Below are 57,543 nucleotides of genomic sequence, written 5' to 3' on the forward strand. Positions count from 1 at the left end.
ACCTGCTGCCGCGCGATCTGGACGCCGGTGTCCCAGTCACCTTCTGCGACAGCCTTCTTGAACTTGGGGGAGCCGGTGATGTTGGTGCGCTCACCGACGTTGATGAAGTTGGTCTGCGGGGTCACCGTGAACGGTTCGAGCCCGGACAGACGCAGATATGCCGTCAGCCGGGGTGGGCGTCTGGGCGCCACTCCCCGGACGGCCGCGGCGATGGCCTCGATGTGCGCGGGGGTGGTCCCGCAGCAGCCGCCGACGATGTTGACCATGCCCTCGCGGGCGTAGTCACCCAGGACCTGGGCCATCTGCTCGGGGGTCTCGTCGTAGCCGCCGAAGGCGTTGGGCAGACCCGCGTTGGGGTGGACCGACACCAGGCGCTCGGTGGCACCGGAGACCTCGCGCAGGTGCGGGCGGAGCGCGGCGGGGCCGAGGGCGCAGTTGAGCCCCACCGAGAGCAGCTCGGCGTGGGCGGTGGAGATGACGAAGGCCTCCGGGGTCTGGCCGGAGAGGGTGCGGCCGGAGGCGTCGGTGATCGTGCCCGAGAGCATCACGGGGACCGGCCGGCCCAGCTCCTGGCTGACCGTGTCGGCCGCGCGGAGGGCGGCCTTGGCGTTGAGGGTGTCGAAGACGGTCTCGATGAGCAGCAGGTCGGCGCCGCCCTCGAGCAGGGCCCGCGCCTGCTCGGCATACGCCTCGTGCAGCTCCGTGTAGGTGACGGCGCGGAACTCTGGTCGCTCGACGTCGGGGGACAGGGAGGCCGTCCGGTTGGTCGGACCCATCGCCCCGGCGACCCAGCGCGGCCGGCCGTCGCGCGCGGCGTACTCGTCGGCGACCTCGCGGGCCAGGCGGGCGGCGGCCCGGTTGAGCTCCGGCACCAACGACTGGGTGCCGTAGTCCGCCTGCGCGATCGAGGTCGAGGTGAACGTGTTGGTCGTGGTGATGTCGGCGCCGGCCTCGAGGTACTGCTGGTGCACGTCCCGGATGACGTCGGGCCGGGTGAGCTGCAGGAGGTCGAAGTTGCCGCGGTAGCTGCGCCCCGGGTCGGCACCCTCGAAGCGGAAGTCGTCCTCGGTGAGCCCGGCCTGCTGGAGCAGCGAGCCCCACGCCCCGTCCAGGACCAGGATGCGTTCGTGCGCCAGCGTGCGCAGACCTGAGGCGGTCGTCTCTGGGGTGGTCATAGTCACCTCTCGTGCCACGGCTGTGGACTTCCAGCCGGAGCGGCTGGGCCTGGGGACGGCACCGTCGAGGATAGTCGACGACGGGCCGCCGCCTCACCTGGCGGGGTAGACCCGGGCCGGCCCCACCACCGCCAGTCCGACCCGCTCACCGGCCGACGGTGGCTGTGCTCCCGCGACGCGGGCCCGGACCCCGTGGGGCGGCTCTCCCACAGCCACCTCAGCCTCCAGGTCGAGCTCCACCACCGCGTCGTGACCGAAGTAGGCAACGCTGCGGACGACCGCATCCAGCTGGCCGGCGCCCGGTGCGGTGAGAACGATCTGCTCCGGCCGCAGCATCACCTCGACATCACCGTGTGTCACGAAGCCGCGCACCGGCAGGTCACCCAGCACGCAGTGCACCGCGCCGGCTGACGCTGTGCCGGGCAGCAGCACGGCGTCCCCCAGGAAGGCGGCGACGAGCGCGTCGACCGGCTCGCCGTAGATCACCCGCGGCGCGGCCACCTGACGGAACGTGCCACCACGCAGGATCGCGACCTCGTCGGCGAAGGACAGTGCCTCCCCCTGGTCATGGGTCACCAGGATCGAGGTCGCCCCCGTCGCACGGAGCGCGCGGCTCGTGGCCTCGCGGGTGCTGGACCGCAACGCCGTGTCCAGCGAGGAGAACGGCTCGTCCAGGAGCACCAGGTCCGGGCCCGGGGCCAGCGCGCGGGCCAGCGCCACCCGCTGCTGCTGACCACCCGAGAGCTGGTCGGGCCGTCGGTCGGCGAGGTGGGCGGGCAGCTCGACCAGGTCGAGCAGCTCCAGCACCCGGTTGCGGTGCCTGCGTCGCGGCCAGGGCAGACCGAAGGCGATGTTGCCGGCCACGCTGAGGTGGGGGAACAGGCCACCCTCCTGCCGGACATAGCCGACACCCCGCCGCTCGGGAGGCACCCAGGTGCCGTTCCCCGCGACGGTGCGCCCCGCGATCTCGACCTGCCCCGACGTCGGCCGGAGGAATCCGGCGATCACCCGCAGCAGGGTGGTCTTGCCGCTGCCGGAACCGCCCAGCACCGCCGTGGTCGACCCGGCCCGGACGCTCAGGTCGACGCGGTCGAGGACCGTCGTCGCGCCGTAGCCGACCGAGACGTCACTGATCCGGATGTCGCTCATCGTTCCTCCAGTATCTGACGCCGGAGCAGGAGGGTGAGCGGCACCGACAGAGCCACCATGACGGCCGCGTAGGGCGCGGCCGCTGCGTAGTCCAGCTCGCTGCTGGCGCTCCAGAAGGCGAGCGCGAGGGTCTCCGCGCCCGTCGGGGCCAGCAGCAGGGTCGCGGTGAGCTCCGTGCCGATCGCCAGGGCCACCAGCACGAAGCCGGTGAGCACCGACGGGGCAGCCTGGGGCAGCACGACCCGCACGAAGGCCTCGGGGCCACGAGCACCCAGGGAGCGGGCTGCCTCCGTGAGCTCCGGCGGTGCCGCGGCCAGCCCGGACCGCAGCGACACCATCGCCCGGGGCAGGAAGAGGATGGCGTAGGCGAGCACGAGCAGACCGACGGTCTGGTAGAGGGGCCGCGCCCAGCGGACGGTCAGCGTCACCAGGGCGAGGGCGACCACGACGCCGGGCAGCGCGCTCGCCACGAAGGTGACCCGCTCCAGCACCAGCGAGAGGGCAGAGCGCCCGCGGTTGAGCAGCCAGGCGCCGGGCAGCGCGAGGAGCGTGGTGAGCAGCCCGCCGAGCAGGGCCAGGCCGACCGTGGTCAGGGCCACTCGCAGCAGGTCCTCACCGGCGACCGCCTCCGTGCCGACCAGGAGCCAGCGCGCGATCATGACCAGCGGCACCACGAGAGCCAGCGCCACCAGGACAGCGAGCGACAGCAGGGCCGGGACCTTCCAGGGCCCGAGCGGCACCGACTCGGCGCCACGGTGGGCCCCCGCCCCGACGCGGGCGACCCGTCGGTGCCCCCGTGCCACCACCTCCACGGTCAGCACGAGCAGACAGAGCAGAGCCAGCACCGATGCCAGGAGGCTGCCGGCCGTGTCACTGAACCCGACGGCATACTGCTGCATGATCGCGGTCGTGAAGGTCTGGAACCGCATCATCTCCAGGACGCCGAACTCGGCCAGCAGGTGGAGGGCCACCAGGAGCGCCCCGCCGCTGATCGCCGGGCGCAGCCGGGGCAGGACGGTGCGCCGGGTGGCCGCCAACGGACCCAGACCCAGTGACCGGGCCGCTTCCTCCTCGGTGCCGTCCAGCACCCGCAGCAGGGCGGCCACCGGGAGGAACACGAAGGGGAAGTAGGCCAGGGTCGTGACGAGCGCCGCGCCCAGGAACCCGGTCATCGCCGGCGCCAGGCTGATCCAGGCATAGGCACTGACAAACGCCGGGACCGCCAGCGGTGCCAGCAGCAGGGTGCGCCACCACCCGGCGCCGGGCAGGTCGGTGCGCTCGACCAGCCAGGCGGCCAGGGTCCCGACCGCGATGGTGGCCGGCACGGTGACGGCGATCAGCTGACCGGTGTGCACGAGCAGCTCACCGACCCGGGGCCGGAACAGGAAGTCGATCGCGGTGCCGGGGCCACCGGCTGACGCCTGCACCCCCACCACGACGAGGGGCAGGACGGCGAGCGCCGCGACCAGCGCGGCCGCAGTGGTGACGCCCCGGCTCCTAGAGGACGCCGGCATCGGTCATCAGGGCGATGACCTGCTCGGAGTTGAGCGTGAAGGGGTCGACCGGCGGGGCGTTCAGGGAGTCCAGGGGAGGGAGTGCCGGGTCGGACGCCACCCCGGTGCCCACGGCATACTCCATCGATCCGCTGTCCGCCAGGACCTGCTGTCCCTCCGGGCTGGTGACATAGGCCAGGAACTGCTGTGCCTCCTCGGCCCGGTCGGAGCCGGCCAGGACACCGCCTGCGGACAGGCTGACGAAGGCGCCGGGGTCCTCGTTGCCGAAGTAGTGGAGCTGGGTGTTGCCGCTGCCGGACCTGTCGCCGGCCTGGTCGCGATACCAGTAGTAGTGGTACATCACGCCCACCGGGACCTCACCGGCGTTGACTGCCTTCATGGTGGCGATGTTGTTCTGGTAGATCTCGGCGTTGTCCTGCAGGGCCTCCAGCCACTGGCCGGTCGCCTCCTCGCCCTGGTCGGCGAGCATGCCTGCGACGATCGCCTGGAAGTCCGCACCGCCGGGCGCGCCGCCCCAGCGTCCCTTCCAGGCCGGGTCGGCGAGGTCCATCAGCGAGTCGGGGAGCTCGGCCTCGGCGATCTCCTCGGGGTTGTAGACGAGCACCGTCGAGCGCGCAGCGATCGCGACCCAGTCACCCGAGGAGGGAACCAGGTGGTCGGCGACCTGGGCCGCCGTCTCCGGAGCGATCTCGGCCAGCAGGCCCGCCCGCTCGACGACGGTCATCGCCGGTGAGTTCTCGGTGAGGAAGACGTCGGCGGGCGAGGCCTCCCCCTCCTGGACGATCTGGTGGCCCATCGAGGAGTCCTGGCCCGACCGCACCTGCGTCTTGATGCCCGTCTCCTCGGTGAACGCCTCGGCCCACGCCTCGGTGACGTTCTTGTGCTGGGAGGAGTAGATCTGGAGCGCCTCAGGGTCGGGCACGTACTCCTCACCGCCGCCGCAGGCGGTGAGGGCGAGTGGCAGGGTCAGCAGGGCGGCGAGCAGGGAACGGCGGCGACGGGGCACGGATATCACTCTCGACAGATGGGGGCGGGGGACCGGTCAGCAGACAGTGGCACCAGGTCCTGCAACCTGCGCACCGGGCGGGCGAGGAGCCACCACAGCAGGCAGCCGGCGGCCAGGGCGGCAGCCGTGGCGCCCACGGGGGTGGGCACCCAGCCCAGGACCTGGAACTGGATCAGGTAGATGTAGAGGGAGGCGGCGGCCAGGACGCCGATCGGTCCGGCCAACCGGGCCGGGACCCGCACCTCCGGGACGAGCGTGAGGGTCGCGATGCCCGCCAGGATGGTCAGGTTGCGGACCGGGTCGTCGGGGAAGAAGGTGAGGCCACCCAGGACGGCCAGCCCCAGCGTCGTCAGCCTGCGCCGCCTGGTGTCGGCGTGAGCGACCGCGGCGCCGATGGCAAAGAGCCAGAAGGTGGTGGGCATGATGCCGCGCAGCACACCCTCACCCAGGCCGAGGATGAGGAAGCGCGGGATGAGCGCGAGCGCAGAGATCAGGACGGCGACCCGCCAGGGGTGGTCCCGCCAGGCGCGCCCCACCGGCGGCACCGTCAGCACGAGGGTCATGAGCACCAGGCTGGCCACCAGGGTGTCGATGAACCACAGCTCGTTGTGCTTGCCGTAGGTGACGTCGCCGGCGATCCAGTTCGCCATCAGCACGTTGCCCCAGCCGTAACGGTCGTGGGTGAGCATCCCGAACAGGGCGATGCCGGCTGTCGGCACGGCGACACCGATCAGCAGGCGCAGCGCGCCACGCCAGCGCTCGGAACCGGTCGGTGCGGACAGCCCGAACCGGGCGGCGTTGAAGCCGGCGACGGCCAGCAGCGTGTGGGCACCCCCGAGGATGCGGAACAGGTCGGCGTGTGACCCGCAGATGATGATCGCGGCCACGGCGCGGAGCAGGACCGAGATCTCCATGGTGCGGTGGCTCGGAGTCGGGTGACCAGCGCCCTGCTGCTCCTGCCCCTGCGCGACCAGGGTGTGCAACGGGCGGTGGTGCCAGCCGGTGGGGAGGGGGCCCAGGAGCACCTCCAGCCGGAGCGAGGCCTGCACGTGGCTCAGGGAGTCGCCGCCGAGCTGTACGAAGCTGCGGTCCAGGTCGATCGCGTCGCGGGCGAGCACCTGCTGGAGCACGGCGGCGACACGCACCGCGAGGGGTGGTTCGTCGGCCACGCCCTCCGGCAGGGCCTCCGCGGTGCCGCCGCGCCCTCCGGCGGCGCGTGCGCGCACCAGCGCGTCGCACGCCGTCCGGTCGACCTTGCCGTTGCCCAGGCGGGCCAGCGGAACGGCGACGGCCTCGACCGCGGCCACGCCGACCCCTGAGGTCTCCGCCGCGACCAACCGGGCCCGCGCGGCGAGCGCAGCGGTGTCCTCGCCCGTGGGCTCGACCGCCACCCGCAGGCCGGCGTCGTCCCCCGTGACACACACCTGGAGCCCCTCGGCCTCCAGGGCCGACTCGACCACTGCCAGGTCGATGCGCAGCCCCATCACCTTGAGGAAACCGGACCGTCGCCCCACGATCCGTAGCAGGCCGTCGGCGTCCATCCTGCCGAGGTCCCCCGTGCGCAGCTCGGTGAGCATCTCGCCCAGCGCCAGGTCGTCGGGGTGCTCGGCGTAGCCCATCATCACGCCGGGGCCGCTGACCACGACCTCACCCACGCCGTCGGCGGCGCCGGGGACGGACGGGTCCAGGCGTAGGACGGTGCCGGGAACGGGACGGCCGACGGCGTCCGGATGGTCCGCGGTGAGCCCGGGCTCGAGCACGCAGATCCGCGCGGTCGCCTCGGTCTGGCCGTACATCAGCGCGAGCCCGAAGCCGCGCTCCTGCCCGAGGGCGGCCAGCTCGCGGGCGCGCCCCTCCGGCATCCGTCCGCCCGCCTGGGCGATGAGGCGCAGCGACGGGTGCGGCCGGTCCAGCTCGTGACTTCTCACCAGCAGCTCCACCATGTGCGGCACCACTGCCAGGTGGGTGACCCCCTGCGCGTCGATGGCGGACCGCAGGGCCGGGTCCAGGACGGAGCCGTCACTGATGACGACGGAGCCGCCCGAGACCAGGTGCGAGTGCAGGACGGACAGCCCGAAGCAGTAGTGCAGCGGCAGGCTGGTGATGCCACGGTCGGCAGGACCGAGGGAGAGTGCCCCCGCGATCGCCACGGCATTGCTCCGCACGTTGCTGTGGGACAGCCGCACCAGCTTGGGCGAGCCCGTGCTCCCTGAGGTGCTGAGCAGCAGCGCCAGCTCGGGGTGCAGCAGGTGCGCCGGGCCACCGGGCAGGACCTCGAACGGGTCGGACGGGTCAGGGGTGGCGACGACATCCGGGCGGAACGTCGCCACGATCTGGTTGGTGCGCTCCGGGGCGTCGGAGGTGACGAGGGCGCAGTGGCCCGCCTCGAGCACGGCCAGATAGGCCGTCACGCTGCTCACGTCGTTGCGCAGCGGCAGGTGCACCAACCGGCGACCGTCGGCCGGGTCGGGCAGGTGGGCCGCCAGCGCCGACACGCGCTCGCGGAGCTCGCGGTGGCTGAGGACGTCCCCGTCCGGCGTGAGCAGAGCAGGGCTGTCCGGGGGCGCCGCCGCGGCGAGCACACCACGACTGAGCTCCACTGGCCGGGGTGTGGGGACGGACACGGTCACGAAAGCGAAGGCTAACCTAACCGATATTCATCACACAACTGAGAGGTAATTAGGGCCGATGGCGACGGAGGTGCAGCTCTGGTGGGGGTCGCTGTTCGATGCCGACCGGCGCCTCCTGCCGCTGCTCAGTGCCGTCGAGCAGGAGCGCGTCGCCTCGCTGGACCGTCCGGCTGACCGCGGCCGGTCCCTGGTCGGAGCGGCGTTGCTGCGCACGGTGGTCTCACATGAGCTGCGGTGCGCTCCGGACCAGGTGCGGATCGACCGGACGTGCGCCGAGTGCGGTGAGCCCCACGGTCGCCCGCGGGTGGTCGGCCCGTTGCAGGCAGACGAGCAGCGGCCCCCCGAGGTCTCCGTGTCGCACTCTGGTCATCTGATCGGCGTCGCCCTGTGCCGCACTCATCAGGTCGGTCTGGATGTCCAGCGCGCCGTCGACCTACCGCCGGGCACCGACGGCTGGGACTGGGTGAGTGGTGAGGCCCGTCTCAAGCTCGGTGCGCACGCCGAGCCCGTCAGCATCGTCTCCGTGCAGCCACCGCTGCCGGGCTACCGGGCGGCCCTGAGCGTCCTGTCACCCTCCCGCCCCACGGTTGTCGAGCAGCAGTGGAGGAGCGCCCCCTGGCGGGCGACCTGACCCCTCAGCGCGGCGTCCTCGGTGGTCGGAGCCTCCCAGAGACGGGACGGTCGGGGATAGTGGGTAGCGGTGGGTGCAACATTTCCCCGGGTTCCCCGCGTCATTGCGGTTGTGAGAAACAGGAGACCAGGATGAGGCTCTTCGGCCGCTCGGCCGAGCAGGGCGAGATCGAGGCCTATGTCGAGGGCGCGATGCCCCGTCTGGTGGGGCTCGCCTACGCCATGACCGGCGCGAAGGCCGACGCGGAGGACCTCGTCCAGGACACCCTGGCGACCGTGATCACCAAGTGGTCCCGGATCTCCGAGGCCGAGAACGTCGACGCCTACGTGCGGCGCACCATGGTCAACACCCTGATCTCCAAGAAGCGCCGCAGGTGGACCACGGAGGTCGTCTCCCACGAGGCGGTCACCGCGGACCGGGCACAGCCCGTCGGGGCGGGTGTCGCGCAACAGGTCACCGAGCGGGATGCCGTGCTCGCCCTGTTGCGCGAGCTGCCGGACCGGCAGCGGGCCGTCATGGCGCTGCGCTACTACGAGGACCTCCCGGACGCGCAGATCGCCCGGGCTCTCGACTGCTCCGAACAGGCCGTGCGCAGCGCGGCCCATAACGCGATGAAGACACTCCGCCGGCTGTTGCCGGCCCGGGAATGGCAGGGGATCGGCTGATGGCCTCTCAGCAGGGGAACCGACGGGACGACGACCTCTCCAGGGCGTTGCGGGGTGCGGTGGGCAGCGCAGAGTTCGACTATGCGGCCCTCGTGACCGGTGCGCACCAGCGCGCCGGACGGATCCGGCGCCGGCGCGCGATCGCGACGGGGGCCGCTGTGGCCGTCCTCGGCCCGGCGCTCGTCGGGGGAGCGGCCCTGGTGCTGCCCGAGATCCTGCCCGACGGAGGCTCGGGCAGCGCCCTGACACCCGCAGGGTCGAGCGACGCCTCCGGGCAGACCTCCGCCGCACCGACCGACACGGCCGCCGCTACCCAGGCGCCGCCCACGGATGAGGCGGCGTCCACGGTCGACCCGGTGCCCACCGACGACGCCGCGGTCCCCACGGACGAGGCCGCACCGACCGACGACGCCGCCGTGACCACCGCCCCGACGGCGGGCGAGGCGCCCTGGCAGGAGTCCGCACCCCCCATGCCGGAGGGGGGAGCCCAGCCCGACAACGAGGACTTCCCGAACGCGTGGCAGATCCCGGACGCGCGGCCGACCGGCGTCGACGCGCTGGACGGGCTCGGTGCCCCACAGCTGGTCATGAACTATCCGCGGGTGGCCCCGGTGATGGGCCTGATGACGTGCGACCCGGGTCGCGCCGGTGGCGTCGAGCCCCTCGCCGGCCAGCACTTCAGCCACTATGCAGACGACCAGGCCGGTCTGATCATCGACATCACCGTCACCGGCTGGGAGGACAGCCCGGCCGCCCGGGACGGCCTGGTCCAGGACGCCTACACGCTCTGTACCTGGGACTCCGGCGTGGCCGAGGCCCAGCCGTTCCCGGGGCACGAGAGCGACGAGGACTACCTGGTGTTCGCACCGGAGGGCTCCGAGCTGACCGCCGCGGTCGTCCGGCAGGGTGACTACCTGATCGCGGTCACCGTGCGGGACGCCTCGGAGGGAGCCGCGACGCAGATCGCCGCCGAGATCGCAGGGAAGTCGGCCGACAACCTCGAGGCCCTCGACCCGGTCCACGGCCGCGACTGAGCGGGGACGACGATGAGCCCTGGCATCCTCGGTCGTTCTCCCGAGGGCGACGAGGCGCGGTTCAGCCGGCAGCTGTGCCGAACCGTCGGGGACGTGGAGTTCGACTATGCCGCCCTGGTGCACGGCGTGCACCGGCGGGTCGGGCAGATTCGGCGGCGCCGGGCGATCGCGACCGGAGCGACGGTCGCCGTGCTCGGTCCCGCGCTGGTCGGTGGCTCGGCCCTGGTGCTCCCGGGCCTGCTCCCGAGCGGGATCGGCCCCGGGACGCCCGAGACCACTCTGGCGGCCGCGCCCACCGAGGAGGCGGCTGACCGGCGGCCTGAGCCCACGGCGTCGACGACCGACCCGGCCGCGGGATCGACGGTCGATCCCACCACGACGTCGGCGGTCGATCCGACCGCATCGACCCCGGAGACCGAGACCGAGACCGAGGGGCGGAGCGGTGAGGAGCTGTCCGGAGGGGAGCCCACCGACCCGCCATGGCAGGAGGCGGCCCCGCCCCTGCCCGAGGGCGGTCTGCAGCCCGGCGACTCCGGCAACGCCTGGGAGATACCGGATGCCCGCCCGACCGGTGTGGCCGCTCTGGACGAGTTCGGCGCCCCCCAGCTGGGCAGCAACTACCGTCGCACCGTGCCCGTGTCGGGGCCCATGGTGTGCAACGGCGCCGGGCCGGGGTCGGGACCCGGTGTCGAGCCGCTGGCGGGCCAGGAGTGGATGTACTACCACGAGGGCGGGAGCTGGGCTCCGGGAACCGTGACCATCCAGGTCACCGGCTGGGAGGACAGCGTGTGGGCGCGTGACGCCCTGCGGGACGCCACCATGACCTACTGCGTCCGGGACGCGGACGGCGACTGGGAGCGGCTCACCTGGGCCGGCCGAGACGGAGACGACGACTACCTGCTCTACCGGGCCACGTCCGCGGGGGTCGACTACCGCTTCGCGGTGGTCCGCCGCGGCGACTACCTGGTCGGCGTCACCGTCACCGGCACCACCGGCGCCGACGTCGCCGCCGAGGTCGCCAGCAGGACGGCCGACAACCTCGAGGCGCTGGATCCCGTCCACGGCCGCGGCTGACACCGCCGGCTGACAGACTCGGGGACGTGAGGCCACTCGACGTCACCGCGACCTACCGGCTGCAGCTGCACGCCGGGTTCACCTTCGACGACGCCCGCCGGGTGGTCCCCTACCTGGCGGGTCTGGGCGTCTCCCACGTCTACCTCTCCCCGGTGCTCACGGCCGTGCCCGGGTCGGCGCACGGCTACGACGTCCTGAACCACGCCACCGTCAACGAGGAGCTCGGTGGCCGCGCCGGGTTGGAGCGGCTCGCGGCCACGTGCCACGACGCCGGCCTCGGCGTGGTCGTCGACATCGTCCCGAACCACATGGCCCTCACGGCGCCGGAGTGGGCCAACGCGCAGGTCTGGCAGGTGCTGCGGGAGGGCCGCCGGGCGGCCTCGGCGCACTGGTTCGACGTGGACTGGGCGGCCCTCGACGACCGTCTCGGGCTGCCGTTCCTCGGCGCCCCGCTCGCCGACGTGCTGGCGGCGGGTGAGCTGGTCCTGGACACCGGCCGCGCCGACGAGGGCCCGGCGGCCGGACAGCTCGTCCTGCGTTACCACGAGCACGTGTTCCCCGTGGCCGAGGGCACGGCGACGGAGTATGCCGAGGCGCCGGCCAGCGCGGACGTCGCCGCGATCCTCGATCGGCAGCACTACCTCCTGGCCGACTGGCGCGAGGCGGAGACGACACTGAACTACCGCCGCTTCTTCGAGGTCGACTCCCTGATCGGCGTGCGCGTCGAGGAGAGCGACGTCTTCGAGCAGACGCACCGGCTGCTGCTCGACCTGCACCACGGCGGGGTCATCGACGGGTTCCGCATCGACCACCCGGACGGGCTGGCCGATCCGGAGGACTACCTGCGCCGGCTGACCCGCCAGTGCCTGGCCGGGACGCCGATCTGGGTGGAGAAGATCCTGGAGGGTCCCGAGCGGCTGCCGGACGCCTGGGAGTGCGCCGGGACCACGGGCTACGACGCCCAGGCGGCACTGCAGACGGCGCTCGTGCCGGCAGCGACGGCAGAGACGGTCGACCGGGCGTGGGCCGAGGTCGGTGGGGAGCCGTCCCTCGAGCCGGTCGTCGAGGCCGCCAAGCGCGCGGCGGTCGACACCCTGCTCACGCCCGAGACGCGCCGGCTGCTGCGCAGGGCGCGCACGGTGCTGCCGGACCGTGGGCCCGAGGCCCTGCAGGAGGCGCTGCGCGAGCTGCTGGTCGCCGTCGACGTCTACCGGGCCTATGTCCGACCCGGCCACGACACCGACCCCACGTCGGCCACGCGGCTGCACGAGGCGGTCGAACGGGCCGCCGGGAGGAGCCGGCACCCGGACACCGTGCGCGCCCTCGGTGAGGTGCTGCTCGCACCGGAGGCCTCCCACGACCCGGCCGCCGCCCGGGACCTGGCGGTCCGGTTCCAGCAGGTCACCGGACCCGTCATGGCCAAGGGGATCGAGGACACCGCGTTCTACCGCTGGCACCGGCTGGTCGCGCTCAACGAGGTCGGGGCAGACCCCGCGGCCGCTCCCGGGGTGGAGCAGCTGCTCGCGTGGGCGGAGCACCAGGCGGCCCGCTGGCCCGGAAGCATGACCACGCTGTCCACCCACGACACCAAGCGCAGCGAGGACGTCCGCGCCCGGCTGCTGGCCGTGGCGGCCGACCCCGCTGCGTGGCTGGCCTGCACCGAGGCGTTCGCCGCGGCCGCGGCCGGGCACGGTGTCGACGGGCCGACCGCGCACCTGGTCTGGCAGACGGTCCTGGGCGCCGCAGGGCCCACCGGGACGCCGCTCGAGCTCACCGCCGACCGTCTCGAGGCCTACCTGGTCAAGGCGCTCCGCGAGGGCAAGGAGCACACCAGCTGGGTCGCGGTCGAGCAGGACTACGAGGACCGCGTGCTCGGCCTGGCGCGGGCGGCGCTCGCGCCGGGTGAGCTGCGGTCCGTGATCGACGAGGCAGTGGCCGCCAACCGGGCCAGGGTGCGTGCCGTCACCCTCGCCCAGACGCTCGTGCAGCTCACCCTGCCCGGAGTCCCGGACACCTACCAGGGGGTCGAGCTGGTGGACCTGTCGCTCGTCGACCCGGACAACCGGCGCCCGGTCGACTTCGCCGACCGGGCCCAGCGGTTGGCCCGGCTCGACGCGGGCGCCGCGCCGCGGGACCTCTCGGACGAGAAGCTCCTGGTCACGGCGGCGACGCTGCGCCTGCGGCGGGAGCGGCGCGGGTCCTTCGCGGGTGGGTTCACCCCGCTGCCTGCGGGCGAGGACGTCCTCTGCTACCTGCGCGGTGACGACGTCGTGGTGCTCGCCCCCCGGGCTCCCGACGCCGACGGGCAGGTGCCCCCGACCGCGCTCGCCCTGCCGCCCGGCGCCTGGACCGACCGGCTGACGGGGGCCCGGCACGAGGGCACGGTCTCCACGGACACCCTCCTGGCGGATCTGCCCGTAGCGCTCCTCGCCCGGGAGTAGGACGATGGAGTCCGGCACCGAGGAGGCTTCGATGGGCGGCACGGACGACTTCGCGACCTACCTGGAGCAGGTGCGCGCCCACCGCGCGGAGCTGCGTGACGCGGTGCGCCGTGTCGAGGACGCGCTGGCCTCGCCGATCGCTCGCGGCTCGGGCTGGCGCACCCGGGTCGCCGTGGCGCTGGCGCAGCTGTCCCGGGACTTCGAGGACCACATCAGTCTCACCGAGCGCCCCGGCGGTCTCTACGACAGTGCCGGGTCGGCGGCCCCCCGTCTCGCCGCGGCGGCCAGGCGGCTGGTGGCTGAGCACGTCGGGCTGCGCGACGCCATCGAGGGCTGTCTGGTGGCCTACACGGACGGACCCGACGACGCCGACCTGCAGGCCCTGCGGGAGTCCGCGACGCAGCTGATCGGCCAGCTCGTGCGGCACCGGCAGCGCGGGGGAGACCTGGTCTACGAGGCCTACACCGTCGACCTCGGCGGGCAGGGTTGACACCACTCGGCTGACACCCCGCACGTCTGGTCGCGCGCCGGCCGCGAGATGGCAGGATCGGTGGGGTGACGCAGGAGAGTCAGCCGCCCCGGCAGTATGCCGTGTGGGCACCCGGGGCACGCACGGTCGAGGTGGTCGTCGGTCACTCCGACCGGGCGCACGGTGACCCGGCCGTTGACCGCCACCGGGCGCGTCCGATGGTGCCTGGGGGCCGGCCCGGCTGGTGGGTGGCCCCGATCGAACCGGGCGACGACGGCCGCTACGCCTTCCGTCTCGACGGTGGTGACCCCCGTCCCGACCCGCGCTCGCTGTCCCAGCCCGACGGGGTCCACGGCCCGTCCGCCCTCGTCGACCGCACGGCATACGACTGGGGTGATGCGGGCTGGGCCGGCGCCGGACTGGAGGGCGCCGTCCTCTACGAGCTCCACATCGGGACCTTCACGCCTCAGGGCACGCTCGCGGCCGCCACCGCCCGCCTGGACCACCTCGTGGCCCTCGGCGTGACGATGATCTCCCTCATGCCGGTCGCCGCCTTCCCGGGACGGCACGGCTGGGGTTATGACGGGGTCGCCCTGTTCGCCGTGCACGAGCCCTACGGCGGCGCCCGCGGCCTGCAGGAGTTCGTCGATGCCTGCCACCGGCGCGGGCTGGCGGTGTGCCTCGACGTCGTCTACAACCACCTGGGCCCCAGTGGCAACTACCTCGGGCAGTTCGGGCCCTATTTCACGGATCGGCACCACACACCGTGGGGTGACGCGGTCAACCTGGACGGCCCGGGCAGTGACGAGGTGCGCCGGTTCCTGCTCGACAACGTGCGGATGTGGCTGGAGGACTTCCACCTCGACGGGCTGCGCCTGGACGCCGTCCACGCGCTCCACGACCAGCGGGCCGAGCACCTCCTGGAGTCGGTGGCCGTGGTCGCCGACGAGGTCGCCGAGCGCACCGGCCGGCCACGGAGCCTGATCGCCGAGTCCGACCGCAACGACCCGGCCACGGTGAGCCCGCGCGGGCCCGGCGGTGCCGGAGGCCTCGGGCTGACCGGTCAGTGGGCCGACGACATCCACCACGCCCTCCACGTGGCGCTGACGGGCGAGACCCAGGGCTACTACGGCGACTTCGCCGACCCCGGCGCGCTGGGCAAGGTGCTGACGCGCACGCCCTTCTTCCACGACGGCACCTACTCGAGCTTCCGCGGCCGGAGCCACGGACGGCCCGTCGACCTGGCCACCACTCCGCCGTGGCGGTTCGTCGCCTCCCTGCAGACGCACGACCAGGTCGGCAACCGCGCGACCGGTGACCGCCTGTGCCACGGCCTCACGCCCGGTCAGTCGGCGATCGGTGCGGCGCTGCTGCTCACCGCGCCCTACACGCCGATGCTGTTCATGGGTGAGGAGTGGGGCGCCGGCACGCCCTGGCAGTTCTTCACCGACCACTCCGAGCCGGAGCTCGTGGAGGGGATCCGCACCGGTCGGGCACGCGAGTTCGCCGAGCACGGCTGGTCCGCGACCGTCCCGGACCCCCAGGACGAGAGGACCGTCGCCGCCTCGCGCCTGGACTGGGCGGAGCCGGCGGTCGAGCCGCACGCGTCGCTGCTCGAGTGGCACCGCACGCTCCTGCGTCTCCGCCGGGAGCTCCCCGACCTGCTGGCGACACCGCTGACCGACGGGCACCTGGCCCGGTCCGGCGACGTGCTGGTCCTCACCCGTGGGGCGGTGCACGTGGTGGCCAACCTCGCCGACACCGACGCCAGGGTGGCGGCACCGGCAGAGCCGCGCACACGGCATACGGCAGCGGAGTTTGGTGGTGTGCGGGTCGAGGGGGACGTGGTGCACCTGCCCGGTCACTCGGTCGTGGTGCTGGCCGACGGGTGGGCCCCGTCGCGCGCCGCACGTACGGTGGAGGCATGAGGTTCCACAAGCCTGTGCCGGTGCCGCCGGAGTCGATCGACGCCACCACGGCGGGACCCGACCAGCTCGAGGTCGCCGAGATGGCGCACCGGACCGCCGCCGTCCTGGTGGACCGGGGCCGCGCCAGCGAGGACCCCGAGATCCGCGCGCGCCTGGTCGACCTGCCCCGGACCGTCGGGCTCGCCACCCTCGCGGAGGTGTGGTCCGCCCGGCCCGCGAGGACCCTGCCGGGCGCGCTGTGGCGCCTCTACGCCCTGCACGAGTGGGTGCACCGCTCCCCCGACCTCGTGGCACGGGCCTTCAGCGCCGGGGCGGGGCACGCAGAGGTCTACCGGGTGATCTCCGGCGTGGTCGAGCCGCCGCGGCCGGAGGACCTGCGGGACCTCACCCACCAGATCCTCACCGGCGTCTTCGACGGTGACCTGGACGTCGCCCTGGAGCGGGCGGCGGCCTTCTGCCACGTGACGGCGACCGGCCTCGCCGTGCTGCACGGGGACCAGGCCGCGGAGGAGTCCCACCACATGCCGGGCGTGCCCGACCAGGAGCAGGCGGGGGAGCACCGGCCGGAGGAGCTGCGGCGCGCCGCCAGGCTCCAGGAGACCGCTGCCGACCTGCAGGCCTGCGCACGACTCTGGCTCCGCGGCGACCTGCACTGAGCCACGACCCGATGAGTTCGCCGGGCCCCACGGGTCGGTATCCCCATGACCGCTCCTGACCAGCCCGGCCGCGAAGAGCACAGCGCCCACCAGCAGGACCCCGGCGGGAACGAACCCGACGGGACCTCGCTGCGCGATCTCGGACCCGCCGCGGCAGCGGTGTCCGACGTCGTCCGCGGGGTCCGGGACGACCAGCTGGCCGCCCCCACCCCGTGTCCGCGCTACGCCGTCGGCGACGTCCTGCAGCATCTCGACGGCCTGGCCGAGGCGTTCGCGATGGCGGCGCGCAAGGAGACCTCACCCGACGGGCCCGGCCCCTCGGGCGACGCCGCCCTGCTGCCGGCGGACTGGCGGGAGCGGATCCCGCAGCGTCTGACCGCCCTCGCCGAGGCCTGGCGGGACCCGTCGGCCTGGACGGGCCCCACCGCCGCGGGTGGGGTGGAGCTCGACGGGGCGACAGCAGGTCTGGTCGCGCTCGACGAGCTGGTCGTCCACGGCTGGGACCTCGCCCGGGGCACCGGGCAGGACTACGCCCCCGATGAGGCCAGCATCGCGGGTGCCCGCGCCTTCGTGGCACTCTTCTCGGGCCCGGGCACCGAGGACATGCGCGGCGACGCCTTCGGCCCCGAGCTCGCGGCACCCGAGGGCGCCACGCCGCTGGAGGAGCTGCTCGCCATGACCGGCCGCGACCCCCGCGCGCCGCTGCCCGGGGCCGCACCACGCTGACCTGCTGTTCTGCCGCCCCGTCCACACCGCGGGAACAGGATCCGGACCCGAGCGGTTAGCCTTGAGCGTGTGCCGGGCCGCGGCAGCCCCGGGCTCCAACATTCGCCGCTACGAGCGGCCACGCGCCGAGAGGCGCTCCCGGCCCGGCACATCACCTCACGTGAACGCACGCGGCTGCGGCCACATGACGCGGACGTGTCCCTGCGGCGAACCGAAGGTTTCGGATCCCTCTCGTGGCTTGCGTACCATGTGCGAAGCGGCGACGCCCCGTCGCGCTGTCGAGAAACCGGGAGCAGACGCGTGCGCCTTCGTGTGACCCCTAGAACCGCGCCCTTCACGGCCGCGTTCGCCGGGCTTGCCGCCGAGGTCCACCAGGGGACCCTCGTGCTGCGCGACACCCTCGGGGTCACCACGGTCGCCCGGGGACCGGAGCTGGACCGGGTGCGCGCCCTGCTGCGCGAGGCCGAGCAGGCCCGCGGTCAGATCGTCGCCATGGCTCGCGAGTCGTTCATCACCCCGTTCGACCGGGGGGACATCCACCAGCTCGCCGTGGCCCTCTCCGACGTCCTGGTCCACCTGGAGCGTGCCGTCGACGCCGGCATCAGATACCGCCTCGACGACGCCCCCGACAGCGCCGCGACCCTGATCGACACGCTGGTGCGGATGGCGGAGCTGACGGCCGAGACGATGCCCGAGCTGCACGACCTCGGGGCGGTCGTGGGCTACCCCGCCGAGATGCGGCGCCTCGGGATGCGCGCGGACCAGACCCGGCGGGACATGCTGTCGGACACCCTCTCCGGTCGCAGCGAGCCGCTGCGCGCCGTGCGGGTGACCCTCGTCATCGAGGAGGTGGCCCTCGCGGTCCGTGGCCTCGAGCGGGCCGCCACCGTCGTCGAGGGCATCGTCATCAAGGAGTCCTGAGGGTGGACTGGCTGCCGGCCGCCCTGGTCATCGGGCTGGCTCTCACGTTTGCCTTCACCAACGGCTTCCACGACGCGGCCAACTCCGTGGCGACGGCGATCTCGACCCGGGCGCTCAGCCCCCGCATCGCCATCGCGATGGCGGCCGGCCTCAACCTCGTGGGCGCCTTCCTGGGCGAGGGGATCGCCCGCACCATCGGCGAGGACATCATCGTGCCGCCCAGCGGCGCCGAGGGGCTGGTGCTGATCGCCTCCGCCCTGCTCGGCGCCATCGCCTGGAACGTGCTCACCTGGTGGTGGGGGATGCCGTCCTCCTCCACGCACGCCCTCATCGGCGGCCTGGCCGGCGCGTCGCTGGCCGCCGGGTCGACCGTCCTGTGGGACGGCATCTGGAGTGACGTGGTCCTCCCCATGCTGGTGTCACCGCTCGCCGGGCTGGTCGTCGCCTACCTCGCGATGCGCGTGCTGATCCGGGTGATCGGTCGCACCCGGCGGCAGCACGTCGGCCGCGACGTGCGCCGCGCCCAGGTCGCCTCCGCCGGTGCCATGGCGCTGGGGCACGGGCTGCAGGACGCCGCCAAGACGATGGGGGTGGTGATCCTGGTCCTGGCGGTCAGCGGTCACGGGGGCGAGGACAGCCTGCCCTGGCAGGCGATGGCCGCCTCGGCCCTGGCGCTCGCCGCCGGGACGTATGCGGGGGGCTGGCGGATCGTCCGGACCCTCGGTCGTCGGATCATCACGCCGGCACCGGAGCCGGCCCAGGGCATGGTTGCGGAGGCCTCGGCTGCCGGGATCCTCTACCTGGCCGCGGTCCTGCACGCACCGGTCTCCACGACGCACACGATCACCGCGTCCATCCTGGGGACGGGGCTCACCGGGCGGCGCTCGGCGCTGCGGTGGGACGTGGTCGGTCGGATCGTGACGACCTGGGTGCTCACCTTTCCGGCTGCGGCCGGTCTCAGCGCGCTCCTCTGTGTCGTCCTCGGCGCCCTGTGACCTGCCTCATCGTGAGCGATCCCACACCCGATGTGTTGCGGATTCAAATGTCGTTCACGTCCTGTTCACCCAGCACGCCCGCCCGGGTCACGTCCTCTCCCTAACCTTCGGCGAGGTTGGCAACGCCGCCAGCACGCCAGACTGCGCAGGAGCTGCAGGTCCGCGTGCCACCTGACACCCTCAGAGCAAGAGAGGCAACACCGTGAAGCTGAACCGCTTTGGTTCCACCGTCGCGATTGCGATGGCCGCATCCCTGGTCCTGACCGCCTGTGGCGGCAACGAGGAGGGCGACGACACCACCTCCGAGGAGACCTCGGCGGAGGAGACCACCGACGAGGGCGCCGACGGCGGCGAGGCCACCGACGCACCCGCTGAGGGCGGCGGCGAGACCGAGGAGCCGGCCGCTGGCGGCGCCTACACCCCGGCCGAGGGCCTGTCCGGTGACCTCATCGGTGCCGGTGCCTCCTCGCAGGAGTCCGCGGTGACCGCCTGGATCGCGGGCTACCTCGAGGTCCAGCCCGACGTGAGCGTCGGCTACACCGCCGTGGGCTCCGGTGCGGGCCGCGAGCAGTTCCTGGCCGGCGCCACCGACTACGCGGGTTCGGACGCCTACCTCGACGAGGAGGAGCAGGCCACCGCCGCGGAGGTCTGTGGACCCGAGGGCGCGATCAACCTGCCGCTGTACATCTCCCCGGTCGCCGTTCCCTACAACCTGCCCGGTGTCGACGGTCTCCAGCTGTCCCCGACCACCCTGGCCGGCATCTTCAACCAGGACATCACCACCTGGAACGACGAGGCCATCGCCGCGGACAACCCGGACGCCGACCTCCCGGACACCCCGATCACCGTGGTCAACCGTTCGGACGAGTCCGGCACCACCGAGAACTTCATGGAGTACCTGAGCGCGGCCGCTCCCGACGCGTGGACCCACGAGGCGGGCGACGCGTGGCCGGTCCCCGGCGGTGAGGCTGCCGCGCAGACCTCCGGTGTCATGCAGGTCGTCAACTCCACCGAGGGCTCCATCGGCTACGCCGACGCCTCCGCCGTGACCGGCCAGTCGGCCGCCATCGGTGTGGGTGACGAGTTCGTCGCCTTCTCCCCGGAGGCCGCGGCCAAGGTCGTGGACGCGTCCGAGCCAGCCGACACCGGTGTGGAGGGTGACCTCGCCCTCGACCTGGCGCGTGACACCACCGAGTCCGGCGCCTACCCGATCGTCCTGGTCTCCTACCACATCGCCTGCAAGCACTACGACGACGCCAACCGGGCGGACCTGGTCAAGGACTACCTGGGCTACGTCGCCTCGCCCGAGGGCCAGCAGGTCGCCGCGGACGCCGCGGGCTCGGCTCCCATCTCGGACGAGATGCGCGCGCAGGTCATGGAGTCCATCAGCATGATCCAGGGCGGCTGAGCCACACCCTGATAGCAGTACTGTGTCGACGGTCGTCCGGTGTTGTCTGGACGGCCGTCGGCATACTGCGTCTGAGAGCAGAACATCCCACACACGTCCCCTGAAGGAAGACCCATGACACCTCCAGCTGACCCGGGGCAGGCCCCGGAGGAGGGCTCGGTCGTGACCCGGGCCACCTCGTCGGCGCACAAGCCCGTCCGCAGACCGGGGGACGTCGTCTTCAGCAGCCTCTCCCTCGGTTCGGGCATCCTGATCCTGCTGATCCTGGCGCTCGTCGCCGTCTTCCTCATCTGGCAGGGCATGCCGGCGCTGACCGCCGAGCGGGAGGAGATCAGCGGGGGTGAGGGCTTCTTCAGCTACGTCTGGCCCCTGGTGTTCGGCACGGTCGTGGCCTCTCTCATCGCGATGGTGCTCGCCACGCCCGTCGCGGTCGGCATCGCGCTGTTCGTCTCGCACTACGCCCCGCGGCGGGTCGGGAACGCCATCGGCTTCGTCATCGACCTGCTGGCTGCCGTTCCCTCGGTGGTCTTCGGTATGTGGGGCATGGCGGTCTTCGCCAAGCAGCTGGTGCCCCTCTACGACTGGCTGTCCCAGAACCTCGCCTTCATCCCGATCTTCGACGGCCGCTCCGCCACGGGACGCACGCTGCTGACCGCCGCCGTCGTGCTGGCCGTGATGATCCTGCCGATCATCACCTCCGTGTCCCGCGAGGTCTTCCTGCAGACGCCCCGTCTCCATGAGGAGGCCGCGCTGGCTCTCGGAGCCACCAAGTGGGAGATGATCCGGACCGCGGTCCTGCCGTTCGGGGCGCCCGGTGTCATCGGTGGCGTCATGCTCGGCCTCGGCCGCGCTCTCGGCGAGACGATGGCCGTGGCCATCATCCTCTCGCCCGGAGTGTTCACCTGGGTGCTCACCGCCAGCGGCAACAACACGATCCCGGCCGAGATCGCCCTCAACTTCCCGGAGGCCGCGGGCCTGCGCCTGTCCGAGCTGATCGCCGCGGGTCTCGTGCTGTTCGTCCTCACCCTCGCTGTCAACCTCTTCGCACGGTGGATCGTGGAGAAGCGGTCCGAGTTCTCGGGAGCCAACTGATGAGCACGCCCACCCGGTCGCCGGAGAGCGACATCCACCACTCCCGGATGGACGACCTGTCGGGGATCGTTCCCTCACCGGTGCGTCCGACGTCCGACCGGCCGCTGCTGCTGATCGGCCTCGGGGCCGTCGCCGTGTGGCTCGTGCTCTGGCAGGTCGTCGGGTTGCACATGGTGGTCGGCCTGGTCGTCGGCTACCTGGCCTTCCTGCTGGTCTCCTACCTCTACTACCGCGCGGCCGGTGGGCAGCGCGTCGGTCTGGACATCGTCGTCCGTTGGCTGGTCTACGCCGCCTTCGTCTGTGCGGTCGTGCCGCTGATCTCCATGCTGTGGACGGTCATCGGGCAGGGTCTGCCGCTGGCGTTCGAGTGGTTCTTCATCAGCACCGACATGAAGGGCATCACCGGGACCCACGACCAGGCCTACGCTGCCGGTGAGGGCCCCCTCGTCGGCGGAGCGGGCCACGCCATCATCGGCACGCTCATCGTGACCGGCCTGGCGACCGTCATCTCGGTGCCGATCGGCATGTTCACCGCGATCTACCTCGTGGAGTACGGCGGCAAGAACGCGCTCGCCCGTGGCATCCGCTTCCTGGTCGACGTGATGACCGGTATCCCCTCCATCGTGGCTGGTCTGTTCGCCTTCGCCCTGTTCACCCAGATCTTCGGTATCCGTGACGCCAAGATGGGGCTGGCCGGTGCCGTCGCGCTGTCGGTCCTCATGATCCCCACCGTGGTGCGCAACAGTGAGGAGATGCTGCGGATCGTCCCCAACGAGCTGCGCGAGGCGAGCCTGGCTCTCGGCGTGCCCAAGTGGCGCACGATCGCCAAGGTGGTCCTGCCGACGGCGGCGTCAGGGCTGGCCTCCGGCATCACGCTGGCGATCGCCCGCGTCATTGGTGAGACCGCCCCACTGCTCGTCGCGATCGGCTTCGCCCGGGAGTTCAACTGGAACTTCCTCGAGGGGCCGATGAACACCCTGGCGGTCTACACCTACTGGATGTTCACCAAGCCGCTCAGCCCGGCGGTCATCGAGCCCAGCCAGGAGCGGGCCTGGGCAGCGGCGCTGCTCCTCGTCATCCTCGTGGTGGCGCTCAACCTGCTCGCCCGCTTCATCGCCAAGATCTTCGCGCCGAAGTCCGGCCGCTGACCAATCCCAGGAGAGACCCCAGATGTCCAAGCGAATCGACGTCAACAACCTCAACATCTTCTACGGCGACTTCCATGCGGTCAAGGACGTCAGCATGGTGATCGAGCCCAAGTCGGTCACGGCGTTCATCGGCCCGTCCGGGTGTGGCAAGTCGACCTTCATCCGCACCCTCAACCGCATGCACGAGGTGATCCCGGGCGCCCGCGTCGAGGGAGAGGTCAGCATCGACGGCCAGAACCTCTACGGCCGGGGAGTCGACCCGGTCGACGTGCGTCGCCAGGTCGGCATGGTCTTCCAGCGGCCCAACCCGTTCCCCACGATGTCCATCCGGGACAACGTGCTGGCCGGGGTGCGCCTCAACAGCAAGCGCATGTCCCGCAAGGCGGCCGACGAGCTGTGCGAGCAGTCGCTGCGCGGCGCGAACCTGTGGAACGAGGTCAAGGACCGTCTGGACAAGCCCGGGTCGGGGCTGTCCGGTGGGCAGCAGCAGCGGCTGTGCATCGCCCGCGCGATCGCCGTCCAGCCCGAGGTGCTGCTGATGGACGAGCCCTGCTCGGCCCTCGACCCGATCTCGACGCTGGCGATCGAGGACCTGATCAACGAGCTCAAGTCCGACTACACCGTCGTGATCGTGACGCACAACATGCAGCAGGCGGCACGTGTCTCCGACCGGACCGGCTTCTTCAACCTGGAGGCCACGGGTCAGCCGGGTCAGCTGGTCGAGTTCGACGACACCCAGAAGATCTTCAACAACCCGACCAAGAAGGCGACCGAGGACTACATCTCCGGACGCTTCGGCTGATCGGCACGCCCGCCGGCGCGTCCGGTGGGGTGCTTACTCGCGAGTCGGTGCGCTCGGTCGGGTAGGGGGCGCTCCGGGTCAGGCGGGCGGGCGGTGCCGCTCGACGTCCACGACCCTGGCCTGCGGGCCGGTCCCGGCCACCTGGAGCGCGAGCACCTCGCCCTTGTCCAGGCCGTTGCGGGCCAACCTCGTGAGCATCCGCTGGCCGTGACCGGCCGGGGTCTGACGCGCCAGCACGTCCAGGAGGTCGGGGATCACCGGCCGGTGCGTGCACACGATCGTCGACTCCCCGCGCTCCAGCACCCGGCGCAGGTGCTTGACCGCCTTGCCCGGTGTCGCGGCGTGCCCCTCCTCCGAGAGGCTCTTGCGCTCGGTCAGCCCCAGCCCGGCCTGCTCCGCGTAGGGGCGCAGCGTGTCCGCGCACCGCACGGAGGGTGAGGTGAGCAGGTGGGCGGGACGGTAGGCGGCCAGCAGCGGGATGATCCGTGCCGACCGGCGCTGCCCGACAGGGGTGAGGGGCCGGTCCGCGTCTTGCCCGGTCCACGAGCCGCGACCGACGGAGTGCGCGTGCCGGACCACGAGCAGTGGCCAGGTGTCGAGGAGGCCGGCGGCGTGCGCCTCGTCGGCGGCGTCCAGCTGCTCCCGGTCACGCCGGTAGGTCAACCGCTCCCGTGCCTCGGCGGCGGCCAGCCACGTGACCTCGTCGATCTCGTGCTCCAGGGCACCGTTGCCGCCGCACACGGTGGCCGCCCAGTAGCGCACCTGCTTGAGCTGAGGCCGGCCGTCCCGGGTGCCCAGGCCGTACCACGAGGACGGCAGCGGTGGGCCCAGACTGACCTGCAGGCCGGTCTCCTCGAGGGTCTCGCGGACCGCTGCCGCGACCCACTCCTCACCGCGCTCGAGCTTGCCCTTGGGCCAGGACCAGTCGTCATAGCGGGGACGGTGGACGAGGGCGAACTGGAGCTCGCCGTCCTGGACCCTCCAGGGGAGGACGCCGGCGGCGCGCACGAGCACGGCACGTTCGGTCTGGGTCGCCACGTCTCAGGTGCCCGTCAGCGGCGGCGACCCGGCCGGCGCCGGGCGCCGTAGGTGGCGATCAGCTCGGCGTGGAGGTCCGACAGTGGGGAGCCCTCGGCGGAGAAGTGGTGGCGGCGCCACTGGCCGTCGGAACCCAGGTGCCAGCTGGCGATCTCATCCGACATGCCGCGATCGAGCAGGGCTCCGAGGGTCTTGAGCTGGTCCCGGTCGCTGATGGGCACCAGTGCCTCGACCCTCCGGTCCAGGTTCCGGTGCATCATGTCGGCCGAGCCGAGGTAGATCCGGGCGTTCTTGCCGGTGCCGAAGGCGAAGATCCGGGAGTGCTCGAGGAACCGGCCCAGGATGGAGCGGACCCGCACCGTCTCCGAGAGACCGGGGACGCCGGGTCGCAGCGCGCTGATCCCACGCACCCAGACGTCGACGGACGCGCCGCTGATGGAGGCGCGGTAGAGGGCGTCGATGATGGCCTCGTCGACGATCGAGTTGAGCTTGAGCCGGATGCGGCCCTCGGCGCCCTTGGCGCCCTCCTCGTCGATGAGACCGATCAGGCCGGAGCGGACCGACCGGGGGGCGACGAGCAGCCGCTTGAACTTCGACTTGGGCGCCATCCCGGACAGCTGGTTGAACAGCCGCGTGATGTCCTCGCCGACGGTCTCGTCGCAGGTGAGCAGGCCGAGGTCCTCATAGAGGCGTGCCGTCTTGGGGTTGTAGTTGCCGGTGCCGACGTGGCAGTAGCGGCGCAGGGCCCCGTCCTCCTCACGGACGACCAGACAGAGCTTGGCGTGGGTCTTGAGCCCCACCATGCCGTAGACGACGTGGACGCCGGCGTGCTCGAGCTTGCGCGCCCACGTGATGTTGTTCTCCTCGTCGAACCGGGCCTTGATCTCGACCACGGCCAGCACCTGCTTGCCCGAGGCCGCCGCATCGATCAGGGCGTCGATGATCGGGCTGTCGCCGCTGGTGCGATAGAGCGTCTGCTTGATCGCCAGCACCTGCGGGTCGTTGGCCGCCTGCTCGATGAAGGCCTGCACCGAGGTCGAGAACGAGTCGTAGGGGTGGTGCAGCAGCACGTCGCCGGCCCGCATGGCCGCGAGGATGTCTGCCGGGGCGGAGCGTTCGACCGGGGCGAGCGTGGGGTGCGTCGCCGGCACGAAGTTGGGGTAGCTCAGCTCGGTGCGGTCGAGGTCGGCCACCGTGTTCAGGGCGGTGAGGTCCAGGGGGGAGGGCAGCCGGTACACCTCGGCACGGTGCACGCGCAGCTCACGGGTCAGCAGGTCCAGGACGTGGTCGTCCATGTCCTCCTCGACCTCCAGCCGCACCGGCGGGCCGAACCGGCGCCGCGTGAGCTCCTTCTCCAGGGCGGTGAGGAGGTTCTCTGCGTCGTCCTCCTCGACCTCCAGGTCCTCGTTGCGGGTGACCCGGAAGGTGTAGGTCTCGTGCACCTCCATGCCCGGGAAGAGGTACTCCAGGTGCGCGGCGATGACCTCCTCGAGCAGCACGTAGCGGGTGGCGTAGAGCTCGTTGTCACCGGGCAGCTCGATGAACCGCGGCAGCAGGGGCGGCACCTTGACCCGGGCGAAGTGCTCGTGGCCGGTCTGCGGGTTGATCAGGATGACGGCGAGGTTGAGGGACAGCCCGCTGATGTAGGGGAACGGGTGCGCCGGGTCGACCGCGAGCGGCGTGAGGACCGGGTAGACGGTGCTGCGGAACATGCCCGCCAGGGTGGTCTGCTCCTCCTCGGTCAGCTCCTCCCACCGGACCAGGGTGATGCCCTCCTCGCGCAGCGCCGGGGCGACGACGTCCCGGAACAGCGCCGCGTGCCGCCCCATGAGCTCGTGGGCGCCCAGGGAGATCTCGTCCAGGACCTCCCGCGGCTCCAGGCCGGAGGCCGACCGGGTCGCGATGCCGGTGGCGATGCGGCGCTTCAGCCCGGCGACCCGCACCATGAAGAACTCGTCCAGGTTGCTGGCGAAGATCGCCAGGAAGCGGGCGCGCTCCAGGAGCGGCACGTCCTGGTCCCCGGCCAGCTGCAGCACCCGTTCGTTGAACTGCAGCCAGGAGATCTCGCGGTCCAGGAACCGGTCGTCGGGCAGGGCTACCTCACCCGGGAGCTCGGCCGTGACCGGACCGGGCGTGCTGATGAACCGACCGTTCGCGGCCCGGGGTCGTTGCGCCCTGATGGTGGGCAGCGGCACGACCGAGGACGACTCCACGACGTCCGGCACGGCCCGGGGGTTGGAGGTCATGGGCACCAGTCTGCCACCACGGAAGGTGGGTCAGCCGACCTCTGGCGCAGCGGCATACATCACGTCGATCGCCGACCGTTCGAAGCCCAGCCGGTGGTAGGTCGCCAGGGCCGGGTCGTTGTCGCCCTCCACGTAGAGGGTGGCGCTGGCCAGGCCCCGGTTGCGCAGGTGGTGCAGCCCGATCAGGGTGGTCACGGTGCCGAGCCCGCGACCCTGGTAGGCCGGGTCGACACCCACGACATAGACCTCGCCGGACGCGGGGACGCTGTGTCCCGGCTCGGCCGGCTCGACCTTGGTCCAGTGGAAGGCCGCCAGGTCCTGATCGTGCTCGATGAGCAGGAAGCCGTGCGGGTCGAACCACGGCTCGGAGGTGCGCTCGCGCAGGTCGGCCAGGGTCATCCGGCCCTGCTCGGGGTGGTCGGCGAAGGCCCGCGCGTTGACGGCCAGCCAGCGCTCCTCGTCGCGCCCCAGCTCGAACGTGCGCACGGTGAAGCCCTCCGGCAGGGTGACCTCGGGGAGCTCGGACCACTCGCCGCGGAGGGGCCGGGTCATCTGCCAGAGGTCACGGACCGCCTCCAGCCCGAGGCTGCGGAACAGGGCCTTGGCGGCGGGGAGGTCGCCGTGGGCCCAGAAGCGGGTGTCCGGCCACCGTTCCAGCACGGCGCTGGCCAGGGCACGGCCGTGTCCGGCGTGGCGGTGGTCGGGGTCCACGACGATCTCCGCGGCGGGCGGCTCGGAGTGCTCCACGTGCGCGTAGGCGACGACGCCGGGGCGAGGGGAGTCGGGGTTCTCCTGCACGACCAGGTGCGTGGAGTGGCTCTCACCCGCGGGTGAGCCGGGCAGGCGTCGCACGTCGAGCACGGTCTGCTCGGACAGCGGGCGCACCCCGTCGTGGGTGGCGGCCCGCACCGCGAGCGCCAGCACGTCCGCGGACTGCGCGGGCTCCAGGTGATCGTCGGTCGACGTCGGCTGCATCTCGCTATTCCATCACGGCCGGGTCGGTGGGAGGGCGGGCCGCCCCGGAGAAGCGGTAGCCGACGTTGCGGATCGTGCTGATGAGCGACTCGCGCTCGGGCCCGAGCTTCGCGCGCAGGCGCCGGACGTGCACATCGACCGTCCGGGTGCCGCCGTAGTAGTCCGAGCCCCACACCTCGTGGAGCAGCTGCTCGCGCGTCATGACCCGGCCCGGGTGGCTGATGAGGAACTTCAGCAGCTCGAACTCCTTGAACGTGAGGTTGAGCGTCTCCCCTCCGGCACGGACGCTCCAGCTGGACTCGTCGACCACCACATCGGCCGCGCGGATGGGGGCGGCGGTCGGTGCGGTGTGGTCCGGCGTGTCCGAGCCGGGCGCGGGGCGGGTGACCGCCCGTGCGAGGCGGACCGCCAGCTCGGCGGGCCCGGAGGTCGAGAGCACGAAGTCGGTGATCGGCCACTGGTCGTCCAGGGCCGCCAGGGAGCCCTCCGTGAAGACCGCCACGACGGGGACTCCGAGCTGCATCGTGGCCAGGGTGCGCGCGGTCGTCCGGGCCTGGACCAGCGCACGCGTGGCGTCGAGGAGCACCAGGACGGGGGCCGGGTCGGCGAGCAGCAGCGCGGGGTCGAGGTCGAGGACGCGGACCCGGTGGGGGAGCAGCTCGACCGCGGGCAGCACGAGGGCCGCGGCGTCCGGGGCGCCACCGGGGGTCAGCAGTGCCAGCTCGGCCACGCGGTCAGGATAGACGCCGCAGCGGTGCGCCCCTCGCGCGCGGGCGCCGCGACGCGGGTGAGGCCCCGCGAGACACGCGGTCCGCAGCGGTGACGCAGGTGGCACCATGGGCCTGTGCCGAGTCGCCGTGCCCTCGTGCCGCCCTCCGTGGAGGTCGCGGCCATGGTGTGCTGTGCGTCGGCCCTGGTCTCCGTCTCGGCCCTGGCCAGTCCGGTGGTGCTGGCGCTCGCCCTGTGGATCGCCGGCTCGGTCCTGTCGTGGGGGTGGGCCGGCATGCTGGCCCTGCCCAGCCCCCGGGGCACGTCCCTGGTGCTGTATGCCGGGTCGCTGGCCCTCGTGGTCAGTGCGGTTGCCGACGCCGCACCACCGTGGCTGACCTGGGTGCCGGGCGCGCTCGCCGTGGCGATCACGGGTGCCTTCGTCCATCAGCTGCTGCGGGTGGACGGTCGCCCGAGGATCGTGGAGTCCATCAGCTCGGTCGCGCTGGGGCTCGGCCTGCTCACCTGCGGTGTGCTCCTCGTCCCGCTCGCGCAGACCCCGCAGGGGGCCGCGCTGGTCGTCGCCACGGTCACCGGGGCAGCGGCGAGTGCGCTCAGTGACACCCTGGGGCGCTGGCGTCCGCTCCGTCCCTGGCTCGTGCCGCTCGCGCTGGCGGCCGGTGGTGGTGCGGCGGTGCTGGTGGCCCTGCTCCTGGGCGAGCAGTGGAGCATCTTCCTGCTCGCGGGCGTGGTGGCCGGTGCCGTGAGCCACGCCCTGCGCAGCGTGCAGCAGCCGCTCCCGACGATGGCCCACCCCCGGCCACGGCTGGTCATGGCGGTCTGCTCCCTGTTGGTCACCGGGCCCATCGCCTACGCGGTGGCACTGGCCCTGCTGCCGGCGACCTCGCTCGCCTGACCTGCCTTCTCGGGTGGTCTCGCCCAGCTGCCGCACCGCTCGGAGCGGCTCCGCCCGAAGGGTCGCACGCGGCCGCCCGGCCGGGGCAGCACCTACGATGGGTGCCGTGGCTTTTGAACTGGACCCGAACATGCCCTCCGAGCTCGCCCCGCTGGCCTGGCTGATCGGCCGCTGGGAGGGGGCCGGCGTGGTCGGCTACCCGACGATCGAGTCGCAGAACTTCGGGCAGGAGCTGGTGGTCAGCCACGACGGCCGGCCGTTCCTGCGGTGGGAGTCGCAGACCTGGATCCTGGACGAGGCGGGCAACAAGGTGCGTCCGGGTGCCACCGAGCTCGGGTTCTGGCGGCCGCTGCCGGACGGTGAGGTCGAGCTCCTCCTGACCCACCCGACCGGCATCGTCGAGATGTACTTCGGCAGCACGAGCCCGGCCAAGATCGAGGTGCGCACCGACAGCGTCGTGCGCAGCCCGCACGCCAAGGAGTACACCGCGGCACACCGGCTCTACGGGTTGGTGAACTCCAACCTCATGTGGGTGATGGACATGGCCGCCGTGGGCCAGCCGCTGACCAGCCACGTGTCCGCAGAGCTCAAGCGCGTCGCCTGAGCCGTCCGGCCGCCGGCACCACCCTGCGCCGCCGGGTCCCGCTCAGCCGAAGCCCTGGCGGGGTGACACCTCGTCGGTGTAGTCCTCCATCGAGTCCGCCCTGAGGTGCTCCCGGAGCGTCTGCAGCTGCTCCTCGTGCGGGATCACGATGGACCCCGCGTAGTCGTCACTACCGATGCCGCTCCACGGTGCCGTCACGAAGTGGATGTCGCCCCCGCGCACATTGCGCATCGCCCAGCCCAGGTCACGCATCTGGCTGACGGTGAAGCCCTCGTCGACGGTGAGGTTCTGGGTGCCGGCGTCGACCACCTCGGCCAGCCGGGCGGGGTTGGTGAACGTCTCGCGCTTGAGGACCTGGAGCATGAGCGCCTTGATGAAGGCCTGCTGGCGCTGACCGCGGGAGATGTCGCCCTGGCTCAGGGCATAGCGCTCGCGGACGAACTTCAGGGCGGTCTCGCCGTCCATCCACTGGGTGCCCTCGGCGAAGTCGGGGCTGCCCTCGGCGACATTGACCTCGACCCCGCCGACCGCGTTGGTCAGGCTCTTGAAGCTCTCGAAGTCGGTGATCACGATGTGGTCGATCGGCACGTCGATGAGCGGCTGCAGCGTCTGCACGAGCAACGGTGCGCCACCGGTGGAGTAGGCGGCGTTGAGCTTGTTCTTGTTGTTGGAGCCGGGGATCTCGACGAAGTAGTCCCGGGGGAAGTGGATCAGGTCGACCCGGTCGCGCTCGTCGGAGATGTGCATCAGCACCATGACGTCGGAGCGTCCACGGTCGGAGGACAGGTCACGGCTGTCCGACCCCACGACCAGGATGTTGAGGGCGTCACCGGCCTCCTCGGGGCGCTCCGGCGGTGGCGTGGGGGTGACCTCGCTGTCCTCACCCCGGATGGGGGACTCGGGCAGCGGCATCAGCTGGGCGTGGGTGACGTTGTTGCTCACCCTCCAGTTGAGGAAGGCGACGTAGCCGGCGACCGCCGCGATCGCCAGGAGCGCCACCGTGACCAGGGACACGACGGCGATGCGCACCCCACGGCGCTTGCGGCGCGGTCGGGTCGCGGCCTCCTCCTCGTCCACGCCGGCACCCTCGAAGATGTCGTGGTCCTCCGCGTGGCCCTCAGACGGGTCGTGTTCGTTCTCACCTGGCATGACGCAGATCCTAGGGGTCCAGGCTGGGGAGATACGGTGAACGGGTGACACACGTGACCAGCCCCACCGGTGACCCCGCGACCGACGGGTCAGCGGTCCGCCCGCCCAGCCCCCTCCTGCAGCGGCCGGGAGCCGTGGAGTCGAGCGGTGCCGACGCCGGGGTGGCGGCTCACTACGGTGACCCGCACCGCGAGCAGCGCCTCCTCGCCGAGGGGCTCTCGGTCGTCGACCTCTCGCACCTGGCGGTGCTGACCGTCACCGGACCGGACCGGCTCAGCTGGCTGCACTCCCTCACCAGCCAGGCACTCACCGACCTGGCGCCGCGCACCTCGACGGAGACGTTGATCCTCTCGCCCAAGGGTCACATCGAGCACCAGCTCCGCGTCGTGGACGACGGCGGGACCACCTGGCTGATCACCGAGCCGCACACCGCCCGGGCCGCGCAGACCTGGCTGGACTCCATGCGGTTCATGCTGCGCGTCGAGGTCGCCGACCGGACCGACGACATCGCGGTGGTGGGCGAGCCGGTGGCGCGGGAGTCCGCCGAGGGCGAGCACCTCGCGTGGGTCGACCACTGGCCCGGCCCGGTCGGCGACACCGCCCTCTACGGGCCGGCCGAGGGCCACCCCGGCGCGGACCGGCCCTGGCGGGAGGTGCTGGTCCCGCGGAGCGAGCTGACGGCATACGTCGGAGAGCGGCCCCTGTCCGGCACCTGGGCGGCCGAGGCGCTGCGGGTCGCCGCCTGGCGCCCCCGGGCCGGCGCCGAGACCGACCACCGCACGATCGCCCACGAGCTGGACTGGCTGCGCACCGCCGTGCACCTGCACAAGGGGTGCTACCGCGGCCAGGAGACCATCGCCCGCGTGCACAACCTGGGCCGTCCCCCGCGGCGCCTGGTGTTCCTGCACCTGGACGGGTCCGGGCACACCCTGCCCGAGCCCGGCGACGACCTGCAGCTCGGGGACAAGGCCGTCGGACGGATCACCAGCGTGGCCCGGCACTACGAGGACGGCCCGATCGCGCTCGCGGTCATCAAGCGGAACACCGACCCCACGGCGGTCCTCGCCTCCGGGCCGACCAGCGCCGCTCAGACGGTGGTCGTCGAGCCCTGACGGCGGCCTGGCAGGATGCGGGCCATGGCCGCACCGACGCTGATCACGGTGGCTCCGACCGGAGCCGAGACCACCAAGTCCGACTTCCCGCAGCTGCCGACCACCCTCGAGGAGCTGGTCGAGACAGCCGTCGCCTGCCAGGAGGCGGGGGCCGGGCTCATCCACGTGCACATCCGTGACGCCGAGCACCGGCCCACCCTGGACCCGGTCCGCCTGCGCGACACGGTGCAGGCGCTGCGCGAGCAGACCGACCTGGTGGTCCAGCTGTCCACCGGAGGCTCCGTGCACGACCCGCTCGAGGCGCGGTTGCAGGTGCTGGACGCCGAGCCCGACTCCTGCAGCCTGACCTGTGGCACCACCAACTTCGGTGACGACGTCTTCCTCAACCCCTACCCGTTCATGAGCCAGCTCTACCGGCAGGCCCAGGAGCGCGAGGTCGTGCCGGAGTTCGAGCTGTTCGACCTGGGGCACGTCCACGCGCTGCGCCGCCTCATCGACGAGCACGGCCTGCCCTACGGCGGCCGGGTGCACGTGGACTTCGTCACCAACGTGCCCGGCGGCATGCCCGGCACCGTGGCGGCGCTCGTCGCCGGCGTGCAGGCCCTGCCGGAGGAGGTCACCAGCTGGTCGGCGACCGGCATCGGCCGCGCCCACCTGCCGATCGCCGCGGCGGCCCTCGCGGCGGGCGGTCACCTGCGGGTCGGCATGGAGGACAACCTCATGATGGCTCGCGGCCAGCAGGTGCAGCACAACAGCGAGCTCGTCTCGCGGGCCGCCGAGCTGGCCACCCTGATGCAGCGCCCGCCCATGTCGACCGACGAGGCCCGTGCCCTGCTGGGGATCAGGGACCGCCGTCCCTGAGGGACCGGACGAGCCGTGGCGCCGGTCCTGTCCGTCGGGCAGGGTGCTGCGCCGGTATGCCGACAGTCGCCCCCGCAGCGGCGTCCCGTCAGGGTTGCTAGCTGAGTTTGCAATCTGCTAGCAATTGCAAGCATACTGGGCGGTATGAGCCGCCTACCCGTCCCCGACCTGGGGGCCTATCTGCGCGAACAGCGTGAGTCCGCGCAGATGTCGGTCCGTCAGGTCGCCAAGGCCGCCGGGATCAGCAACCCCTACCTCAGCCAGATCGAGCGGGGGCTGCGTCGGCCCAGCGCGGAGATCCTGCAGCAGCTCGCCAAGGGTCTGCGGATCTCGGCGGAGCAGCTCTACATCCGGGCCGGGATCCTCGACGACAGCGCAGCCGGCGAGCCGGTCGCGCAGCCCCACGACGTCACGGTCGCGATCATGGCCGACGAGCGGCTCACCGATCGGCAGCGGCGGGCGCTCCTCGATGTCTACCGCTCGTTCGTCGGCGACGCGGCCGACGACGCCGGCGAGAGCGAGCCGGACGAGTCAGCGACCGGCTGACCCCACAGGCGACCTCCACCACCGCCGCGGCCCGCAGCCCGGCACACCCACTTCACTGAAGGAGCAGCACATGCCCACCATCAAGCAGATCAGGAACGAGGCCGCCAAGGCCGTCAGCACCGTCAGCGGCGAGGCCACCAAGCGCGTCGAGGGCGTCACCACCGAGGTGACCCGGACCTCCGCCGCCGCGCGCGCCGAGGCGAGCCGTCTGGTGAGCGACCCGACGCCGCTGTTCGCCGTCGTCGGCCTGACCGACACCGTGGTGGAGCGCGCTCGCGAGACCGTCACCGGCACCGTGGCCCGGGCCGGCAAGGTCGGCAGGTCGCTCTCCCCGAAGGAGATCTCCAGGACGGTCGCCGACCGTGCGGCCGACGTCTCCCGGCTGGCCGAGGCCCTGCCGGGCCGGACCCTCAGCGACGTCACCGAGGGGCTGGGCAGGGTCCAGGAGGGCTACCAGGGCCTGGCCAAGCGCGGCCAGGACCTCGTGGGCCGGGTCAAGGAGCAGCAGGCCACCAAGGACCTGACCGCGCAGGTCAGCACCGTGGTGGACCAGGGGCGCCAGCTGCTGGGCACCGCCTCGAAGGGCGTCACGGACACCCGCAGCGCCGCCCGCGCCACCGTCACCAGGGGCCGTCGACAGGCTGCCGACGTGGTGGCCGACGTGGTCGCCGGTGAGGACGTCGAGGTCACCGTGGCCGGCAAGGCCGCCCGGCGCAGCTCGGCGGCCTCCGGTTCCACGGCCCCGAAGCCCGCCACCCGCAAGCGCTCGACTCGCAAGACGTCCACCTCGAGCGGCACCAGGCCGGCCAGTCGCGCCGCCGCCACCAGGACGTCCGCACGGGCGACCAAGGCATCGGCGACCACGACCGCCGCGACCAAGAGCGCCACCACCACAACCGCCGCGACCAAGAGCGCCACCACCAAGGGGGCCACGAGCAAGCGCACGACCACCCGGGCCGCCTCGAGCAAGAGCACGACGTCCAAGGGCGCGACCAAGCCGTCGAGCCGGTCCACCGCGACCAAGACCGCGGGCACCAAGGACGCCTCGACCAAGGCCGCTGGGACCAAGCCCGCTACGACCAAGGCTGCTGCGACCAGGAGCGAGACCACCAAGGACGCCGCCAAGCCCGCCACCCGGTCCACCGCGACCACCGCGGCCAAGCGCACCGCCACCACGGCCAGCAACAGCGCGGACAGGACCGTTGAGGCTGCCCGGGGCGTGGTCGCCGAGACCGCGACGACTGCTCAGAAGGGCGTCGATGCGGCCACGACGACTGCCGCCAAGGTGGGGGACTGACCGACCACCGGGCGTCCTGACCGGTCGCCCGTGACCACTGCGGTGGGGACTAGGCTCAACGCCGTGACCCCACCGCAGTTGTCGTCTGAGCACCCCCTGCACTCCGCACCCGTCGTGGCGCAGGTCGAACGCTCCGGTTTCGTCGAGTCCGTGCACCACGGGGTGGTGGCGGTCACGGCAGCCGACGGCGGTCTCGAGCTGTCGATCGGCCCGGTGGGCGTGCCGATCTTCCCGCGCTCGTCGAACAAGCCCCTGCAGGCGCTGGCGATGGTCCGCAACGGGCTCGACCTGCCCGACCACCTGCTGGCACTGGCGTGCGCCAGTCACAACGGCGAGGAGCTCCATCTCGCGGGCGTGCGCGAGATCCTCGCCACGGCGGGTCTGCTGGAGGACGACCTGCAGAACACGCCGGACCGGCCCCTGCACGAGCCGGACCGGGAGCGCTGGATCGCCGAGGGACTCCCGGCACGGTCGATCGCGCAGAACTGCTCCGGCAAACACGCGGCCATGCTGGCGACGTGCGTCCTCAACGACTGGGACACGGTGACCTACCGCGATCCCCAGCACCCGCTCCAGGTGGCCATGGCCGACACCCTCGCCGAGCTCTCCGGCGAGACCGTCGCCGCCACCGGCGTCGACGGGTGCGGCGCCCCGGTGATGGCGATCAGCACCGCGGGCCTGGCCAAGGCGTTCGGGCGCCTCGCGGCCGCCGGTGAGGAGACCCCGGAGGGGCGGGTGGCCCGCGCCGTGCGCCAGCACCCGGAGTACCTCGGCGGCACCGGGCGTGATGTCACGGACCTGATCCGGGCGGTGCCGGGGCTGATCGCCAAGGACGGTGCCGAGGCGGTCTATGCCATCGGCCTGGCCGACGGGCGCGGGCTGGCCCTCAAGATCACCGACGGCAACCAGCGCGCCCGCACCGTCGTGGCCCGGGCGGCGCTCCAGATGATGGGCGTCACCGAGGACCTCACCGCGCTCGACGCCAAGGCCGTTCTGGGCCACGGCGAGCCGGTCGGCACGATCAGCGCCGTGGGTGTCGGCGACGTCGGACCGGGCGCCTGAGGCGTGCGCGCCGTCCTGCAACGGGTCACCCGCGCCCGGGTCACCGTGGCCGAGCGGGTCGTCGGGGCCATCGAGCGACCGGGGCTGCTCGCGCTCGTGGCCGCCACGCACGACGACGGCCCCGACGACGTGGAGCGGATGGCCCGCAAGATCGCCGAGCTGCGCATCCTGCCGGACGAGACGTCGGTGCTGGACTCCGGCGCGGCCGTGCTGGTCGTCAGCCAGTTCACGCTCTACGGCGACACCCGCAAGGGCCGGCGGCCCGGCTGGTCGCGGGCCGCCCCCGGACCCGTGGCCGAGCCCCTCGTGCAGTCCGTGGTCGACGCGCTGCGCACACGCGGCATCGAGGTCGCCACGGGTGAGTTCGGCGCCGAGATGCAGATCGAGCTGATCAACGACGGCCCCTTCACCGTCCTCGTCGACACCTGACCGGCGTCCGCCGACCCCGCCAGATGACCAGTCACTGAGCAGCGCGATCATCTGGGCCACTAACAGGCCAGGGCGATTCACTCGGTGGTGGGCGCGCGACGTGGCCGAGAGCCGAGATGTGCAGAGTGCTGAGCCATGCTGGAAATTGCAGCAATCTGCCTATCGTCAGGTACCGGAGTGGCTCCTACTCTGATGCGGTCTCGTACTTCCTCAGAGAGGCATGACCGAAATGCACCTGCGAATTATCCTTCCAGTTACCGCGGAGAAGCTCCATCGCCCTGTCCTCGACGAGGGACGGAGCTGGGCCAGTTCTGGTACGACCCTGGACCTGCGCCAGATCGACCGTGGTCCGGAATCGATCGAGAATGCCTACGACGAGGCACTGGCTACCTCGCCGATCCTCGATTTGGTGCACGAGGCCGCCGCCGACGGCGTGGATGGAGTGTTCATTTCCTGCTTTGCCGAACCTGCTGTGCACGCGGCACGCGAGATCGCGGACTTTCCGGTGTTCGGTGGGTTCCAACCGTCCGTACACGCCGCGCTCGGTATGGCGGAACGGGTGGGAATCCTCACCATCCTGCCTGATGTCGCGGCGATGCAGAGTCGGCTGGTGCATGCCCAGGGCCTCGGTGAGCGGGTGCGGGACATGCGTGTCATCGGTGTCCCGGTCCTGGGGGTCGACGACCACACGCTCGTCCTTGATCGACTGGAGGACGCAGCGCAGGACAGTATCTCCGCGGGTGCCGCATCCGGCTTCGTGCTCGGCTGTACCGGCATGCTCGGGATTGCGACAGCCCTGTCTCAGCGACTCTCGGACAAGCACGGGCACGTCCCCGTCGTCGACCCTACGGGGGCCGCAATCACCGCGTTGGAGTCGGCGGTCCGCTTGGGCATCAAGCCGAGTCGACTGGACTACTACCCGCCACGGGACAAGCGGAGGGACTCGTGAGTGCCGAGCCGGCCGCCAAGGTCGTAGCGGACGCGGACTACGCCTCCCGCCCGGTACCACGCGAGGCGCAACGACACTGGTTCTCGGTCGCTGTGACAAAGTTCGGGCAGGTGTCTGCGCTCAGTCAGTTCCTCATCGGCTCCACCTTGGGCTTCGGTATGACGTTCTTCCATGCCTTCCTGGCCATCACTATGGGCTCGGTCATCCTTCAGATCGTCTCCATCCTCGTTGGCATCATCGGCCAGCGGCAAGGGTTAACCACATCGCTCCTGACCCGCTGGACGGGCTTCGGTCGTGGCGGCGCTGCCGTGGTCGGAGCGGTCATCGCGATCAGCAGCATCGGCTGGTTCGGCATCCAGTCCGCCGTTTCCGCGCAGGGCCTGCACTCCACCGTCGGTGTCATGCCTGAGTGGCTATGGGCGCTGCTCTTCGGCCTGGCGATCACAGTGGTGGTCATCGTCGGCTTCTCCATGATCGCCCGCGTTGCGTACATCGCGGTGCCGGCCTTCCTCCTCCTGGTCATCTGGTCGGTAGCGGTGGAACTCACGCGCCATGACATCGGCGACCTCCTAACCAGCCCACCGCCGGGTCCGGAGATCAGTCTGCTCGCCGGCACGGGGATCGTCGCTGGAGGATTCATTGTCGGCGCCGTCATCAACTCAGACATCACCCGCTACAACCGCAGCCCCGGAGACGTCGTCAAGCAGACGATTGTCGGCATTTCCGGTGGGGAGTACCTCATCGGGCTGATTGGGGTCCTGCTCGCCCATGCCGTGCACACGGACGACGTCATTGCCATCATCTTGTCCTCAGTCGGGTGGGTCGGCGTCCTCGTCATCATTCTGGGTACAGTCAAGATCAACGATATCAACCTGTACTCGTCGGTATTCGGTATCGTTAATCTGCTCAACACGCTGTTCAAGCGTCCAGTGGACCGCAAGGTCGTCGCTATTAGTGTGGGAATCGCGGGTAGCATTCTCGGAGCCGTCGGTATTCTGGACCATTTCACCGCCTTCCTAACATTCCTAGGGGTGCTCATGCCGCCCGTCGCGGCGGTGATGATCGCCGAATACTTCGTGGTCAAGACCTGGCGCGGCGAGCTTGAGGCGGCCCGCGCAGAAAACACCATCCCAGAGACAGAGCCGGTGTGGGTGCCCACAACGTTGGTCGTGTGGGCAATCGGTTCCGCAGTCGGGTACTTCATCCCGTGGGGCATTCCCGCGATCAACTCCCTGATCGTGGCCTTCGTCCTGTACGTCCTGGCCGGACGGATGAGTTTGGTTCGCGAAACCGGGCGAGGTACCTGTCCTGAGCGCGCGGCCATCTCTCAGCCTGCCTCGGCGATGGACTGAAGGCCGGACACTCGACACGAAAGTGAGCAGCATGCGAATCGGCATTGACGTCGGTGGAACCAACACAGACGCCGTCCTTATGGATGGTGATCGGGTAGTCGGCGCGATCAAGCGTCACACGCAGACCGACGTGACGGAGGGTATCCGCGAGGCGCTGCAGGCCCTTCAGAGCGCCACGGCTTTCGACCCAGCAATCGTCGAGGGGGTGATGATTGGTACCACCCACTTCATCAACGCCCTCGTCGAAGCGGATCGCCTCGCGCCAACGGCGGCGCTGCGGCTGTGCCTCCCCGCCACCGCGGCTCTGCCGCCGTTGACGGCGTGGCCCAAGGGGCTGGCACAGGCGGTCGGCGGCAGCTGGTACCTGGTGGGAGGCGGCCACGAGTTCGACGGGCGACAGATCGCCCCGCTCGACGAGGAAGCCATCCGCAAGGCGACGGCTCAGATGGGCGCAGAAGGAATCCGCTCGGTGGCCATCACCAGTGTCTTCTCGCCCGTCAACTCCGAGTTTGAGGAGCGCGCGGCTGCCATCGTTGCTGAAGAGCTGCCCCACGTGGCTGTGTCGATGTCCCAGCACGTCGGTAGGGTCGGCCTGCTGGAACGTGAGAATGCCACGATTATCAACGCCGCCCTGCGTGAACTCGCTTCTCAGGTGGTCGACGGGCTCGTCGAGGTGCTGCGGGATCTGTCCGTCGCCGCGCCCCTCTTCCTGACCCAGAACGACGGGACCCTCATGGCCGTCGATGTGGTCCGTCACTACCCGGTCTCGACCTTCGCTTCGGGGCCGACCAATTCAATGCGTGGCGCCGCCGCCCTGACGGGCCTGACCGACTGCGCCGTGATCGACGTGGGTGGCACGACCAGCGACATCGGCGTCCTTCGAAATGGCTTCCCCCGCGAAGCGAGCACGGCCATCGAGGTCGCAGGAATCCGCACGAACTTCCGGATGCCGGACGTTGTCTCGATCGGTATCGGCGGCGGGAGCCGCATCCACGACAACGGTGACATGGTGGGACCTGACTCCGTCGGGTACCGCCTGCCCACCGACGCACTCGTCTTCGGTGGCTCCAACCTGACGGCAACCGACATCGCGGTTGCCGCCGGTAGGGCTGACATCGGTGACCGCTCGCTGGTACGGCACCTGGACCCCGAGATGGTCCAGCGGAGCCTGGCCTACGTCGCTCGACGCAGCACCGAGCTCGTGGATTCGATGCGCACCTCGGCAGAGCCGCTACCGGTCGTGGCCGTGGGCGGCGGCTCCATCCTCCTGCCGGATGTGCTTGACGGCATCGGTGCCGTTCGCCGCCCCGAGAACCACAGCGTGGCCAACGCCGTAGGCGCGGCGATCGCTCAGGTGTCCGGTGAAGTCGACCGCATCTTCGCTGTGGCTTCCGGCGACCGAGAAAAGACCCTTGACCTGGCACGCCAGGAGGCTGTCGACCGTGCTACCGCGGCCGGAGCCACTCCGGGCTCTGTACAGGTTGTTGAACTCGATGAGGTGCCGATCCCGTACCTACCCGGCAATGCCACCCGAATCAGGGTCAAGGCCGTAGGCGACCTCAGCTACACCATCCGATGACCGTAGGAGAGCGCACGTGACCTGGACCCTGAACGCATCCGACCTGGACGACTTGGCGCGCGGCGCGGCGCTGCTGGGCACCGGTGGGGGCGGAGACCCCCACGTGGGACGACTGCTCGCGCTCACCGCGATCGAGCAGTACGGCCCGATCACCATCATCGATCCGGACGAGCTGGACGACGACGCCTTCGTCATCCCGACTGCCCAGATGGGCGCTCCGACCGTCGTCGCTGAAAAGCTCCCCGCCGGGACGGAAGGGGTCGTTGCCCTGCGCGCCCTGGAACAACGGTTGGGCCGGACGGCCGACGCGACGATGCCTATCGAGTGCGGCGGAGTGAACTCGATGATCCCCCTGCACATCGCCGCAGTGGCTGGACTCCCGGTGGTGGACGCCGACGGAATGGGGCGTGCCTTCCCCGAACTCCAGATGGAGACCTTCTCCGTCTACGGCATCAATGGGTCTCCGTTGGCGCTCGCCGGCGAGAACGGCGAATCCGCGATCATCGACACCGGCGCGGACAACAAGCGCATGGAAGACTTCGCGCGGGCCCTGACCGTGACCCTCGGGGGAGTAGCCCACATCGCCGAGTACTCCATGACGGGGGCTGACGTGAAGCGCACCGCTGTGCCGCGAACCCTCACTCTGGCACTGACCGTCGGCCGCGCGATCCGGACAGCTCGTGAAGATCATGTAGATCCGCTCGAACGCCTCGCGGAGGCACTGGCGCCCACCTTGTACTCCCACCTGCGAGTGCTCTTTAGGGGCAAGGTGACCGACGTGGAGCGGCGGACGGTCGGTGGCTTCACCCGTGGAGCGGCTCAACTGAAGGCGCCGAACGGCTCCGGCATGCACATCGCGTTCCAGAACGAGAACCTCACCGCCTACCGCGACGGCAAGCTCGTGTGCATCGTGCCGGATCTCATCTGCATCCTCGAGGCCGAAACCGCCGAACCGATCACCACAGAGGCCCTGCGATACGGTCAACGGGTCAACGTGATCGGCATCTCGACCCCCGATATGATGCGCACGCCCCGCGCCTTGGATACCTTCGGCCCCCGGGCGTTCGGGCTCAACGAGGACTACCGGCCGGTGGAGGCGCACGATGCGGCGGAGGAAGCCCTCGCACGGTGACCGCGAGGGACGCTCACTCACCATCGCGCGCGGTGACCTCGACGACTTCCTGCGCGGCGCGATGCTCTTGGGCTGCGGCGGAGGTGGAGACTTTCGCACCGGTGAGCTCTTGGCGGCCTCAGCCCTCGAGGACGGCCCCGTCGAAATGGTGACGGTCCCCGATGCTGTGCGGAGAAACCTGACGACGGTACCCCTCGGAGTGGTGGGCGCGGCCGGTGGTGTCTTTGACGAGCGGCTACCAAGTGGGAGGGAGTACTGCCAGGTACTCGACGCGATGGAGCAGATCACCGGCGCCAAGGTCGGCGCCATCCTGCCGATCGAGGCGGGTGGCCTCAACGGGCCGCTGGGCGTGTGGGCCTCAGCCACCATGGGACTTCCGTTGGTCGATGCAGACCTGTGTGGCCGAGCGGTGCCACGTCTCGACCAGATGACGGCCGGATTCGCCGGCCGACCGATGACACCTGCTGTCGGTGTCGATGCCGACGGCCGCAGAATCGACCTCGGTGTGAGCGGTACCCCGTACGGTAGCGACCGTCTGGAGAGGGCCATCCGCGCCATTCTCGCCGCTGGCACGGGATGGATCGCAGTTGGCTTCCGACCGCTGACCCCCCAGGAGCTGCCGGACAGGGTCGTGTCCGGCACGATCAGCCGATGTCTGGCCCTGGGACGGGCTCTCGGTGCGCCACAGCGTTCGCCCGGCGCGAGCCGTCTCGTTTCCGCTTCCCTCGGCGCTAGCGTGCTGGCCAGAGGGCGAGTGCTCGGCTGGCGACGGGCCGACTTCCGCCGGAAAAACGATGTCGGCTGGTGCGCCGTGGAGTCACCCGATGGGCTGGTCAGGATCGACGTCCAGAGCGAGATCCTAGCCGTTGCCATCGACGGTCGGACCGTGGCCGAGACTCCGGACGTTCTCTCGTTGCTCGATGCGGGCAGCGGTCAGGTGCTGGACCTCGACTCCGTGCGGACGGGTGCCCATGTCGAGGTGGTCGGTATCGAGGCCCTGTACCCCCAGTCGCGCGAGGAGTTCCTGCAACGGGTCGGGCCATCGGGCTTCGGGATCGAACCGTCTGTGCTCCGGTGACCGACCTCGGAGCTGTTCTGCGACTGCCCGGCTGGCGCGACGCGGTCACGCTCGATGCGGGGCCTGCGGCGACCTGCGGCGCGGTCAGCGACGTGTCGCTGGTCCAGGGTCACCCGGAAGAATTTGGAGGCACTCCGGGCACGCTGTACCTGGTGCTCGAGGCTGACCTGGCCGTGTGGCGCTGGGACGGTGTCATCCGGGCGGCCGCCGATGTCTCCGCGGCCGCGGTGATCGTGCCGGCTGCCGCACACCTGGAGCGCCCGAGCCAGTTGCTCGCAGCCCGGTTGCGGTTGTCCGTGTACCGGCTGAGTCCAGGTCACGCGGCGCTACCAGCGCTCGCGATCGAAGCGCTGTCCCTGCTCGCGCTGCCGCAGGTGCACGGCGCGGAGCTGGCGTCACGATTTGCAGCCATCGCCCTCACTGGGGCCGGCGAACCGACCGATCTCATGACGGCAGCCGGCAAGCTGGCTGGGGTCCCGGTCTGGGCTTGGCTGCCAGGGCGAAGTGGCCCCCTCACCACCGAGAAGATGGAAGGTATCGAGGTACCGCTCTCAGCGCCGGTAGCCGATGAGCGCATCCGCACCGTGCGCGTCAACGACGGATCAGGGGTGCAACTCGCGACCCAAATGGATGCTGGCATTGCTACCGTCGGGTTGGCTCCCCTTCGCCATGGCACGCTGGAGGAGGTGGAGGTCGCCCCGCTGCTCCGCGGTCTGGCGTTGGCGCTCCGGGCGGGGCAAGCCCAGCAACTGCTCGCCGAGGAGTCAGCCGCGAGGGCTGCCCGCGATCTCCTGGACGAGGTTCTGGCGGCCGGATCGGAGACGACGCCGGCGCTGGAACAGCGCGCCGAGCAAGCCGGATTCCCGCTGGCCGGCTGGCTCGTTGGCTTCGCTGTCGCGCTCAGAGCCGACGCACCACAGGTGGCTGCCGCAGCACGCCTCGGCGAGGCGGTCAAGGCGTCCGGGCTTCACGGGGTCGTCGTGCCTCGAGCGGGTCACCTGGCCGGGTGGCTGGGGGTGAGTCGGCAGCCAAACGAAGCGACACGCGCCTCACTGGCGCGGCGGCTGCGTTTAGCGATAGAGGGTGTTGACTCCAGCCCCGAGGTGGCACTTGGCATCGGCCGACCAGCCCGAGGGGTCGACGGGCTGCGGTTGACGTTGGACGAGGCGCGTGAGGCCCTGGACGTGGCAGCCAGCCGGGCGGCCGGTTCGAGATCCGTCACAATCGACGCTCTAGGCATATCCGCCACTGTCCGGTCGTGGACCTCCGCGCCAGGCTTTCGTGCCACGGCGCGGAGTCGACTCCTACCGATCTTGGGTGAGCCGGACCTGGTCCACACCCTCCGAGTTCATCTCGACCAGTCGATCAATGTCACCGCCACGGCCCAGGTCATCGGTGTGCACCGCAACACCGTCATGACGCGCATCGCTCGGGTCGAGGCTCTTCTCGGCACCACGCTGGCAGACCCGGAGGAAAGGCTCGCGTTGCAGCTTGCCGTGCGGGCTATCGAACCCAGTTCGTAGAAACCTCCAGCACTCGCCGAGCAGGTCTCCTTCGTGGGTCCCGACGAGTGTGGGTTCAACCAGCCGGCCCCGCGCCGGATGACCCGTCACCGCACCCGCGCGCCGTAGGCTGGGCCTATGCCGACGTTCTTCGAGGTCCAGCTGTGGGTCGGGCTCGCCCTGGGTGCGCTGGCGCTCGGCATCCAGGTCTGGGCGTTCATCGACGCACTGCTCACGCGCGCTGATGCCTTCGTGGCCGCGGGCAAGCGCACCAAGCCGTTCTGGATGGCGATCACCGGCATCGCCGCCGCTGTCGGCCTGGTCCACCTCTACCAGCCGTTCGGCATGTTCAACCTGATCGCGATCGTGGCCGCGGCGGTCTACCTCACGGACGTGCGCCCGGCCGTGGCCCAGATCCGCGGCCGCCGCAGCGGCGGCTCCTCCCGCGGCCCCTACGGTCCGTGGTGACCCCACCGCATACCTCCCTGGTGGACGGGCCCGACGGGCCTCTCGAGATCCTCACGGCGGGACGCGGCGAGCCGCACACCGTCCTCGCGCACGGCCTCGCCGGCTCCATCCCGACGACCCGCCCCTATGCGGGGAAGGTGCCCGGCACGCGCACGTTCCTGCACTTCCGTGGCCATGGCGCCTCGGTGAGCCCCGACGGACCCTGGGAGTATGCCGATCTGGCGGCCGAGCTCTGGGCCGTCGCCGACCACGTGGGGGCCACCCAGGCGCTGGGTATCAGCATGGGCGCGGGGGCACTGTGCGCCGGGCTCGCGCGCGACCCGCACCGGTTCGACCGGGTCGTCCTGGTCCTGCCGGCCGCGATCGACCGACCCCGCGAGGACGCCGCGATGGAACGGTTCGCCGTCCGTGCGGACCTCGTGGAGGCGGGCGACCCGGACGCCGTCGCCCGGCACCTGCTCGCCGATGAGCCCGAGGCGGTCCGCGCCGACCCGGGGGCGCAGCAGTGGGCGCGGGAGCAGGCCGGACGTCTCATCGGTTCGGGCGTCGCGCGGGCGCTGCGCACCCTCCCGCACCGCAGCCCGGTGCCCGACCGGGAGCTGCTCCGGCAGGTCACAGTGCCGGTGCTGGTCCTGGCCCAGGAGGGCGACGCGGCACACCCCGAGGCCGTCGCCCGCGAGCTCGCCGAGGTGCTACCGTCGGCGACTCTGCAGGTGCTGCCGCCCGGCGGCATCATGTGGGAGCATCGATCCCGCGTCCGTGACCTCGTGGGGGAGTTCCTCACGCCCATGGCCGACGCGCAGGCAACGAGACTCGGGGAGAGCACGCTGATGACCGACCGCATGACCATGACCCAGCACGTCGCGACGCCGGAGGAGCTCGCGGAGGCGGCCCGGGGACAGACCACCGAGCCGTCGCCGACGGCCTACCACGACCGCACCCAGGACGTCTTCACCGTTGAGCGGCCGTGGGGGCGGTTCCAGCAGTTCGCGACGAACGAGCGGGTCACCGTCAAGACGGTCACCATCGCCCCCGGCCAGCGGTTGTCGCTGCAGCACCACGCCGAGCGCAACGAGATGTGGCAGGTGCTGGACCTCCCCATCGAGGTCACCGTCGGCGACCGGACCTGGTCGGCGCAGCCCGGCGAGCTCGTGTGGGTCCCGGTCGGCAGCCTGCACCGCATGGGCAACACCGGCGACCGGCCGGCGCGGGTCCTCGAGCTCGCCTTCGGCGACTTCGACGAGGCCGACATCACCCGCGTCCAGGACGACTACCGCCGCGACTGACTGACGGCCGGGTCCGCGGGGGCCACTGCCCCCCAGGCGATCTCGAGCTCACCGAGCCGCCAGCGGTGCCGGCTGCCCAGCACCGGCCACCCCTGCGACCGCAGGTCGGTCACCGCGGCCAGGAAACGCTGGCGCGCACCGTATGCCGCGTGGCCGGCGGCGCGTGCCCAGGCCGTGTCGAGGTCGGTCAGCAGGGCGTGGACCCGCTCACCCGGGACGTTGCGGTGGATCAGGGCCTTCGGCAGGCGCTCGGCCACGACCGACGGCTGCTCGAGGTCACGCAGCCGCCAGGAGAGGGTCAGGGACCGCGGCTCGGGGTGTCCCTCCGCCCCGCGCCGGACGTCGATCCAGGACCCGAGCCTGCCCAGCTCGTTGCAGGTGCCCTCCACCAGGGCGCCTCCCGGTGCCAGCCGACCGACCAACCGGGACCAGGCCGGCCAGACCTGCGCCTCGTCATACTGCCGCAGGACGTTGAACGCCCGGATCAGGAGGGGGGAGCCGCCGCCGGGCACGGGCACCTCGAAGCCGCCCCGGGCGAAGGTGAGCCGGGGAGGCGCGGCGTGCGGTGCGGCTGCGGTGACGCGCTCCTGGTCGATCTCCAGCCCGACGACGCGCACGTCCGGTCGTACCGCGCCCAGTCGGGCGTGCAACTCGACGGTGGTCACCGGATGGGCGCCGTAGCCGAGGTCGACGACGACCGGGTCCTCGGCGCTGCGCAGCAACCGCCGGTGGGTGTGCACGACCCAGCGGTCCACCCGGCGCAGCCGGTTGGGGTTGGTGGTGCCGCGGGTGACGGTGCCGACCGGTCGGGAACGTCTCGCTGCACCGGTCACGGCTCCACGATAGGGGTCGTGCAAGACTGAATCCTCAAGCACCTGTGAGGAGAGACGTTGTCGTGAGTGAGACCGACCGGGTCCGACGTGTGGCGATGCTCAGTGTCCACACCTCCCCGCTCGACCCTCCCGGCACCGGCGACGCGGGCGGCCTCAACGTCTACGTCGTGGAGACCGCCCGCCGGCTCGCCGCGCGCGGCACCGAGGTGGAGATCTTCACCCGGGCCACCGACGGGTCCCTGCCCGAGACGGTCCGGATGGGCCCGGGCATCCTGGTCCACCACGTCCCGGCCGGCCCCTACGAGGGGCTGGGCAAGGACGACCTCCCCGGCCAGCTGTGTGCCTTCGCGGCCGGTGTGATGCGCACCGCGGCCGGCCGGCCCGAGCACTGGTATGACGTGGTCCACTCGCACTACTGGCTCTCCGGGCAGGTGGGCTGGCTCACGGCCGACCGCTGGAACGTGCCGCTCGTGCACACCATGCACACGATGGCGCGGGTGAAGAACGCGCAGCTCGCCGAGGGCGACAGCGCGGAGCCTCCGGGGCGGGAGATCGGGGAGACGCAGGTGGTGGAGGCCGCGAGCGTGCTCGTCGCCAACACCGACGAGGAGGCGGGCCAGCTGGTCCGCCTCTACGACGCCGACCCGGACAAGGTGCACGTCGTGCCCCCCGGCGTCGACCTGGACGTGTTCACCCCCGGCGACCGGGCCGCGGCGCGCCGCGCGGTCGGGCTGCCCGAGGACGCCCAGGTCGTGCTGTTCGTCGGTCGCATCCAGCCACTGAAGGCGCCGGACCTGCTGGTCCGCGCCGCGGCCGAGCTCGTGCGACGCGACCCCTCGCTGCGGGACCGGCTGGTCGTCGGGGTCCTGGGCGGTCCCTCCGGCACCGGCCTGGCCCGGCCGGAGGCACTGCAGGAGCTCACCGCGCAGCTGGGGCTGTCCGACCTGGTCCGGTTCGTGCCACCGGTCTCACGGACCGCGCTCGCCGACTGGTACCGCGCCGCCGACCTGGTCACGGTGCCCAGCTACAACGAGTCCTTCGGGCTGGTGGCCATCGAGTCGCTGGCGTCCGGCACGCCGGTGGTCGCCGCCGCGGTCGGGGGTCTGCCGGTGGCGGTCGGCGACGGTGGCGTGCTGCTCGAGGGTCACGACCCGGCCCGGTGGGCCGACGCGATCGGTGACTTGTTGGCCGACGACACACGGCGGGCGGCTCTGGGCGAGGCGGGGGTGCGGCACGCCAAGGGCTTCGGCTGGGACCGCACGGTGGACCTGCTCGACGAGGTCTACCGCCGCGCGAGGGCAGACCGCGAGCGCCTCTGGACCGACGGTGCCTACCTGGTCCCCGACCACGTCCCGAGCATGGTGTCGCCGTGAGGACCGACGACGCCGCGGTGGCCCGGCTCCGGTCGGTGCTCGAGGAGCTGGAGGTCGACCACGAGGACGGTGCCCGGGAGGGCGAGTTCGTCGTCACCCTGCCGGGGGAGCGCAAGCTGCGGACGGTCTGCTCCCTCGTGGTGGGAGGAGACAGCCTGTCGGTGCAGGCGTTCGTCATCCGACGCCCCGACGAGAACCACGAGAAGTTCTACCGTCACCTGCTGCGGCGCAACCTGCGCCTGCCCGGGCTGGCCTACGCGATCGACGGAACCGGCGACGTCTACCTCACCGGACGGCTGCCGGTCATCGCGATCGACCGGGCCGGCCTCGACCAGCTGCTCGGGACGGTGCTCACGGCCTGCGACGAGCCGTTCAACGAGCTGCTGGTCCTCGGCTTCCTCACCTCGATGCGGGCCGAGTGGCGCTGGCGGGTGTCGCGCGGGGAGTCGACCGCCAACCTGGAGGCGTTCCGGCACCTCCTCGAGGGAACCGAGGACGATGCCGGCGCATCGTAGGGGCATGGACGACACCAGGTGCTCCGACGGGCCGGTTCCCGGAGACCCACCGGGCGCGGAGCCCTCGCGCAGCCCATGGCTGGGACGCGCCATGCTCGTGCTCGCGTTGACCGTCACGGTCGCGGCGTGCGCGACGGAGCCACCGGGTCAGGACCAGCCGGTCCCGGGCGCCCACTCGTCAGGTGGGGGTGGGGAGGAGCCTGAGGCGTTCGCGGTCCACCACGACGTGGAGTACTACGGTGCCTGCGGCAACGAGGTGCTGCGACTGGGGCGGGAGACCTACTATCCGCTGCTGGAGGACGAGGAGCTCGACGTCATCAGGTACGGCAGTGGCACGGGGGTGCACGTGAGCACCGTCGAGCGGCCCGGACCCGGTGACGACATCGGCACGCTGACTGTCTACAGCGACGGTTATGCACGGTTCGTCTCCGACAGCGGTACCTACGACATCTGGCTCACGGAGCAGGAGCGGGAGTACACCTGGGAGTGCTGAGCTCCCGCTCCTGGCGCCCTGTCCTTCAGGCGCGTGCCACCAGGGAGGGACGGTAGTCCTGCGGCACCTCGAGACCGAGCAGGACCAGCAGGGTGGCGGCCAGGTTCGAGAGCCCGGGATCCTGGGCACCGTCCACGGGCTCCCACTGCTGACCCGAGTAGTCCGTGATGTAGAGCGGCACCGGGTTGGTCGAGTGCGCCGTCTTCCACAGCGGGCTGCCGTCCTCGGACGTGCGGGGCCTGCCCTGCGTGTCGCGCTCGACCATGTCCTCGCTGTTGCCGTGGTCAGCGGTCACGACCAGGCACCCACCCGCCGCCTCGACGGCCTGGGCGATCCGGCCGACGGCCTCGTCGACCGCCTCGACGGCGATGATGGTGGCCTCGAAGTTGCCGGTGTGCCCGACCATGTCGCCACCGGCCAGGTTGGAGCGCAGGAAGGTGTAGCCACCCTTGCCGAGTGCCTCGATGACATAGTCCGCGGTCTCGGCTGCCTTCATCCTCGGGGCCTTGTCGAACTCGACCTGGTCGGACGGGATGTCGATGTAGGTCTCGGTGCGGGGATCGAACGGGTCCGACCGGTTGCCGTTCCAGAAGTAGGTCATGTGGCCGAACTTCTGGGTCTCGGAGGCCGCCAGCTGCGGCAGCCCCGCCCGCGCGATGATCTCGCTCACCGAGTTGTCGATGTGTGGTGGCTGCACCAGGCGGACCGGCGGCATGTTGGTGTCGCCGTCATACAGGGTCATCCCCGCGAAGAAGACGTCAGGCACCCGGCCCCGGTCGAAGCCGCTGAAACCGTCACCCTCGACGAACGCGCGGGTCAGCTCGATGGCACGGTCGCCGCGGAAGTTGAAGATCACCACGGCGTCACCGTCGTGGACCGGCCCGACGGCCTCGCCGCGGTCGTCGACGACGGTGAAGGCCTCCAGCAGCTGGTCGCTGATCCCCGGGGTCTCCGCGCGGAGTGTGGAGACGGCCTCGCCGGCCGAGGGGAACGGCCGGGCGGTGCCCTGCACGTGGGCGCGCCACCCGGCCTCGACGACGCCCCAGTTGGCCTCGTAACGGTCCATCGTGGTGACCATGCGGCCACCTCCCGAGGCGATCCGCCAGTCCAGGTCGGTGCCCTCGGTGCGGGTGCTCAGGGCATCTTCGAGGCGGGCGACGTACTGATCCGCCGTGCGGTCCTCCACATCACGGCCGTCGAACAGCGTGTGCAGCCGCAGTCGGGTGATGCCATCGGTCCTCGCGTGGTCCAGCAGCAGCATCAGGTGGTCCCACGACGAGTGCACGTTGCCGTCGCTGAGCAGGCCGATCAGGTGCAGTGCCGCCCCGTCAGCCGTCGCCGTGGCCACGGCGTCCCGCCACGCGCCCTCCCAGATCTCTCCACCGCGGACCGCGTCGTCGACCCGCTTGGCGCCCTGCGGGAAGATCCGGCCGGCGCCCATCGTGTTGTGCCCGACCTCCGAGTTGCCCATGTCGTCGTCGCTGGACAGGCCGACGTGCGTGCCGTGAGCGAAGACCTCCAGATAGGCACCCGTGTCCCGCAGACGGTCCAGGTGCGGGGTCGACGCCGCGGCCACCGCGTCGTACGCGTCCCCGGTGCCCACGCCGACACCGTCCATCACCACGAGGACGACCGGGCGCCCGTCCGTCCCCGCCCTCACGGCGCCTCGAACTTGTAGCCCAGGCCGCGCACCGTGACGATGTGCTGCGGCTGCCCCGGGTCAGGCTCGATCTTGGCGCGCAGCCGCTTGACGTGGACGTCGAGCGTCTTGGTGTCACCGACGTAGTCGCTGCCCCAGACACGGTCGATGAGCTGGCCGCGGGTCAGCACCCGTCCGGCGTTGCGCAGCAGCATCTCCAGCAGCTCGAACTCCTTGAGGGGCAGGGACACCGCGTCACCGTTCACCGAGACGGTGTGGCGCTCCACGTCCATGCGGACGGGGCCCGACTCGACCGTCGAGGGCAACAGCTCCTCCGGCTCGGACTGCCGGCGCAGGACGGCCTTGATGCGGGCCAGCAGCTCGCGGCCGGAGTACGGCTTGGTGACGTAGTCGTCGGCGCCGATCTCCAGGCCCACCACCTTGTCCACCTCGCTGTCCTTGGCGGTGAGCATGATCACCGGCACGGACGACTTGGCCCGGAGCGAGCGGCAGACGTCGACCCCGGAGAGGCCCGGGAGCATCAGGTCGAGGAGGACGAGGTCGGCGCCGTTCCGGTCGAACTCGGTGAGCGCGTCCGGTCCGGTCTCGGCGACCGCGACGTCGTAGCCCTCCTTCTGGAGCATGTAGGAGAGGGGGTCCGAGAACGACTCCTCGTCCTCCACCACCAGGATCCGGGTCATGACTCACTCCTCACTCGGGCGCACTGCCGAGATCACGTGTTGTGCGGGGGGGCTGAACGGATGCTGACCCAGAGGTTACCGTCGGATTCTCCGTCGGTGTGTCCCGGGTGTCGGCGGGGGAGGCGGGCAGCGCCAGGTCGGTGGTGCCGCGGGAGGCGGGCAGCGCCAGGTCCGTGGTGCCGCGGGAGGCGGGCAGCCGGATCGTGAACGTCGACCCCTGGCCGACCTGGCTCCACACCACCACGTCCCCGCCGAGGTTGGCGCAGATGTGCTTGACGATGGACAGCCCCAGACCCGTGCCCCCCGTCGCGCGGGACCGGGCCGCGTCGACGCGGTAGAACCGCTCGAAGACGCGCTCCTGGTCCGCCGGTGAGATCCCCTGACCCTGGTCGGTCACCGACACCTCCACCAGGTCGCCGCGACGACGGCTCACGACGGCGATCGGGCTGCCGTCGTCGGAGTAGCTGATCGCGTTGGTCACCAGGTTGCGGATCGCGGTGGTGACGAGCTCGGCGTCCCCGCGCACCTCCAGGTCCTCCGGCGAGCCGTTGCGCCGCACGGTGAGCCGCCGCTGGCCGGCCACGACACGGGTGTGCTCGACGGCCTCCTCGGCGCACCGGCCCACGTCCACGGGCACGAGGGGGTCGGACAGGTCGGCGGTCTGCAGCCGGGACAGGTCGACGATCTCGGTGACCAGCCTGGTCAGGCGGTTGCTCTCGATCTTCATCCGGCCCGCGAACCGCTGGACGGCGACGGGGTCGTCCGCAGCGTCCTCCACCGCCTCGGCGAGCAGCGCGAGGCCGCCGACGGGCGTCTTGAGCTCGTGGCTGACGTTGACGACGAAGTCGCGCCTGACCTCCTCGACCCGACGCGCCTTGGTGCGGTCGTCCACCAGCGCCAGGACCAGGTCCCCGCCGATCGGCGCGACCCGCACGCCGACGACCATGATCCCCTGGCCGAGAGGGCCGCGCGCCAGCTCGAGCTCGGCCTCGCGGATGATGCCGTCCCGGTGGACCTGCACCGCGAGGGTCCCGAGCTCGGCGTGGGTCAGCGTGTTGCCGCGCACCAGCCCGTAGGCCACGGCGGTGGCACTGGTCTTGACGACGTTACCCCCGGCGTCGAGCACGATCGCTCCGTCGCGCAGCACGGCCAGAACGTCGGAGACACCCTCGGGCACCTGCGGCTCGGCCGGTGGTTCGGGCGTCACGGGCTGCTGCCGGCGCTCGGAGACGCGGACCAGGAGCGTGGCGATCACGGCAAGGGCGAGTCCCAGCACCACGCCCAGGGCTCCCGCCGTCAGTCCGTCCACAGGGCTAGCCTAGGTCGCTGCAGGCCCGGTCAGGACCGCCCGGGACGCGAGGCACCCGCTGCCGCGCTGGCCGGGCCCACCTGGTCGGATGCCGTTCACCTGGCGTGTGTCAGCCGTTCACCCGAGACTGAGAGGGTCACCGACGGACACTGTCCGGGTCACACGAGAGGGAGCGGATCCGATGCGCATCGCATTCACCGAGGAGTTGCAGTTCATCTCCGATCAGCTGGTCGAGATGGCGGGACTGACGTCCGCGGCACTGGAGCAGGCCACGACGGCGCTGATGAGTGCCGACCTGGAGCTGGCCGAGTCCGTGATCAGTGCGGACGAGCACATCGACGCCGTCCGGCGCGACCTCGACACACGCGCCGTGGACGCGCTTGCCCGGCAGCAGCCGGTCGCCACGGACCTGCGCACCCTCGTCACCGCGATGCGGATGAGCGCCGACCTGGAGCGGATGGGTGACCTGGCCCGCCACGTCGCGAAGCTGACCCGGCTCCGCTACCCCAACCGGGTCCTGCCCGAGGCGCTCACCGCCACCTTCCGGCGGATGGCCGAGGTCGCCGACGCCCTCGTCATGGAGGCCGCGCGCATCATCAGGGACAACGACGTCGAGGCGGTGACCCAGCTGAAGATCACCGACGACGAGATGGACGACCTGCACCGTGACGTCTTCCGCGTCCTGCTCGACAGCAGCTGGGACAGCGGGGTGCAGGCCGCGATCGACGCCACGCTGCTCAGCCGTTACTACGAGCGGTTCGGCGACCACGCCGTGTCCATCGCCCAGCGCGTCGTCTACCTGGTGACCGGTCAGTGGGACGAGGACAACCTCAACATCGACGAGCGGATCGACGTCACCGAGGTCAGCCGCTGAGCCGGCTCAGGAGGGGACGTCGGCGGTCGTGACCGCGATGTCGCTGTAGGGGCCCTCCGGCAGAAGCACCGGGGCGAGCCCACTGTCCGCCTCACCCTGGGAGGTCTGCACGACCAGCTGCAGCGAGCCGCCGGGGCTCACCTCGACGGCGGGCACCTGCACGGGCGTGCCGCTGCCGTCCGGGCCCTGGCCGTCCAGCCGGAGCGACTGCCCCGGGGCGACACTCAGGGTCGGCTGCAGCGCGACGGCCTCAGCGCCGGTGCCGAGGGTGACGGTGACCTCGGTGGGCTCGCTGGTGTTGTTCACCACCAGCCCGCTGACGGTGCCGGGTGCACCGTTGCCCTCGCTGACCACGAGCAGGTCGCGGACAGCGACCTGGCCGGCGTCGACGGAGACGCCGTCCGCCGGGTCGTAGTTCATGTCGGTCGTCACCGGCGAGCTGATCTGGCAGCCGCTGAGGGTGAGCGCGGCCGCGAGCGCGAGTCCACTCAGGGCCGCGCGGCGGGGGCGGGAGGCATTCTGGGCAGCGGTCCGGAAGGTCACGAGGGACACTCTAGCCGCCCCTCCACGCGCGCGTGGAGGACCCGTGCGGACAGGGTGTCCGGAGGGTGCAGGAAACTCCCAGAACGGTCGTCCCGAGACGCTGACCAGCACAAATATCAAGCATGTCATTACGTGATCTGCGCCACGCATGGTACCCTTGAGGTCCGCGAAAGGGGCTAACTGAAGATGACGTTCAAGGTCGGCGAGACGGTTGTGTACCCGCACCACGGGGCCGCACTGATCGAAGAAATGAAGACGCGCACCATCAAGGGCGAGGAGAAGCTCTACCTAAAGCTCAAGGTCGCACAGGGTGATCTGACCATTGAAGTTCCCGCAGACAACTGCGATCTGGTCGGGGTCCGCGATGTCGTCGGCAAGGAGGGACTGGACAAGGTGTTCGAGGTGCTGCGCGCCGAGCACACCGAGGAGCCGACCAACTGGTCCCGCCGCTACAAGGCCAACCTGGAGAAGCTTGCCTCCGGTGACGTGATCCGGGTGGCGGAGGTGGTCCGCGACCTGTGGCGTCGCGACAAGGACCGCGGGCTGTCGACCGGTGAGAAGCGTCTGCTCAACAAGGCCCGTCAGATCCTCGTCTCCGAGCTCGCGCTCGCCGAGAAGACCAACGAGGACAAGGCCGAGGCCACTCTGGACGAGGTCCTGGCCTCCTGACTCCACAGCACCGCGTCGGCGTGATCCTGGTGGCCGCCGGCCGGGGCACCCGCCTCGGAGCCGACCGGCCCAAGGCTCTCGTGCCTCTCGGGCACGGACCCGCTGCACTACCGCTGGTGACACACGCCCTCCGGGGCGTGTTGTCATGTCCGGACCTGACCGACGTCGCGGTCGTCGCACCGCCGGACCGTATGCCGGAGCTCACCGCGGCCGTGCGCCTCGCCTCTGCCGAGGGCTCGGCGGACCGGCTCCTGGGGGCGCAGGGACAGGACGTGTCCGTCCGGGTCGTGCCCGGCGGCGACGAGCGCAGCGACTCCGTCGCCGCCGGCCTGGGGGCCCTGCCTGGAGGAGTGGGCATCGTCCTGGTGCACGACGCGGCCCGGGCGCTGACGCCACCGAGCGTCTTCCACCGGGTGGTGGCCGCCGTCCGGCACGGCCACCCGGCGGTCACGCCGGCCCTGCGCGTGACGGACACCATCAAGACCGTGGACACCCGCGACCACGTGGTCAGCACCCCGGACCGCTCCGTGCTGCGTGCGGTCCAGACTCCCCAGGGGTTCCTCCGTGAGACCCTCGAGCGGGCACACCGGCACGGGGGTGGGGCCGTCACCGACGACGCCGGGCTCGTCGAGGCGCTCGGCACGGCCGTCCTGGTCGTCGACGGGGACCCGAGGGCGCTCAAGATCACCGGCCCGGAGGACCTGGCCACCGCCGGTGCCTGGATGCAGCAGACCGGTGGCACGCCCACCCCGACCCCGCCCACGGCTGGCGCCTCACCTGGTCGGGGCGAGATCGGTCCCGGCCGCCGGCCGGTCCTGCTCGTCCTCGGCGGCCTGCCGGGCGCCGGCAAGACCACCGTGGCGCGTGCCTGGGCCCGGCAGCGGGGCGCCGTGCACGTGCGTCTCGACACCATCGAGCAGGCACTCGTCCGCGCCGAACCCGGCCGCGGGGTCGGTCCGGAGGGCTACGCGGCCGCCTACGCCGTCGCCGCCGACCAGCTCGCCCTCGGGCTCGACGTCGTGGCCGACTCAGTCAACCCCCTGCCGGTGACGCGACAGGCCTGGCGAGACGTGGCCGCGGAGTCCGGGGCACGGGTCGTCGAGGTCGAGCTGACCTGCGACCCCGCCGAGCACCGCGAGCGGGTGGAGACCCGCTCGGCCGACATCGAGGGTCACCGGCTGCCGGACTGGTCGGCGGTCGGAACGGCCGACTACGCCCCCTGGCCCGAGGCCGGCCTGTCCCTGGACACGACGGGCCAGGACGTGGCTGCCCTCGTGCGACGCCTCGAGGAGCAGGTCACCGGCACCGGCGAGCGGCCCACCGACCCGGCGGCGGGTGCCACCGACTCGACAGCGGCCGACCGGCTCACCCCACCTGGGGCATGACCTCCGCGGCGACCAGCTCCAGGTGGTCCACGACGTCGTCGGACAGGTCCAGCACCTGCAGGTAGACCCGGGTGATGCCGGTCCGCTCCACCCACCGGCCGATCCGGTCGACCACCTCGGCCGGCGTCCCGGCCAGGCCGTTCTCGCGCAGCTCCTCCGGTGCCCGCCCGATGGCCTGTGCCCGGGCCCGGAAACCCGCCTCGTCCCGCCCCACGACAGCGGTCAGCGCCGCGGAGCGGACCAGGTCGGCCGGCTCGCGTCCGGCGCTCTCGCAGGCGTCGGAGACCCGCTCGAACTGCGTCGCCGCCTGCTCCAGCGGCACGAAGGCGACGTTGAACTCGGCGGCGTACCGCGCCGCCAGCGCGGGCGTCCGCCGGCGGCCGGCCCCACCGACGATGACCGGCGGGCCACCGGAGACCGGGTCCTGCTGCACCGGCTTGGGGAGGGCAGGTGAGTCGTCCACGGTCACGGTGCTGCCGGCATACGAGAACGTCTGTCCCTCCGGCGTGCCCCACAGACCCGTGATGACGGCCAGCGAGTCCTCCAGCAGGTCGAAGCGCTCACCGACCTCCGGGAACGGGATGCCGTAGGCCGTGTGCTCCGCCCCGAACCAGCCCGCGCCCAGGCCGAACTCGACGCGACCGTCGCTCATCGCGTCGACCTGGGCCACGGCGATGGCGGTCGGTCCGGGCAGCCGGAAGGTCGCCGAGCTGACCAGCGTGCCCAGCCGGATCGTCGAGGTCTCCCGGGCCAGCCCGGCGAGGGTGACCCAGGCGTCGGTCGGCCCCGGCAGGCCGTCGCGCTCGCCCATGGCCAGGTAGTGGTCGGAGCGGAAGAAGGCGCCGTAGCCGCAGGCCTCGGCCGTGCGGGCGGCGCGGAGCTGGTCGGCATAGGTCGCCCCCTGCTGGGGCTCGGTGAAGAGACGGAGTTCCACGGCCCCAGTCTGTCCCACACCGGTGCACGACCGGCGTGGGGTGCCCGTCCTACAGTGGGGCCCATGAGCAGCCAGCCTCCCTGTCGTGTGGGCACCGGGGTCGATGTCCACGCCTACGCCGCCGAGGGGAGCGGGCGGGTGCTGATGCTCGGCTGTCTGGAGTGGCCGGGCGAGCGTGGCACCGAGGGGCACTCGGACGGGGACGTCGCCGCCCACGCCGCCTGCAACGCGCTGCTGTCCGCCGGGGGACTGGGTGACCTCGGAGCAGTCTTCGGCACCGACCGTCCGGAGCTGGCCGGCGCCTCCGGGGAGCACCTGCTCCGCCACGTGCTGAGCCTGCTGTCAGCCGCGGGGTGGCAGGTCGGCAACGTCGCGGTGCAGCTCGTCGGGAACCGTCCCCGCGTGGGACCACGGCGCGCGGAGATGGAGGCTGCGATGTCCGCCGCGCTGGACGGCGCAGCGGTCTCGGTGACCGCCGCGACCACGGACGGTCTGGGCTTCACCGGTCGCGGCGAGGGTCTC

The 57,543-nt window shown here is 71.6% G+C and carries 54 protein-coding genes (2 of these 54 cut by a window edge); 38 read left to right on the forward strand and 16 right to left on the reverse strand.

Annotated features, from left to right (window positions below; genetic code table 11):
- From metH to DA085_RS04410, 5 genes are all read right to left on the reverse strand, one after another.
- Window positions 1-1,175: the 5' portion of a methionine synthase gene (gene metH / locus DA085_RS04390; protein WP_109471715.1), read on the reverse strand. The gene continues 2,470 nt to the left of window position 1, outside the view; the window shows 1,175 of its 3,645 coding nt (coding positions 1-1,175); its start codon is at window positions 1,173-1,175; its stop codon lies off the left edge, out of view.
- Window positions 1,176-1,268: 93 nt separating this feature from the next.
- Window positions 1,269-2,324: an ABC transporter ATP-binding protein gene (locus DA085_RS04395; protein ID WP_109471716.1), complete on the reverse strand. Its 1,056-nt coding sequence runs from the start codon at window positions 2,322-2,324 to the stop codon at window positions 1,269-1,271.
- Complete coding sequence (locus DA085_RS04400) at window positions 2,321-3,838, reverse strand: ABC transporter permease (RefSeq protein ID WP_109471717.1); 1,518 nt, start codon at window positions 3,836-3,838, stop codon at window positions 2,321-2,323. The genes DA085_RS04395 and DA085_RS04400 overlap by 4 nt, the downstream gene beginning before the upstream one ends.
- Complete coding sequence (locus DA085_RS04405) at window positions 3,822-4,844, reverse strand: iron ABC transporter substrate-binding protein (protein WP_237565306.1); 1,023 nt, start codon at window positions 4,842-4,844, stop codon at window positions 3,822-3,824. Before DA085_RS04405 ends, DA085_RS04400 begins: the two co-directional genes overlap by 17 nt.
- Before the next feature lie 5 nt (window positions 4,845-4,849).
- Complete coding sequence (locus tag DA085_RS04410) at window positions 4,850-7,474, reverse strand: AMP-binding protein (protein ID WP_109471718.1); 2,625 nt, start codon at window positions 7,472-7,474, stop codon at window positions 4,850-4,852.
- A gap of 58 nt (window positions 7,475-7,532) precedes the next feature.
- On the opposite strand from DA085_RS04410, the gene DA085_RS04415 reads away from it, so the two are divergent.
- The 15 genes from DA085_RS04415 (at window position 7,533) to pstB (ending at window position 23,464) form a co-directional block, all read left to right on the forward strand.
- Window positions 7,533-8,105, forward strand: a complete 573-nt coding sequence (locus tag DA085_RS04415) for a 4'-phosphopantetheinyl transferase family protein (RefSeq protein ID WP_109471719.1) — start codon at window positions 7,533-7,535, stop codon at window positions 8,103-8,105.
- A gap of 131 nt (window positions 8,106-8,236) precedes the next feature.
- Window positions 8,237-8,770, forward strand: a complete 534-nt coding sequence (locus tag DA085_RS04420; protein ID WP_109471720.1) for a SigE family RNA polymerase sigma factor — start codon at window positions 8,237-8,239, stop codon at window positions 8,768-8,770.
- Entirely contained in the window at window positions 8,770-9,804 is a 1,035-nt protein-coding gene (locus tag DA085_RS04425; protein ID WP_109471721.1) for a hypothetical protein, read from the forward strand. The genes DA085_RS04420 and DA085_RS04425 overlap by 1 nt, the downstream gene beginning before the upstream one ends.
- Window positions 9,805-9,816: 12 nt before the next feature.
- A complete protein-coding gene (locus tag DA085_RS04430; RefSeq protein ID WP_109471722.1) occupies window positions 9,817-10,878 on the forward strand; it encodes a hypothetical protein in 1,062 nt (353 codons plus the stop codon).
- Between the two features lie 26 nt (window positions 10,879-10,904).
- A complete protein-coding gene (treY, locus tag DA085_RS04435) occupies window positions 10,905-13,319 on the forward strand; it encodes a malto-oligosyltrehalose synthase (protein WP_109471723.1) in 2,415 nt (804 codons plus the stop codon).
- 4 nt (window positions 13,320-13,323) lie between these two features.
- Window positions 13,324-13,809: a hemerythrin domain-containing protein gene (locus DA085_RS04440; protein WP_109471724.1), complete on the forward strand. Its 486-nt coding sequence runs from the start codon at window positions 13,324-13,326 to the stop codon at window positions 13,807-13,809.
- A 65-nt stretch (window positions 13,810-13,874) separates the two neighbouring features.
- Window positions 13,875-15,716 (forward strand): malto-oligosyltrehalose trehalohydrolase, encoded by a 1,842-nt coding sequence (treZ, locus tag DA085_RS04445; protein WP_237565307.1) that lies wholly within the window; start codon window positions 13,875-13,877, stop codon window positions 15,714-15,716.
- Window positions 15,713-16,372, forward strand: a complete 660-nt coding sequence (locus DA085_RS20865; RefSeq protein ID WP_154402095.1) for a hypothetical protein — start codon at window positions 15,713-15,715, stop codon at window positions 16,370-16,372. The genes treZ and DA085_RS20865 overlap by 4 nt, the downstream gene beginning before the upstream one ends.
- A 45-nt stretch (window positions 16,373-16,417) precedes the next feature.
- Window positions 16,418-17,098: a TIGR03086 family metal-binding protein gene (locus DA085_RS04455; protein WP_109471725.1), complete on the forward strand. Its 681-nt coding sequence runs from the start codon at window positions 16,418-16,420 to the stop codon at window positions 17,096-17,098.
- A 312-nt stretch (window positions 17,099-17,410) separates the two neighbouring features.
- Window positions 17,411-18,019, forward strand: a complete 609-nt coding sequence (locus DA085_RS04460; RefSeq protein ID WP_161958411.1) for a DUF47 domain-containing protein — start codon at window positions 17,411-17,413, stop codon at window positions 18,017-18,019.
- 2 nt (window positions 18,020-18,021) lie between these two features.
- Window positions 18,022-19,014, forward strand: a complete 993-nt coding sequence (locus DA085_RS04465) for an inorganic phosphate transporter (protein WP_109471727.1) — start codon at window positions 18,022-18,024, stop codon at window positions 19,012-19,014.
- A 202-nt stretch (window positions 19,015-19,216) separates the two neighbouring features.
- Window positions 19,217-20,422 carry a phosphate ABC transporter substrate-binding protein PstS gene (pstS, locus tag DA085_RS04470; protein ID WP_237565308.1) on the forward strand — a complete coding sequence of 402 codons (1,206 nt, stop codon included), beginning with the start codon at window positions 19,217-19,219 and terminating at the stop codon, window positions 20,420-20,422.
- A gap of 162 nt (window positions 20,423-20,584) precedes the next feature.
- Window positions 20,585-21,514, forward strand: a complete 930-nt coding sequence (gene pstC / locus DA085_RS04475; protein ID WP_419866500.1) for a phosphate ABC transporter permease subunit PstC — start codon at window positions 20,585-20,587, stop codon at window positions 21,512-21,514.
- Window positions 21,514-22,662, forward strand: a complete 1,149-nt coding sequence (gene pstA, locus DA085_RS04480) for a phosphate ABC transporter permease PstA (RefSeq protein ID WP_109471729.1) — start codon at window positions 21,514-21,516, stop codon at window positions 22,660-22,662. The genes pstC and pstA overlap by 1 nt, the downstream gene beginning before the upstream one ends.
- A gap of 22 nt (window positions 22,663-22,684) precedes the next feature.
- Window positions 22,685-23,464, forward strand: coding sequence for a phosphate ABC transporter ATP-binding protein PstB (pstB, locus tag DA085_RS04485; RefSeq protein ID WP_109471730.1), 780 nt, complete (start codon window positions 22,685-22,687; stop codon window positions 23,462-23,464).
- A gap of 78 nt (window positions 23,465-23,542) precedes the next feature.
- Here the strand turns inward: pstB and DA085_RS04490 are convergent, their stop codons facing one another.
- Genes DA085_RS04490 through DA085_RS04505 form a run of 4 tightly spaced genes read right to left on the reverse strand, consistent with a single transcriptional unit; the run spans window position 23,543 to window position 28,453 of the window.
- Window positions 23,543-24,502, reverse strand: coding sequence for an NUDIX hydrolase (locus DA085_RS04490; RefSeq protein ID WP_237565309.1), 960 nt, complete (start codon window positions 24,500-24,502; stop codon window positions 23,543-23,545).
- Window positions 24,503-24,516: 14 nt separating this feature from the next.
- Window positions 24,517-26,748, reverse strand: coding sequence for an RNA degradosome polyphosphate kinase (locus DA085_RS04495; protein WP_109471731.1), 2,232 nt, complete (start codon window positions 26,746-26,748; stop codon window positions 24,517-24,519).
- 30 nt (window positions 26,749-26,778) lie between these two features.
- Window positions 26,779-27,723, reverse strand: a complete 945-nt coding sequence (gene mshD, locus DA085_RS04500) for a mycothiol synthase (protein ID WP_109471732.1) — start codon at window positions 27,721-27,723, stop codon at window positions 26,779-26,781.
- A 4-nt stretch (window positions 27,724-27,727) separates the two neighbouring features.
- Window positions 27,728-28,453 (reverse strand): winged helix-turn-helix transcriptional regulator, encoded by a 726-nt coding sequence (locus DA085_RS04505; RefSeq protein WP_109471733.1) that lies wholly within the window; start codon window positions 28,451-28,453, stop codon window positions 27,728-27,730.
- Window positions 28,454-28,567: 114 nt separating this feature from the next.
- Here DA085_RS04505 and DA085_RS04510 point away from each other — a divergent pair, with 114 nt between their 5' ends.
- Window positions 28,568-29,347 carry a hypothetical protein gene (locus DA085_RS04510; protein ID WP_154402097.1) on the forward strand — a complete coding sequence of 260 codons (780 nt, stop codon included), beginning with the start codon at window positions 28,568-28,570 and terminating at the stop codon, window positions 29,345-29,347.
- 106 nt (window positions 29,348-29,453) lie between these two features.
- Complete coding sequence (locus DA085_RS04515) at window positions 29,454-29,951, forward strand: heme-binding beta-barrel domain-containing protein (protein WP_109471833.1); 498 nt, start codon at window positions 29,454-29,456, stop codon at window positions 29,949-29,951.
- A 42-nt stretch (window positions 29,952-29,993) separates the two neighbouring features.
- Here DA085_RS04515 and DA085_RS04520 read toward each other — a convergent pair whose 3' ends face one another.
- Window positions 29,994-31,100 (reverse strand): LCP family protein, encoded by a 1,107-nt coding sequence (locus DA085_RS04520; RefSeq protein ID WP_109471735.1) that lies wholly within the window; start codon window positions 31,098-31,100, stop codon window positions 29,994-29,996.
- Window positions 31,101-31,153: 53 nt separating this feature from the next.
- On the opposite strand from DA085_RS04520, the gene ygfZ reads away from it, so the two are divergent.
- From ygfZ to DA085_RS21505, 14 genes are all read left to right on the forward strand, one after another.
- Window positions 31,154-32,212 (forward strand): CAF17-like 4Fe-4S cluster assembly/insertion protein YgfZ, encoded by a 1,059-nt coding sequence (gene ygfZ / locus DA085_RS04525; protein ID WP_109471834.1) that lies wholly within the window; start codon window positions 31,154-31,156, stop codon window positions 32,210-32,212.
- Between the two features lie 24 nt (window positions 32,213-32,236).
- The gene (locus tag DA085_RS04530; protein WP_237565310.1) at window positions 32,237-33,073 is read left to right on the forward strand and encodes a beta-keto acid cleavage family enzyme; all 837 of its coding nucleotides are present in this window, start codon (window positions 32,237-32,239) and stop codon (window positions 33,071-33,073) included.
- A gap of 144 nt (window positions 33,074-33,217) precedes the next feature.
- Window positions 33,218-33,619, forward strand: coding sequence for a helix-turn-helix domain-containing protein (locus tag DA085_RS04535; protein WP_109471737.1), 402 nt, complete (start codon window positions 33,218-33,220; stop codon window positions 33,617-33,619).
- Between the two features lie 70 nt (window positions 33,620-33,689).
- A complete protein-coding gene (locus DA085_RS04540) occupies window positions 33,690-34,916 on the forward strand; it encodes a hypothetical protein (RefSeq protein ID WP_109471738.1) in 1,227 nt (408 codons plus the stop codon).
- Between the two features lie 63 nt (window positions 34,917-34,979).
- On the forward strand, window positions 34,980-35,978 hold the full coding sequence (locus tag DA085_RS04545) for an asparaginase (RefSeq protein WP_109471739.1): 999 nt from the start codon (window positions 34,980-34,982) through the stop codon (window positions 35,976-35,978).
- A gap of 3 nt (window positions 35,979-35,981) precedes the next feature.
- Window positions 35,982-36,407: a D-aminoacyl-tRNA deacylase gene (dtd, locus tag DA085_RS04550; protein WP_109471740.1), complete on the forward strand. Its 426-nt coding sequence runs from the start codon at window positions 35,982-35,984 to the stop codon at window positions 36,405-36,407.
- Window positions 36,408-36,627: 220 nt separating this feature from the next.
- A complete protein-coding gene (locus DA085_RS04555; protein WP_202619098.1) occupies window positions 36,628-37,356 on the forward strand; it encodes an aspartate/glutamate racemase family protein in 729 nt (242 codons plus the stop codon).
- Window positions 37,353-38,708, forward strand: coding sequence for a purine-cytosine permease family protein (locus DA085_RS04560; protein WP_109471742.1), 1,356 nt, complete (start codon window positions 37,353-37,355; stop codon window positions 38,706-38,708). Before DA085_RS04555 ends, DA085_RS04560 begins: the two co-directional genes overlap by 4 nt.
- Window positions 38,709-38,739: 31 nt before the next feature.
- Complete coding sequence (locus DA085_RS04565) at window positions 38,740-40,287, forward strand: hydantoinase/oxoprolinase N-terminal domain-containing protein (protein WP_109471835.1); 1,548 nt, start codon at window positions 38,740-38,742, stop codon at window positions 40,285-40,287.
- 16 nt (window positions 40,288-40,303) lie between these two features.
- Entirely contained in the window at window positions 40,304-41,419 is a 1,116-nt protein-coding gene (locus tag DA085_RS04570) for a DUF917 domain-containing protein (RefSeq protein WP_109471743.1), read from the forward strand.
- Window positions 41,391-42,497: a DUF917 domain-containing protein gene (locus DA085_RS04575; protein WP_109471744.1), complete on the forward strand. Its 1,107-nt coding sequence runs from the start codon at window positions 41,391-41,393 to the stop codon at window positions 42,495-42,497. Before DA085_RS04570 ends, DA085_RS04575 begins: the two co-directional genes overlap by 29 nt.
- Window positions 42,494-44,020, forward strand: coding sequence for a PucR family transcriptional regulator (locus tag DA085_RS04580; RefSeq protein ID WP_109471745.1), 1,527 nt, complete (start codon window positions 42,494-42,496; stop codon window positions 44,018-44,020). Before DA085_RS04575 ends, DA085_RS04580 begins: the two co-directional genes overlap by 4 nt.
- A gap of 117 nt (window positions 44,021-44,137) precedes the next feature.
- Window positions 44,138-44,467, forward strand: a complete 330-nt coding sequence (locus DA085_RS04585) for a DUF2516 family protein (protein ID WP_109471746.1) — start codon at window positions 44,138-44,140, stop codon at window positions 44,465-44,467.
- Entirely contained in the window at window positions 44,464-45,753 is a 1,290-nt protein-coding gene (locus DA085_RS21505) for an alpha/beta fold hydrolase (protein ID WP_237565311.1), read from the forward strand. Before DA085_RS04585 ends, DA085_RS21505 begins: the two co-directional genes overlap by 4 nt.
- Here the strand turns inward: DA085_RS21505 and DA085_RS04600 are convergent.
- Window positions 45,738-46,586, reverse strand: a complete 849-nt coding sequence (locus DA085_RS04600) for an SAM-dependent methyltransferase (protein WP_109471747.1) — start codon at window positions 46,584-46,586, stop codon at window positions 45,738-45,740. The genes DA085_RS21505 and DA085_RS04600 overlap by 16 nt on opposite strands.
- 95 nt (window positions 46,587-46,681) lie before the next feature.
- Here DA085_RS04600 and mshA point away from each other — a divergent pair, with 95 nt between their 5' ends.
- From mshA to DA085_RS04615, 3 genes are read left to right on the forward strand one after another with little or no spacing between them, the layout of a single operon-like run.
- Entirely contained in the window at window positions 46,682-47,959 is a 1,278-nt protein-coding gene (gene mshA, locus DA085_RS04605) for a D-inositol-3-phosphate glycosyltransferase (protein ID WP_109471837.1), read from the forward strand.
- On the forward strand, window positions 47,956-48,474 hold the full coding sequence (locus DA085_RS04610) for a YbjN domain-containing protein (RefSeq protein ID WP_109471748.1): 519 nt from the start codon (window positions 47,956-47,958) through the stop codon (window positions 48,472-48,474). The genes mshA and DA085_RS04610 overlap by 4 nt, the downstream gene beginning before the upstream one ends.
- 4 nt (window positions 48,475-48,478) lie before the next feature.
- Window positions 48,479-48,967, forward strand: a complete 489-nt coding sequence (locus tag DA085_RS04615) for a hypothetical protein (protein ID WP_154402098.1) — start codon at window positions 48,479-48,481, stop codon at window positions 48,965-48,967.
- Window positions 48,968-48,992: 25 nt separating this feature from the next.
- On the opposite strand, the gene gpmI is transcribed toward DA085_RS04615, so the two are convergent.
- Genes gpmI through DA085_RS04630 form a run of 3 tightly spaced genes read right to left on the reverse strand, consistent with a single transcriptional unit; the run spans window position 48,993 to window position 52,616 of the window.
- Window positions 48,993-50,627: a 2,3-bisphosphoglycerate-independent phosphoglycerate mutase gene (gpmI, locus tag DA085_RS04620; RefSeq protein WP_202619099.1), complete on the reverse strand. Its 1,635-nt coding sequence runs from the start codon at window positions 50,625-50,627 to the stop codon at window positions 48,993-48,995.
- Window positions 50,624-51,307 carry a response regulator transcription factor gene (locus DA085_RS04625; RefSeq protein WP_109471750.1) on the reverse strand — a complete coding sequence of 228 codons (684 nt, stop codon included), beginning with the start codon at window positions 51,305-51,307 and terminating at the stop codon, window positions 50,624-50,626. Before DA085_RS04625 ends, gpmI begins: the two co-directional genes overlap by 4 nt.
- Before the next feature lie 10 nt (window positions 51,308-51,317).
- Complete coding sequence (locus DA085_RS04630; RefSeq protein WP_109471751.1) at window positions 51,318-52,616, reverse strand: sensor histidine kinase; 1,299 nt, start codon at window positions 52,614-52,616, stop codon at window positions 51,318-51,320.
- 181 nt (window positions 52,617-52,797) lie between these two features.
- On the opposite strand from DA085_RS04630, the gene phoU reads away from it, so the two are divergent.
- On the forward strand, window positions 52,798-53,490 hold the full coding sequence (gene phoU, locus DA085_RS04635) for a phosphate signaling complex protein PhoU (protein WP_109471752.1): 693 nt from the start codon (window positions 52,798-52,800) through the stop codon (window positions 53,488-53,490).
- Between the two features lie 6 nt (window positions 53,491-53,496).
- Here phoU and DA085_RS04640 read toward each other — a convergent pair whose 3' ends face one another.
- Window positions 53,497-54,033: a hypothetical protein gene (locus DA085_RS04640; protein WP_154402099.1), complete on the reverse strand. Its 537-nt coding sequence runs from the start codon at window positions 54,031-54,033 to the stop codon at window positions 53,497-53,499.
- Between the two features lie 186 nt (window positions 54,034-54,219).
- Here DA085_RS04640 and DA085_RS04645 point away from each other — a divergent pair, with 186 nt between their 5' ends.
- Both DA085_RS04645 and ispD read left to right on the forward strand, forming a co-directional pair.
- Window positions 54,220-54,702 carry a CarD family transcriptional regulator gene (locus tag DA085_RS04645; RefSeq protein WP_109471754.1) on the forward strand — a complete coding sequence of 161 codons (483 nt, stop codon included), beginning with the start codon at window positions 54,220-54,222 and terminating at the stop codon, window positions 54,700-54,702.
- A gap of 29 nt (window positions 54,703-54,731) precedes the next feature.
- Window positions 54,732-56,087, forward strand: coding sequence for a 2-C-methyl-D-erythritol 4-phosphate cytidylyltransferase (gene ispD / locus DA085_RS21920; RefSeq protein ID WP_337189762.1), 1,356 nt, complete (start codon window positions 54,732-54,734; stop codon window positions 56,085-56,087).
- Here the strand turns inward: ispD and DA085_RS04655 are convergent.
- Entirely contained in the window at window positions 56,068-57,021 is a 954-nt protein-coding gene (locus DA085_RS04655) for an LLM class F420-dependent oxidoreductase (protein ID WP_109471756.1), read from the reverse strand. The genes ispD and DA085_RS04655 overlap by 20 nt on opposite strands.
- 63 nt (window positions 57,022-57,084) lie before the next feature.
- Between DA085_RS04655 and ispF the strand changes: the two genes are divergently transcribed.
- On the forward strand, window positions 57,085-57,543 hold the 5' portion of the coding sequence (ispF, locus tag DA085_RS04660) for a 2-C-methyl-D-erythritol 2,4-cyclodiphosphate synthase (protein WP_109471757.1). The gene runs 45 nt beyond the window's last position; the window shows 459 of its 504 coding nt (coding positions 1-459); it begins with the start codon at window positions 57,085-57,087; its stop codon lies off the right edge, out of view.

It is taken from the genome of Ornithinimicrobium cavernae (assembly GCF_003121625.1).
Classification (GTDB): domain Bacteria; phylum Actinomycetota; class Actinomycetes; order Actinomycetales; family Dermatophilaceae; genus Ornithinicoccus; species Ornithinicoccus cavernae.

Bases quoted from the DNA above. Each gene is read 5' to 3' on its own strand.
- phoU (WP_109471752.1), top strand. From the start codon at position 52,798: ATGCGCATCGCATTCACCGAGGAGTTGCAGTTCATCTCCGATCAGCTG.
- DA085_RS04440 (WP_109471724.1), top strand. From the start codon at position 13,324: ATGGAGTCCGGCACCGAGGAGGCTTCGATGGGCGGCACGGACGACTTC.
- DA085_RS04575 (WP_109471744.1), top strand. From the start codon at position 41,391: ATGCGGCGGAGGAAGCCCTCGCACGGTGACCGCGAGGGACGCTCACTC.
- DA085_RS04645 (WP_109471754.1), top strand. From the start codon at position 54,220: ATGACGTTCAAGGTCGGCGAGACGGTTGTGTACCCGCACCACGGGGCC.
- mshA (WP_109471837.1), top strand. From the start codon at position 46,682: ATGCTCAGTGTCCACACCTCCCCGCTCGACCCTCCCGGCACCGGCGAC.
- DA085_RS04535 (WP_109471737.1), top strand. From the start codon at position 33,218: ATGAGCCGCCTACCCGTCCCCGACCTGGGGGCCTATCTGCGCGAACAG.
- DA085_RS04495 (WP_109471731.1), bottom strand. From the start codon at position 26,748: ATGACCTCCAACCCCCGGGCCGTGCCGGACGTCGTGGAGTCGTCCTCG.
- DA085_RS04455 (WP_109471725.1), top strand. From the start codon at position 16,418: ATGACCGCTCCTGACCAGCCCGGCCGCGAAGAGCACAGCGCCCACCAG.
- DA085_RS04530 (WP_237565310.1), top strand. From the start codon at position 32,237: ATGGCCGCACCGACGCTGATCACGGTGGCTCCGACCGGAGCCGAGACC.
- DA085_RS04555 (WP_202619098.1), top strand. From the start codon at position 36,628: ATGACCGAAATGCACCTGCGAATTATCCTTCCAGTTACCGCGGAGAAG.
- DA085_RS04625 (WP_109471750.1), bottom strand. From the start codon at position 51,307: ATGACCCGGATCCTGGTGGTGGAGGACGAGGAGTCGTTCTCGGACCCC.
- DA085_RS04565 (WP_109471835.1), top strand. From the start codon at position 38,740: ATGCGAATCGGCATTGACGTCGGTGGAACCAACACAGACGCCGTCCTT.
- pstA (WP_109471729.1), top strand. From the start codon at position 21,514: ATGAGCACGCCCACCCGGTCGCCGGAGAGCGACATCCACCACTCCCGG.
- pstB (WP_109471730.1), top strand. From the start codon at position 22,685: ATGTCCAAGCGAATCGACGTCAACAACCTCAACATCTTCTACGGCGAC.
- DA085_RS04400 (WP_109471717.1), bottom strand. From the start codon at position 3,838: ATGCCGGCGTCCTCTAGGAGCCGGGGCGTCACCACTGCGGCCGCGCTG.
- DA085_RS04520 (WP_109471735.1), bottom strand. From the start codon at position 31,100: ATGCCAGGTGAGAACGAACACGACCCGTCTGAGGGCCACGCGGAGGAC.
- DA085_RS04395 (WP_109471716.1), bottom strand. From the start codon at position 2,324: ATGAGCGACATCCGGATCAGTGACGTCTCGGTCGGCTACGGCGCGACG.
- DA085_RS04540 (WP_109471738.1), top strand. From the start codon at position 33,690: ATGCCCACCATCAAGCAGATCAGGAACGAGGCCGCCAAGGCCGTCAGC.
- DA085_RS04415 (WP_109471719.1), top strand. From the start codon at position 7,533: ATGGCGACGGAGGTGCAGCTCTGGTGGGGGTCGCTGTTCGATGCCGAC.
- DA085_RS20865 (WP_154402095.1), top strand. From the start codon at position 15,713: ATGAGGTTCCACAAGCCTGTGCCGGTGCCGCCGGAGTCGATCGACGCC.
- DA085_RS04420 (WP_109471720.1), top strand. From the start codon at position 8,237: ATGAGGCTCTTCGGCCGCTCGGCCGAGCAGGGCGAGATCGAGGCCTAT.
- DA085_RS04615 (WP_154402098.1), top strand. From the start codon at position 48,479: ATGGACGACACCAGGTGCTCCGACGGGCCGGTTCCCGGAGACCCACCG.
- DA085_RS04425 (WP_109471721.1), top strand. From the start codon at position 8,770: ATGGCCTCTCAGCAGGGGAACCGACGGGACGACGACCTCTCCAGGGCG.
- DA085_RS04430 (WP_109471722.1), top strand. From the start codon at position 9,817: ATGAGCCCTGGCATCCTCGGTCGTTCTCCCGAGGGCGACGAGGCGCGG.
- DA085_RS04585 (WP_109471746.1), top strand. From the start codon at position 44,138: ATGCCGACGTTCTTCGAGGTCCAGCTGTGGGTCGGGCTCGCCCTGGGT.
- mshD (WP_109471732.1), bottom strand. From the start codon at position 27,723: ATGCAGCCGACGTCGACCGACGATCACCTGGAGCCCGCGCAGTCCGCG.